At 72.7% G+C, this 56,506-nt stretch carries 51 protein-coding genes and 2 pseudogenes (2 of these 53 cut by a window edge); 25 read left to right on the top strand and 28 right to left on the bottom strand.

Annotated features, from left to right (window positions below; all coding sequences use genetic code 11):
* Positions 1–560, bottom strand: partial view of a dolichyl-phosphate-mannose--protein mannosyltransferase gene (locus QFZ71_RS11420; RefSeq protein ID WP_307668143.1) — the 5' end (the start) only. 1,210 nt of this gene lie to the left of the window's left edge; the window shows 560 of its 1,770 coding nt (coding positions 1–560); the start codon lies at positions 558–560; its stop codon lies beyond the left edge, outside the window.
* A gap of 53 nt (positions 561–613) precedes the next feature.
* On the opposite strand from QFZ71_RS11420, the gene rsmI reads away from it, so the two are divergent.
* Positions 614–1,498: a 16S rRNA (cytidine(1402)-2'-O)-methyltransferase gene (gene rsmI, locus QFZ71_RS11415; protein WP_307668142.1), complete on the top strand. Its 885-nt coding sequence runs from the start codon at positions 614–616 to the stop codon at positions 1,496–1,498.
* Between the two features lie 104 nt (positions 1,499–1,602).
* Here rsmI and QFZ71_RS11410 read toward each other — a convergent pair whose 3' ends face one another.
* The 5 genes from QFZ71_RS11410 to QFZ71_RS11390 are packed head-to-tail and all read right to left on the bottom strand — an operon-like array spanning position 1,603 to position 5,494.
* Entirely contained in the window at positions 1,603–2,661 is a 1,059-nt protein-coding gene (locus QFZ71_RS11410; RefSeq protein ID WP_307668141.1) for a serine hydrolase, read from the bottom strand.
* On the bottom strand, positions 2,658–3,587 hold the full coding sequence (locus tag QFZ71_RS11405; RefSeq protein WP_307668140.1) for a hypothetical protein: 930 nt from the start codon (positions 3,585–3,587) through the stop codon (positions 2,658–2,660). Before QFZ71_RS11405 ends, QFZ71_RS11410 begins: the two co-directional genes overlap by 4 nt.
* The gene (locus tag QFZ71_RS11400) at positions 3,584–4,603 is read right to left on the bottom strand and encodes a hypothetical protein (RefSeq protein ID WP_307668139.1); all 1,020 of its coding nucleotides are present in this window, start codon (positions 4,601–4,603) and stop codon (positions 3,584–3,586) included. Before QFZ71_RS11400 ends, QFZ71_RS11405 begins: the two co-directional genes overlap by 4 nt.
* On the bottom strand, positions 4,600–5,307 hold the full coding sequence (locus QFZ71_RS11395; protein WP_307668138.1) for a hypothetical protein: 708 nt from the start codon (positions 5,305–5,307) through the stop codon (positions 4,600–4,602). Before QFZ71_RS11395 ends, QFZ71_RS11400 begins: the two co-directional genes overlap by 4 nt.
* A 10-nt stretch (positions 5,308–5,317) precedes the next feature.
* Positions 5,318–5,494 carry a hypothetical protein gene (locus tag QFZ71_RS11390; RefSeq protein WP_098892314.1) on the bottom strand — a complete coding sequence of 59 codons (177 nt, stop codon included), beginning with the start codon at positions 5,492–5,494 and terminating at the stop codon, positions 5,318–5,320.
* A 473-nt stretch (positions 5,495–5,967) separates the two neighbouring features.
* Here QFZ71_RS11390 and QFZ71_RS11385 point away from each other — a divergent pair, with 473 nt between their 5' ends.
* The 9 genes from QFZ71_RS11385 (at position 5,968) to QFZ71_RS11345 (ending at position 17,910) form a co-directional block, all read left to right on the top strand.
* Complete coding sequence (locus QFZ71_RS11385; RefSeq protein ID WP_307668137.1) at positions 5,968–6,342, top strand: hypothetical protein; 375 nt, start codon at positions 5,968–5,970, stop codon at positions 6,340–6,342.
* Between the two features lie 137 nt (positions 6,343–6,479).
* Complete coding sequence (locus tag QFZ71_RS11380; protein WP_307668136.1) at positions 6,480–7,355, top strand: TatD family hydrolase; 876 nt, start codon at positions 6,480–6,482, stop codon at positions 7,353–7,355.
* Positions 7,356–7,432: 77 nt separating this feature from the next.
* The gene (rsmA, locus tag QFZ71_RS11375) at positions 7,433–8,368 is read left to right on the top strand and encodes a 16S rRNA (adenine(1518)-N(6)/adenine(1519)-N(6))-dimethyltransferase RsmA (protein WP_307668135.1); all 936 of its coding nucleotides are present in this window, start codon (positions 7,433–7,435) and stop codon (positions 8,366–8,368) included.
* Positions 8,365–9,264 (top strand): 4-(cytidine 5'-diphospho)-2-C-methyl-D-erythritol kinase, encoded by a 900-nt coding sequence (locus QFZ71_RS11370; RefSeq protein WP_307668134.1) that lies wholly within the window; start codon positions 8,365–8,367, stop codon positions 9,262–9,264. The genes rsmA and QFZ71_RS11370 overlap by 4 nt, the downstream gene beginning before the upstream one ends.
* A gap of 126 nt (positions 9,265–9,390) precedes the next feature.
* On the top strand, positions 9,391–10,734 hold the full coding sequence (locus QFZ71_RS11365; protein ID WP_307668133.1) for an acyltransferase: 1,344 nt from the start codon (positions 9,391–9,393) through the stop codon (positions 10,732–10,734).
* Between the two features lie 113 nt (positions 10,735–10,847).
* A complete protein-coding gene (locus tag QFZ71_RS11360) occupies positions 10,848–12,662 on the top strand; it encodes an ABC-F family ATP-binding cassette domain-containing protein (RefSeq protein WP_307668132.1) in 1,815 nt (604 codons plus the stop codon).
* A 339-nt stretch (positions 12,663–13,001) separates the two neighbouring features.
* Positions 13,002–14,897, top strand: coding sequence for a PQQ-binding-like beta-propeller repeat protein (locus QFZ71_RS11355; protein ID WP_307668131.1), 1,896 nt, complete (start codon positions 13,002–13,004; stop codon positions 14,895–14,897).
* Between the two features lie 85 nt (positions 14,898–14,982).
* Positions 14,983–16,860, top strand: a complete 1,878-nt coding sequence (locus QFZ71_RS11350) for a PQQ-binding-like beta-propeller repeat protein (protein ID WP_307668130.1) — start codon at positions 14,983–14,985, stop codon at positions 16,858–16,860.
* 267 nt (positions 16,861–17,127) lie between these two features.
* Positions 17,128–17,910 carry a LuxR C-terminal-related transcriptional regulator gene (locus tag QFZ71_RS11345; protein ID WP_307668129.1) on the top strand — a complete coding sequence of 261 codons (783 nt, stop codon included), beginning with the start codon at positions 17,128–17,130 and terminating at the stop codon, positions 17,908–17,910.
* Between the two features lie 102 nt (positions 17,911–18,012).
* Here the strand turns inward: QFZ71_RS11345 and QFZ71_RS11340 are convergent.
* Positions 18,013–18,210: pseudogene (locus tag QFZ71_RS11340) on the bottom strand (Na+/galactose cotransporter); the annotation flags it as partial.
* A gap of 125 nt (positions 18,211–18,335) precedes the next feature.
* Between QFZ71_RS11340 and galT the strand changes: the two are divergent.
* From galT to galK, 3 genes are read left to right on the top strand one after another with little or no spacing between them, the layout of a single operon-like run.
* Complete coding sequence (gene galT, locus QFZ71_RS11335; protein WP_307668128.1) at positions 18,336–19,379, top strand: galactose-1-phosphate uridylyltransferase; 1,044 nt, start codon at positions 18,336–18,338, stop codon at positions 19,377–19,379.
* Complete coding sequence (galE, locus tag QFZ71_RS11330; RefSeq protein ID WP_307668127.1) at positions 19,376–20,374, top strand: UDP-glucose 4-epimerase GalE; 999 nt, start codon at positions 19,376–19,378, stop codon at positions 20,372–20,374. The genes galT and galE overlap by 4 nt, the downstream gene beginning before the upstream one ends.
* 56 nt (positions 20,375–20,430) lie before the next feature.
* Entirely contained in the window at positions 20,431–21,630 is a 1,200-nt protein-coding gene (gene galK, locus QFZ71_RS11325) for a galactokinase (RefSeq protein ID WP_373465189.1), read from the top strand.
* 85 nt (positions 21,631–21,715) lie between these two features.
* Here the strand turns inward: galK and QFZ71_RS11320 are convergent, their stop codons facing one another.
* The gene (locus tag QFZ71_RS11320; protein WP_307668126.1) at positions 21,716–22,156 is read right to left on the bottom strand and encodes an N-acetyltransferase; all 441 of its coding nucleotides are present in this window, start codon (positions 22,154–22,156) and stop codon (positions 21,716–21,718) included.
* Between the two features lie 246 nt (positions 22,157–22,402).
* Between QFZ71_RS11320 and QFZ71_RS11315 the strand changes: the two genes are divergently transcribed.
* Positions 22,403–23,185: a response regulator transcription factor gene (locus QFZ71_RS11315; protein ID WP_307668125.1), complete on the top strand. Its 783-nt coding sequence runs from the start codon at positions 22,403–22,405 to the stop codon at positions 23,183–23,185.
* On the opposite strand, the gene QFZ71_RS11310 is transcribed toward QFZ71_RS11315, so the two are convergent.
* Positions 23,141–23,638, bottom strand: a complete 498-nt coding sequence (locus QFZ71_RS11310; protein ID WP_073771285.1) for a MarR family winged helix-turn-helix transcriptional regulator — start codon at positions 23,636–23,638, stop codon at positions 23,141–23,143. The two genes, QFZ71_RS11315 and QFZ71_RS11310, sit on opposite strands and share 45 nt — an antisense overlap.
* Before the next feature lie 88 nt (positions 23,639–23,726).
* Between QFZ71_RS11310 and QFZ71_RS11305 the strand changes: the two genes are divergently transcribed.
* Entirely contained in the window at positions 23,727–24,539 is an 813-nt protein-coding gene (locus QFZ71_RS11305) for a trans-aconitate 2-methyltransferase (RefSeq protein WP_307668124.1), read from the top strand.
* The gene (locus QFZ71_RS11300) at positions 24,536–24,913 is read left to right on the top strand and encodes a VOC family protein (RefSeq protein WP_307668123.1); all 378 of its coding nucleotides are present in this window, start codon (positions 24,536–24,538) and stop codon (positions 24,911–24,913) included. Before QFZ71_RS11305 ends, QFZ71_RS11300 begins: the two co-directional genes overlap by 4 nt.
* A gap of 12 nt (positions 24,914–24,925) precedes the next feature.
* Here the strand turns inward: QFZ71_RS11300 and QFZ71_RS11295 are convergent, their stop codons facing one another.
* Both QFZ71_RS11295 and QFZ71_RS11290 read right to left on the bottom strand, forming a co-directional pair.
* Positions 24,926–25,612 carry a TetR/AcrR family transcriptional regulator gene (locus QFZ71_RS11295; protein ID WP_228990896.1) on the bottom strand — a complete coding sequence of 229 codons (687 nt, stop codon included), beginning with the start codon at positions 25,610–25,612 and terminating at the stop codon, positions 24,926–24,928.
* Positions 25,609–26,595 carry a fatty acid desaturase gene (locus QFZ71_RS11290; protein WP_307668122.1) on the bottom strand — a complete coding sequence of 329 codons (987 nt, stop codon included), beginning with the start codon at positions 26,593–26,595 and terminating at the stop codon, positions 25,609–25,611. The genes QFZ71_RS11295 and QFZ71_RS11290 overlap by 4 nt, the downstream gene beginning before the upstream one ends.
* Before the next feature lie 394 nt (positions 26,596–26,989).
* On the opposite strand from QFZ71_RS11290, the gene ppc reads away from it, so the two are divergent.
* Positions 26,990–29,719, top strand: a complete 2,730-nt coding sequence (ppc, locus tag QFZ71_RS11285) for a phosphoenolpyruvate carboxylase (RefSeq protein ID WP_307668121.1) — start codon at positions 26,990–26,992, stop codon at positions 29,717–29,719.
* Positions 29,720–29,736: 17 nt separating this feature from the next.
* On the opposite strand, the gene QFZ71_RS11280 is transcribed toward ppc, so the two are convergent.
* The 6 genes from QFZ71_RS11280 to QFZ71_RS11255 form a co-directional block, all read right to left on the bottom strand.
* On the bottom strand, positions 29,737–30,207 hold the full coding sequence (locus QFZ71_RS11280) for a hypothetical protein (protein WP_307668120.1): 471 nt from the start codon (positions 30,205–30,207) through the stop codon (positions 29,737–29,739).
* 239 nt (positions 30,208–30,446) lie between these two features.
* Positions 30,447–31,040: an aminoacyl-tRNA hydrolase gene (gene pth, locus QFZ71_RS11275; protein WP_307668119.1), complete on the bottom strand. Its 594-nt coding sequence runs from the start codon at positions 31,038–31,040 to the stop codon at positions 30,447–30,449.
* A gap of 143 nt (positions 31,041–31,183) precedes the next feature.
* A complete protein-coding gene (locus QFZ71_RS11270) occupies positions 31,184–31,774 on the bottom strand; it encodes a 50S ribosomal protein L25/general stress protein Ctc (RefSeq protein WP_307668118.1) in 591 nt (196 codons plus the stop codon).
* A 206-nt stretch (positions 31,775–31,980) separates the two neighbouring features.
* On the bottom strand, positions 31,981–32,958 hold the full coding sequence (locus tag QFZ71_RS11265) for a ribose-phosphate diphosphokinase (protein WP_307668117.1): 978 nt from the start codon (positions 32,956–32,958) through the stop codon (positions 31,981–31,983).
* Positions 32,959–33,084: 126 nt separating this feature from the next.
* Positions 33,085–34,527 carry a bifunctional UDP-N-acetylglucosamine diphosphorylase/glucosamine-1-phosphate N-acetyltransferase GlmU gene (glmU, locus tag QFZ71_RS11260; RefSeq protein ID WP_307668116.1) on the bottom strand — a complete coding sequence of 481 codons (1,443 nt, stop codon included), beginning with the start codon at positions 34,525–34,527 and terminating at the stop codon, positions 33,085–33,087.
* Positions 34,528–34,709: 182 nt separating this feature from the next.
* Positions 34,710–35,594 (bottom strand): hypothetical protein, encoded by an 885-nt coding sequence (locus tag QFZ71_RS11255; RefSeq protein ID WP_307668115.1) that lies wholly within the window; start codon positions 35,592–35,594, stop codon positions 34,710–34,712.
* A 156-nt stretch (positions 35,595–35,750) separates the two neighbouring features.
* On the opposite strand from QFZ71_RS11255, the gene QFZ71_RS11250 reads away from it, so the two are divergent.
* A complete protein-coding gene (locus QFZ71_RS11250; RefSeq protein ID WP_307668114.1) occupies positions 35,751–37,076 on the top strand; it encodes a sensor histidine kinase in 1,326 nt (441 codons plus the stop codon).
* Positions 37,077–37,185: 109 nt separating this feature from the next.
* On the opposite strand, the gene QFZ71_RS11245 is transcribed toward QFZ71_RS11250, so the two are convergent.
* Positions 37,186–37,686: an SUKH-3 domain-containing protein gene (locus tag QFZ71_RS11245; RefSeq protein ID WP_307668113.1), complete on the bottom strand. Its 501-nt coding sequence runs from the start codon at positions 37,684–37,686 to the stop codon at positions 37,186–37,188.
* A gap of 10 nt (positions 37,687–37,696) precedes the next feature.
* Complete coding sequence (locus QFZ71_RS11240; protein ID WP_307668112.1) at positions 37,697–38,221, bottom strand: YwqJ-related putative deaminase; 525 nt, start codon at positions 38,219–38,221, stop codon at positions 37,697–37,699.
* 236 nt (positions 38,222–38,457) lie between these two features.
* Here QFZ71_RS11240 and QFZ71_RS11235 point away from each other — a divergent pair, with 236 nt between their 5' ends.
* The 4 genes from QFZ71_RS11235 (at position 38,458) to QFZ71_RS11220 (ending at position 44,550) form a co-directional block, all read left to right on the top strand.
* A complete protein-coding gene (locus tag QFZ71_RS11235; RefSeq protein ID WP_307668111.1) occupies positions 38,458–39,435 on the top strand; it encodes an SMI1/KNR4 family protein in 978 nt (325 codons plus the stop codon).
* 5 nt (positions 39,436–39,440) lie between these two features.
* Positions 39,441–41,960 (top strand): SUKH-4 family immunity protein, encoded by a 2,520-nt coding sequence (locus tag QFZ71_RS11230; RefSeq protein WP_373465106.1) that lies wholly within the window; start codon positions 39,441–39,443, stop codon positions 41,958–41,960.
* 253 nt (positions 41,961–42,213) lie between these two features.
* Complete coding sequence (locus tag QFZ71_RS11225) at positions 42,214–43,185, top strand: cellulose-binding protein (RefSeq protein WP_307668109.1); 972 nt, start codon at positions 42,214–42,216, stop codon at positions 43,183–43,185.
* 213 nt (positions 43,186–43,398) lie between these two features.
* Positions 43,399–44,550: a cytochrome P450 gene (locus QFZ71_RS11220; RefSeq protein WP_307668108.1), complete on the top strand. Its 1,152-nt coding sequence runs from the start codon at positions 43,399–43,401 to the stop codon at positions 44,548–44,550.
* Between the two features lie 56 nt (positions 44,551–44,606).
* Here QFZ71_RS11220 and QFZ71_RS11215 read toward each other — a convergent pair whose 3' ends face one another.
* From QFZ71_RS11215 to QFZ71_RS11185, 7 genes and pseudogenes are all read right to left on the bottom strand, one after another.
* Complete coding sequence (locus QFZ71_RS11215) at positions 44,607–45,935, bottom strand: cytochrome P450 (protein WP_307668107.1); 1,329 nt, start codon at positions 45,933–45,935, stop codon at positions 44,607–44,609.
* The gene (locus tag QFZ71_RS11210; protein ID WP_307668106.1) at positions 45,932–46,546 is read right to left on the bottom strand and encodes an ATP/GTP-binding protein; all 615 of its coding nucleotides are present in this window, start codon (positions 46,544–46,546) and stop codon (positions 45,932–45,934) included. The genes QFZ71_RS11215 and QFZ71_RS11210 overlap by 4 nt, the downstream gene beginning before the upstream one ends.
* A complete protein-coding gene (locus QFZ71_RS11205; protein WP_307668105.1) occupies positions 46,527–46,883 on the bottom strand; it encodes a DUF742 domain-containing protein in 357 nt (118 codons plus the stop codon). The genes QFZ71_RS11210 and QFZ71_RS11205 overlap by 20 nt, the downstream gene beginning before the upstream one ends.
* A 137-nt stretch (positions 46,884–47,020) precedes the next feature.
* Positions 47,021–47,425, bottom strand: a pseudogene (locus QFZ71_RS11200) (roadblock/LC7 domain-containing protein); the annotation flags it as partial.
* A gap of 114 nt (positions 47,426–47,539) precedes the next feature.
* On the bottom strand, positions 47,540–49,651 hold the full coding sequence (locus QFZ71_RS11195) for an ATP-binding protein (RefSeq protein ID WP_307668104.1): 2,112 nt from the start codon (positions 49,649–49,651) through the stop codon (positions 47,540–47,542).
* A 575-nt stretch (positions 49,652–50,226) separates the two neighbouring features.
* On the bottom strand, positions 50,227–50,346 hold the full coding sequence (locus tag QFZ71_RS11190) for a DUF397 domain-containing protein (RefSeq protein ID WP_307671412.1): 120 nt from the start codon (positions 50,344–50,346) through the stop codon (positions 50,227–50,229).
* Positions 50,309–51,253, bottom strand: coding sequence for a helix-turn-helix transcriptional regulator (locus tag QFZ71_RS11185; protein WP_307668103.1), 945 nt, complete (start codon positions 51,251–51,253; stop codon positions 50,309–50,311). The genes QFZ71_RS11190 and QFZ71_RS11185 overlap by 38 nt, the downstream gene beginning before the upstream one ends.
* Before the next feature lie 138 nt (positions 51,254–51,391).
* On the opposite strand from QFZ71_RS11185, the gene QFZ71_RS11180 reads away from it, so the two are divergent.
* Positions 51,392–51,955: an ATP-binding protein gene (locus QFZ71_RS11180; protein ID WP_307668102.1), complete on the top strand. Its 564-nt coding sequence runs from the start codon at positions 51,392–51,394 to the stop codon at positions 51,953–51,955.
* Here QFZ71_RS11180 and QFZ71_RS11175 read toward each other — a convergent pair.
* Both QFZ71_RS11175 and QFZ71_RS11170 read right to left on the bottom strand, forming a co-directional pair.
* Positions 51,945–52,343, bottom strand: a complete 399-nt coding sequence (locus QFZ71_RS11175) for a VOC family protein (RefSeq protein WP_307668101.1) — start codon at positions 52,341–52,343, stop codon at positions 51,945–51,947. The genes QFZ71_RS11180 and QFZ71_RS11175 overlap by 11 nt on opposite strands.
* A 46-nt stretch (positions 52,344–52,389) precedes the next feature.
* Positions 52,390–53,976, bottom strand: coding sequence for an MFS transporter (locus QFZ71_RS11170; protein ID WP_307671411.1), 1,587 nt, complete (start codon positions 53,974–53,976; stop codon positions 52,390–52,392).
* A gap of 944 nt (positions 53,977–54,920) precedes the next feature.
* Here QFZ71_RS11170 and QFZ71_RS11165 point away from each other — a divergent pair.
* Positions 54,921–55,709: an ABC transporter ATP-binding protein gene (locus QFZ71_RS11165; RefSeq protein ID WP_307668100.1), complete on the top strand. Its 789-nt coding sequence runs from the start codon at positions 54,921–54,923 to the stop codon at positions 55,707–55,709.
* A protein-coding gene (locus QFZ71_RS11160) for an ABC transporter permease (protein ID WP_307668099.1) crosses the window boundary here: on the top strand, positions 55,706–56,506 show its 5' end (the start). 1,785 nt of this gene lie beyond the right edge of the window; only the first 801 of its 2,586 coding nucleotides appear in the window; its start codon is at positions 55,706–55,708; its stop codon lies off the right edge, out of view. The genes QFZ71_RS11165 and QFZ71_RS11160 overlap by 4 nt, the downstream gene beginning before the upstream one ends.

Below are 56,506 nucleotides of genomic sequence, written 5' to 3'. Positions count from 1 at the left end.
AGCAGGAGCACGGAGAGGGTGCCGAGCACCGCCACCATGAACCGCCAGCCGAACGGCGTGAAACCGAAGAGCTGTTCACCGAAGCCGATGATCCACTTGCCGACCGGCGGGTGCACCACGTAGCCGGGATCGGTCGGGATCGGAACGGAGGACGGGTCGTTCAGGATCCGCTTGTCGACGTCCTTGGGCCAGGCCCCCTCGTACCCCTGGTTGACCAGCGCCCACGCGTCCTTGGCGTAGTACGTCTCGTCGAATATCACCGCGTGCGGCCGGCCCAGGTTCCAGAACCGCAGCAGCCCGGCGACCAGCGTCACCAGCAGCGGGCCGCCCCAGCCCGACCAGCGCACCAGCCGTTCCGCCACGTGCGGGCGGATCGCCAGCACCGACCACACCTGGCGTCCGGGCCGCGTGTACGGCGGGTCCAGCCGGTCACGGAGGGAGATCTCCGGGCGGGGGGCGTAGCCGAAGCGGCGCAGCCGCCGTTGCCAGGAGGTCGGCTGTTCGCCGAGCGCGTCCCCGGCGTCGTGGCCCCGCTGGGTCTCGGGTGCGGTACTCGTCACCGCGCCATCGTAGGGAACGCATCTGTGCGAAGGGCGCTGCCCGTGCTGCGAGGATGGCTGATGTGACTGGAACGACTGGAACGCTCGTGCTCGCAGGGACCCCCATCGGTGACGTGGCGGACGCCCCGCCGCGCCTCGCCGCCGAACTGGAGCGGGCCGACGTCGTCGCCGCCGAGGACACCCGGCGGCTGCGCCGGCTCACCCAGGCGCTCGGCGTCCACACCACGGGGCGTGTCGTCTCCTACTTCGAGGGGAACGAGTCCGCCCGTACGCCGGAGCTGGTGGAGGCCCTGGCCGGCGGGGCCCGCGTCCTGCTGGTGACGGACGCGGGCATGCCGTCCGTCTCCGACCCCGGCTACCGGCTCGTCGCCGCCGCCGTGGAGCAGGACATCCGCGTCACCGCCGTCCCCGGACCGAGCGCGGTGCTCACCGCCCTCGCCCTCTCCGGACTGCCCGTGGACCGGTTCTGCTTCGAGGGGTTTCTGCCCCGCAAGGCTGGTGAACGGCTCTCCAAGCTCCGCGAGAACGCCGGTGAGCGGCGCACGATGGTCTTCTTCGAGGCCCCGCACCGGCTGGACGACACCCTCGCCGCGATGGCCGAGGTCTTCGGCGCGGACCGCCGCGCCGCCGTGTGCCGGGAGCTGACCAAGACGTACGAGGAGGTCAAGCGCGGCCCGCTCGGTGAGCTGGCGGTGTGGGCCGGGGACGGGGTGCGCGGCGAGATCACCGTCGTGGTGCAGGGCGCCGCCGACACCGGGCCCCAGGAGCTGGACGCCGAGGAACTGGTGCGGCGCGTCCGGGTGCGGGAAGAGGCGGGGGAGCGGCGCAAGGAGGCCATCGCCGCCGTCGCCGCCGACGCCGGGCTGCCCAAGCGCGAGGTGTTCGACGCGGTGGTGGCCGCCAAGAACGCGGAGAAGGCGGCGGGGACGGCGGGGTAGCCCGAGAACGCGGAGAAGGCGGCGGGGTAGCCCGAGAACGCGCCGGGTGGCCCGAGGACACGGGGAAGACGGAGCAGCCGCAGCCATCCGGTGGGCAGGGGTGGCTACGGGGTTTCCGTCAGCAGGTCGTACGCCGTCGCCACGAACGTGTCCGCCCGGTGCACCCGCCGCGTCGCCGTCGCCGCCACCGCGAGTCCCGTCTCCGGCCGGAACCCCAGGAACGCCTGCTGGCCGAGGGTCGCGCCCGCGTGGAAGAGGACCGGGCCGTACGGGGACGGGTGGTGGAACCACGTCAGCGTGTGGGTGTGCGTGTGCCGCACGCCGCGCCGCAGCAACGGGCGCCGGACCTCCGCCAGCGCGGCGGCCAGCGTGGGGTCCGTGAGCTCCGGCCCGCCCGCGTGCGCCTCCAGGAAGGTGAGCATGTCCAGCGGGGTCGCCCGGACCGCGCCCGCCGCCGTGAAGCCCCCGGTGTCCAGCGCGGGCACCGGCGTCCCGTCCCGGCGGTGGCCCACCGCCTCCGTGCCCTCCGGCCCCGGCCGCACCCGCGTCGCGTCCAGGTGGAGCGGGGCCAGCACCAGCTGGTGCAGCAGCACCTCCCACGGGGTCCCGGTGGCCGCCGCCAGGGTGTGGCCGAGGACCGAGACGGCGAAGTTCGAGTAGTGCCAGCGGGTTCCGGGCCGGTGGCGCGGGCGGGCCCGCAGGAAGGCCCGGACCACCCGGTCGGCCGGGTAGCCGCCGTACGGGTCGGTCGACCAGCGGGGCACCGCCTGCGGGTAGAAGTCGGCCGGCAGGCCGGGCAGCCCCGAGGTGTGGGTGAGCAGATGGCGCAGCGTGATCCGGCGCACCGCCGGGTGCACCGGGAAGCCCGGAGCCAGCAGGTCCGCCGCCCGGTCCTCGTACCGCACCCGGCCCTGCGCCACCAGCCGGGCCAGCAGGAGCCCCGCGTACGGCTTCGACGCCGAGCCCAGCTCGTGGCCCAGCAGTTCGCGGGGGACCGGGCCCGGTTCGGCGCTGCCACCGGTGTGGACGGTGCGCGCCCCGTTCCGGCTGACCGCGAGCACCACGTCCGGGGCGTCGATCCGCCCGGCCGCCTCGGCCAGCAGCCGTGCGGTGGCCGGGTCCGCGGGCGGGGCGGACGCCGGGAGCGCCGTCGTGTCCGTCATGCCGGGGCCGGGGCGGCGCTGAGGTCGGACAGGGCGCGGGACAGCGCGAGCGCCGAGGCGAACGCGGCGACCAGCGTCGGGTGGTAGACCAGGTCGAACACCGACTCCTCGTCCCCCTCCGGCATTCCGCCGACCACCGGCATCGCCCCGTCCGGCTCCTGGGCCTGCGCGAACCCCTGCCAGGCCGCCGGGTCCAGCGTCGGTTCCGGCAGGCAGGCGTCCACGACCAGCAGCTCGCCCAGCAGGTCCCAGCGCTTCAGGTCCAGCCAGTCGTCCAGCCAGACCGGCAGCCACAGCGCCAGGTACTCCGCGATGTCGGCGGGCAGTCCGTCCGGGTTCTCGCCCCAGTCGGTGAGGTGGAAGACGGTGTGCGTGATGTCGTAGCCGATGTGGCCCTCGACCGTCCACGGCTCGGGCCGCCGCGCCAGCCAGGTGTGGGCCAGTGCCGCCGTCTCCGGAACGCTCGGCTCCACGCCGAACCGCCGCTCGATCGCGCTCAGCCCCAGCCGCCGCACCGGCAGCACCTCCAGCGCCGCCCAGCTCGCCAGCCGGTGGTTGAGCCGGATCGCGGCCTCCAGCTCCGGCTGCCGGAATCCCAGCTCCCGGAACGGTACGTAGACCTCCAGCGGGACCGGCGAGAGCGGTTCGCGCCGCTGGCCCTCCAGCAGGCGCGCCCCGGAGTCCAGCAGTTCGTGCCAGGCGTGGTCCAGCAGCTTGCGGGCGAGGGACGCCTGCTGCGAACCGGCCACGCCCTCGCGGAAGATGACCTTCCCGATCAGGGCCAGCTCGCCCAGCGGCTTGAACCGGTCCAGCATGCCCGCCTCCGGGGACGGGGCGCTCTCCAGCCGGAACCCCTCGCGGTGCTCGTACAGCCAGCCCAGGGCCTTCGCCCCGACGTCGTGGATCTGCTGGAGGTTGCCGCTCATGCGGTGCGCCTTTCCCGGCCGGGCACGGCCCCGTCCGTCTGCTCCGGCGACCGCAGCGACCTCAGGGACAGGGCCGCCGCGAAGGCCGTGACGAGCGTGGAGTGGTAGCAGTCGATGAAGGGGTACGGGTCCGGCGCGGGGTCCTCGACGGGGGCGCCGGTCTCCGGGACGCAGCCGGTGGGGTGCTGCGCGCCGGCGAGGACCGGCCAGACCGCGTCCAGCAGCTCGGCGGGGGCGGGACCCGGCAGCGAGGCCGCCACCGCGAGCAGCTCCCCGGTCAGGTCCCACTGGCCGCTCTCCAGACAGCCGTCGATCCAGGCGGGCAGCCAGGTCCGCAGGTAGCGGTCGATCTTCTCGGGCACCCGGTCGGGCATCCGGCCCCAGTCGGTGAGGTGGAAGACGGTGTGGGTCAGCGCGTAGCCGGAGGGCCCCTCGAACATCCAGGGCTCCGACAGGCCGCCCAGCCAGGTCCTCGACAGCACCGCCCCCGCGTCGGTGTGGGTGACCGTGCCGACCCGGCGCTCGGAGTTGACCAGGCCCAGCTGCCGGTTGGCGTGCTGCTCGGTGTGGGCCCAGGCGCGGGTGGCGGTGAGCGGGCGGGCCAGCGCCTCGAACCCCTCGTGGCGCAGCCCGTACCCGGCGAACGCGGCGTAGATCTCGTACGGGTACGCGGCGAACGGCTCGGCGCGCAGCAGCTCCAGCAGCAGTTCGCCCTCCGCCACCTGCTCCCAGGCGTAGGCGACGAGGTCCCCGGCCAGCTCGTGCTCCGGGGTGCCGGGGGCGGTGGTGCGGCGGATGGTGGAGCCGAGCTGGGCCAGTTCGCCCAGCGGCTTGAGCGTGCCGTTGACCTGGGTGTGGGGTTCCAGGACGTCGTCGGGGAGCGCGAAGCGGGTGCGGTGCGCGTCGGTCCAGCCGAGGGCGGAGCGCAGGACGCCGGGGAGGACGGCGGGCGCGGCCCCGGAGCCCGCGCCCGGTCCGGGGCGCCCGCGCGGCTCGCGGGTCGCGGTCGTGGTCACCGTGCGTCCGCCCCGTCCATCAGCCGGGCGGCCCGCACATGGAGGGCGACCCGCGGGTCGTGGCCGCCCATGAGTTCGACGAAGTCGAGGCCGGTGTCCAGGCCCAGCGTGGCCGGTGCGCCGCCGGTCGCCGCGAGCCAGCGGCCCGCGCCCGCGGCCTGGAGCCAGTCGCGCCGCCGCACCGCGCGGACGAAGCCGCGCGCCAGGTCGACGGCCCGGTTCGCCGCGGCCCGCTGCACGGCCGAGGGGGCGGCCGGGACGGCGAGCGGTGCGAGGACCGAGAGTTGATGGGTGAAGGCCTGCCAGGGGGCCTCCTCCAGCCAGGCGGCGTCGGGCTCCGCGTAGACGGCGGGGGCCGTCGTTCCCGGTGGTGGGGGAGCCATCCGCTGGAGCGTGGAGATCATGTGCCAGTGGCTCCAGGCCGTGGCGGCCGGGGCGTCGGGCTTCGGCGGGAATTCCCGCACCGCCCGGTCGAGTACGGCGACGTCGCCCGGATGCGGGTTCCGTCCGTACAGCACGCTCGGCAGCAGCAGGTCGGCCCCGATGACCCGTGCCGCCGCGATTCCGGTCCGATTGTCCTCGTCGATTCCCGCAGCGCCGCACACCGTGGCGAGGTGGTCCCCGCTCCGAAGAGCGAGGACCACCTCTGTTGCCAGGTCATGCACGGCGCCCGCCAGGGGCGACGACGCATGTGTCTGGTCCATGTTCCGACGTTCAGCCCTTCTTCGGGCGGGGGGTCGGGGGCGAGAGGAGGAGAGCGCCGCCGCCCGCGAGGAGCGCGAGGTACGCGCATTCACGGGAGTCGCGGTACAGGCCTTCGACCTCGCCGGGGTTGAGAGCGGCGTCCAGGTCGAGCTCGACGTCGGTGGCAGTGGTGTCCGTGGTGAACATGAGTTGATCCCCGTCCTGTGGGAAATGGGGTGGACGTAATGAGTGAAAGCGAGGAATGGGGGCGCCGCAAATCGGGGCGCGACACGAAGGGAAATCGCGTATTCAATTGAATGGTGAATTCCCGCGGTGCGAAGGGGGTGAAAGCCTGTCGCCGCAAGGGAAAGGGAGGGGTGGACGGGGGGTGGTGCGCGGGCGCATTCGCCCTGGTATTCCGGCGCATTCGGGGGGCGCGCGGTGGATCACCCGGTCGGTCGGCCGGGGCAGGAGTCATGTGCTGCCCTGCCGCTGTCCTCATCCGCGCCATGCGGGGGCAAAGGGCGGCCAAAGGAGGCCAAGAACGCATCAATCATGGCTCTGAGCCGGTGCGTCCGTCCGGGGGCGGGTGTCCACTGGAAGGGACGGGCCGGCTGTCCGCATCCGCGGACGGACCGCCCGCCTCCGGAGTGTGTGACCGGCGGCCAGGAGGAGCAGGCATGAGCGAGATCGCAGCCACCACCGTCCACGAGGCGTACGCCTTCGCCTGCATGAAGTGCGGGTACGGCTGGGAGCAGTCCTACGAGATAGAGCACCACGTCGACGTCCACGGCCACGCGTTCGTCGTCTACACGGCGAACGGTGAGCGCGTGCCGTCCCCGCTGTCCACGCCCACCTGCGCCAACTGCGGGGGCCACGTGGTGCGCATCATGCGGGAGGGGCGGGTCGCCGGGGTGCAGGAGCTGTTGCGCCGGCAGCGGACGCCCCGCGCGGCGGAGACCGCCGGGAAGGACCGGGCGGTGTCGGCCGCGCGGGGCGTCCCGGACCGCCACCGGAAGCTGTCGGACCTGTTCCACCCCTTCCGGCGCGGGTGAGCCCGCGCCCTCCACCGGCGGACGCACCCCTGCCCGCGCGGCTGACGTGACGCGGGGCGTTCCGCCGCGGAGGGCGTACCGGAGTGGCTTCCCGGCCCACGGTCGTACGAGGGCGGGGTCCTCGTACGATCGTCGGCATGAGCCGTACCGAAGCCCCGCCGCTGCCCGAGCCCCTGAGGGTTCCGGTCGCCGACTCCCACACCCACCTGGACATGCAGGACGCCACCGTCGAGGAGGCCCTCGCGCGGGCCGCCGCCGTCAACGTGACGACGGTCGTCCAGGTGGGCTGCGACGTGGCCGGCTCCCGCTGGGCCGCCGAGACCGCCGCGGCCCACCCCGCCGTCCACGCCTCGGTCGCCCTGCACCCCAACGAAGCCCCGCGCATCGTCCACGGGTACGCCGAGGGCACCGACGGCACCGCGCGGCGGGGGGCCAGGGAGCCCGGCGGCAGGGCGGCGCTGGACGAGGCGCTGGCGGAGATCGACGCGCTGGCCGCGCTCGACCACGTACGCGGGGTCGGCGAGACGGGCCTGGACTTCTTCCGCACCGGACCCGAGGGCGTCGCCGCCCAGGAGGAGTCCTTCCGGGCCCACATCGAGATCGCCAAGCGGCACGGCAAGGCCCTGGTCATCCACGACCGCGACGCGCACGCGGACGTGCTGCGGGTCCTGCGCGACGCGGGCGCGCCCGAGCGGACGGTGTTCCACTGCTACTCCGGCGACGCGGAGATGGCCCGCGTCTGCGCCGCGGCCGGCTACTTCATGTCCTTCGCGGGCAACGTGACCTTCAAGAACGCCCAGCCGCTGCGGGACGCGCTCGCCGTCGCCCCCACCGAGCTGGTCCTCGTCGAGACGGACGCCCCTTTCCTCACCCCCGCCCCGTACCGGGGCCGGCCCAACGCCCCCTACCTCATCCCGGTCACGCTCCGCGCGATGGCCGAGGTGAAGGGCCTGGACGAGGACACGCTGGCCGCCGCGGTCCACGACAACACGGCGAGGGCCTTCGACTTCTGACCGGCGGCCCCGGTGCGGGGCGCCCCCGCCGCGGGCGGCGGGGCGAGTCCCCGGCCCCCTCCCCGTACGCTTACCGGGTGAGCAGCACAGAGCCCGACGCCCTCCTGGGCCCCGCAGACATCCGCGACCTGGCCGCGAAACTGGGCGTACGTCCCACCAAGCAGCGCGGTCAGAACTTCGTCATCGACGCCAACACCGTGCGCCGCATCGTGCGCACGGCCGAGGTCCGCCCGGACGACACCGTCGTCGAGGTCGGCCCCGGTCTCGGCTCGCTGACCCTGGCGCTGCTGGAGGCGGCGGACCGGGTGACCGCCGTCGAGATCGACGACGTGCTCGCCGCCGCGCTGCCCGCCACGGTCCGGGCCCGGATGCCGGAGCGCGCCGACCGCTTCGCCCTGGTCCACTCCGACGCGATGCTGGTCACCGAGCTGCCGGGCCCCGCGCCCACCGCGCTCGTGGCGAACCTCCCGTACAACGTGGCCGTGCCCGTCCTGCTCACCATGCTGGAGCGCTTCCCCAGCATCGAGCGGACCCTCGTCATGGTCCAGGCCGAGGTCGCCGACCGGCTCGCCGCCCGCCCCGGCAACAAGGTGTACGGCGTGCCGTCGGTGAAGGCCAACTGGTACGCGGAGGTCAAGCGCGCCGGTTCCATCGGCCGCACCGTCTTCTGGCCCGCCCCCAACGTCGACTCCGGCCTCGTCTCCCTGGTCCGGCGCACCGAGCCCATCGCCACCACGGCCTCCCGCGCGGAGGTCTTCGCGGTCGTGGACGCGGCCTTCGCCCAGCGCCGCAAGACGCTGCGCGCGGCCCTGGCCGGCTGGGCCGGCTCCGCACCCGCCGCGGAGGCCGCGCTCACCGCCGCCGGAGTCTCCCCGCAGGCGCGCGGCGAATCGCTGACGGTGGAGGAGTTCGCGGCGATCGCGGAGAACAAGCCGGAGGTCTCGAACGCTCCGGCCGCCCACGGGCCGGGGAAGTCCGCACCGGCCGAGGACGCGCCGGAGGTCCCGGAATGAGCGCCGCCGTCACCGTCCGCGTCCCCGCCAAGGTCAACGTCCAGCTCGCCGTGGGCGCCGCCCGCCCCGACGGCTTCCACGACCTGGCCAACGTCTTCCTCGCCGTCGGCCTGTACGACGAGGTCACCGCCGCCCCCGCCGACGAGCTGCGCATCACCTGCTCCGGCCCGGACGCCGCCCGGGTCCCGCTGGACACCACCAACCTCGCCGCCCGCGCCGCCCTCGCCCTCGCCGAGCGGTACGGCATCGAGCCGGCCGTCCACCTGCACATCGCCAAGGACATCCCGGTCGCGGGCGGCATGGCCGGCGGCAGCGCCGACGGGGCCGCCGCCCTGGTCGCCTGTGACGCCCTGTGGGGGACCGGCGCGAGCCGCGACGAACTCCTCGCGATCTGCGCCGAGCTGGGCAGCGACGTACCGTTCAGCCTGGTCGGCGGGGCCGCGCTCGGCACCGGACGCGGCGAGAAGCTCACCCCGATCGAGGTCGGCGGTGCCTTCCACTGGGTCTTCGCGGTGGCGGACGGCGGTCTCTCCACGCCCGCCGTCTACGGCGAGTTCGACCGCCTCACCGCCGACGCCGAGGTCCCCGGACCGACCGCCTCGCCCGCCCTGCTCGCCGCCCTGCGCTCCGGCGACTCCGGAGCCCTCGCGGCCGCCGTGAGCAACGACCTCCAGCCCGCCGCGCTCTCCCTGCGCCCCGCCCTCGCGGACACCCTGGCGGCCGGCACGGCGGCGGGAGCGCTGGCCGCCCTGGTCTCCGGCTCCGGGCCGACCACGGCGTTCCTGGTGGCGGACGAGGCGACGGCCGAGAAGGTGGCCGACGCGCTGACGGCCTCGGGAACGTGCCGCAACGCGCGCGTGGCCGCCTCGCCCGCGCCGGGCGCCCACGTCGTCTGAACCCGTCCACACCGCTCCGCGCTCCGGACCCGGCGTACGGCGTCCGCCCCACACCGCTCGTACTCACCCCGGAACTGAGTACGGTCGCGCTGCCGGGCCCCACCCGGCTCGCGCGACCGTACATTCATGGGATCACATGTTCGTGAACTGGCCGGGGCGACGCCCGCCACCCGCGACCGTTACGCCGACCTCCTGCGGGTCGCCTCGCTCGCCGCGGTCGTGCTCGGCCACTGGCTGATGGCCGCCGTCACCCCGGACGGGGTCGGCAACCTGCTCGCCGTCGTCCCCGCCCTCCAGCCGCTGACCTGGCTGCTCCAGGTCATGCCGGTGTTCTTCTTCGTCGGCGGCTTCTCCCACGCGCTGTCCTACCGCTCCCTGCTCCGCAAGCACGCCCGGACCGCTTCGGGGGCCACCGCGGACTCCGTCCACCCCGCCTTCCTCCGCGCCCGCCTCCAGCGGCTCCTGCGGCCCACCACGGTCTTCGTCCTCGTCTGGGGCGCGGCGGCGCTGCTCGTCCAGCTCCTCGGCGGGGGCGGCGGGCTGACCGGCGTCACCCTGCGCATGGTGACCCAGCCGCTCTGGTTCATCGGGATCTACCTGGCGATGGTCGCCTTCACCCCGCCGCTGCTGAGGCTGCACGAGCGGTACGGCTGGGGGGCCTTCGCCGGACTGGCCGGTGCGGCGGTCGCGGTGGACGCGCTCCGGTTCGCCGCCGGGGTCCCGTACGTCGAGTTCCTCAACTTCGCCTTCGTCTGGCTCGCCGTCCACCAACTCGGATTCCTGCGCGCCGACGGCCGCATCCGCCGCCCCGCCCTCCTCGCCGGGGCGGGCCTGGTCACCGCCGTCGCGCTGGTCGCGTTCGGGCCGTACCCGCTGTCCATGGTCGGGATGCCCGGCGAGAAGGTCAGCAACATGGCCCCGCCCACCCTCGCCCTGCTCGCCCACGGCCTCTGGCTCGTCGGCGCGGTCGAACTGCTCCGCGCCCCCGCCGCCCGCCTCCTGGAGCGACCCCGCGTCTGGCGCACGGTGGTGGCGGCCAACGGGGTGGCGATGACCGCCTTCCTCTGGCACCTCACGGCGATGTTCGGGGTGTACGGGGCGCTGCTCGCCCTCGACGTGCCGCTGCCCGCGCCCGCGTCGGCCGCCTGGTGGGCCGGCGTCCCGCTGCGGATCGCCTGCGCGGCGGTCCTCACCGCCGCCCTCGTCGCCGCCTTCCGCACCTTCGAACGCCCGGCCCCGGCGGCCCCCGCCGCTCCCCGCACCCCGGCCGCCGGCCCCCTCGCCGGCCTCGGCGTGACCCTCTGCCTGCTCGGCGTGCTGGGCCTGTCCATGGTCGGCCTCGGCGGCCTGCTGGAGGGCCGCACGGCCCTGCTGATCGCGGTCCCGGTGAGCGCCCCGGCCGCCCTGGCGATGACCCTGGGCGGCTGGCTGCTGGTCGAGCGGGCGGGGCGCGGCCGGGGCGCGCGGTAGGCGTCGGCGGCCGTAGTGGTCACGGCGGACGGCGACCCGGACCTCGTCGACCGGCGGCTCTCCGCCGCGCCGTACCCTGGGAAGGTCGATCGATCCCCCCGGACAGGAGTGAAATGGCCGTCAATCTGGTCAATGTCGAGCAGGTCAGCAAGGTGTACGGCACCCGTGCCCTGCTCGACGGTGTATCCCTCGGGGTGTCCGAGGGCGACCGGATCGGTGTCGTGGGCCGCAACGGCGACGGCAAGACCACCCTCATCCGGATGCTCGCCAAGCTGGAGGAGGCGGACACCGGACGCGTCACCCACAACGGCGGACTGCGGCTCGGCGTCCTCACCCAGCACGACTCCCTCGACCCGGAGAAGACCATCCGGCAGGAGGTCATCGGGGACCTCGCCGACCACGAGTGGGCGGGCAGCGCCAAGATCCGGGACGTGCTCACCGGGCTCTTCGGCGGCCTCGCCCTCCCCGGTTTCGAGCACGGGCTCGACACCGTCATCGCCCCGCTCTCCGGCGGCGAGCGCCGCCGGATCGCGCTCGCCAAGCTCCTCATCGACGAGCAGGACCTGATCGTCCTGGACGAGCCCACCAACCACCTCGACGTCGAGGGCATCTCCTGGCTGGCCGGCCACCTGCGCGCCCGCCGCTCCGCCCTCGTCTGCGTCACCCACGACCGCTGGTTCCTCGACCAGGTCTGCACCCGCATGTGGGACGTCCAGCGCGGCACGGTCCACGAGTACGAGGGCGGCTACAGCGACTACGTCTTCGCCCGCGCCGAACGTGAGCGCATCGCCGCCACCGAGGAGTCCAAGCGGCAGAACCTCATGCGCAAGGAGCTGGCCTGGCTGCGCCGGGGCGCCCCGGCGCGCACCTCCAAGCCGCGCTACCGCATCGAGGCCGCCAACGAGCTGATCGCGGACGTGCCGCCGCCGCGCGACACCAGCGAGCTGATGAAGTTCGCCAACGCCCGCCTCGGCAAGACCGTCTTCGACCTGGAGGACGTGACCGTCCAGGCCGGGCCCAAGACCCTCCTCACCCACCTCACCTGGCAGCTCGGCCCCGGCGACCGCATCGGCCTCGTCGGCGTCAACGGCGCGGGCAAGACCTCGCTGCTGCGCGCCCTGGCCGAGGCCGCCCGCACCGGGGGCGAGGAGCAGCCCGCCGCGGGGAAGGTCGTCGTCGGCAAGACCGTCAGGCTCGCCTACCTCTCCCAGGAGGTCCACGAGCTGAACCCGAACCTCCGCGTCCTGGAGGCCGTCCAGCAGGTCCGCGACCGGGTGGACCTCGGCAAGGGCCGGGAGATGACCGCCGGACAGCTCTGCGAGCAGTTCGGCTTCACCAAGGAGAAGCAGTGGACGCCCGTGGGCGACCTCTCCGGCGGTGAGCGCCGCCGCCTCCAGATCCTGCGGCTGCTGATGGACGAGCCCAACGTCCTCTTCCTCGACGAGCCCACCAACGACCTCGACATCGAGACCCTGACCCAGCTGGAGGACCTCCTCGACGGCTGGCCCGGATCGATGATCGTGATCTCCCACGACCGGTTCTTCATCGAGCGGACCACCGACCGGGTCATGGCGCTCCTGGGCGACCGCTCCCTGCGGATGCTGCCGCGCGGCATCGACGAGTACCTGGAGCGCCGCCGGAGGATGGAGGAGGAGGCCACCCCCTCCGCCGCCGCGCCCCGGACGGCCGTGGCCCCCGCCGCCCCCGCCGTCTCGGCCCAGGCGTCCCGCGCCGCGAAGAAGGAGCTCCAGAAGGTCGAGCGGCAGCTCGACAAGCTCTCCACTCGCGAGACCACGCTGCACCAGCAGATCGCGGAGAACGCCACCGACTTCGAGAAGGTCGCCGAGCTCGACGCCGAACTGCGCGAACTCGTCACCGAGCGCGACGAGTTGGAGATGCGCTGGCTGGAGCTGGCCGAGGACGCCTGACGGGCGCGGGGCCGGGGCGCTCCCCGCCCCGGCCCCGCACGCCACCGGACCGGCGGCGCGGCGGCGGCGGGGCGCCGGACGGCGCTCGTTCCCGGTGACCGGTCATCACCTCCGGCCGAGGCGTAACGAGGGCATCACAAGGCGGTTCTCCCTTGGGAACAGGGGTTGGCCCGAACCGGCTCCCGGTGGCCGGCGAGTGGTAGAAAGAAGCCCCGCCCGACTGTCGTAACACTGCGGAACCCATGCCCGATTCGCTCCTTTCCGAGAGGGATTGACCCTCTTGGGAATGCGGGGGAGACCGGATCGTGCACCGGGCCGCACGAAGGGGGACGCGCTGATATGAGCCAGCCGCCCAGCCAGCAACCGCCGCAGGGAGGCTTCGGGGCTCCGCAGGAGCCGCCGTACGGAGCTCCTCAGCCGCCCCAGAGCCCGCCGCCCCAGGGCTCGCCGGACCAGGCCGCCCCGCCCCAGGGCCCGCCTCCCGGACAGCCCCCGGCCGGTCCGCCGCAGACGCCCCCGTCCGGCGCTCCCGCGTACGGCTACCCCCAGCAACCCCCGGCCCAGCCCGGTTACGGCTACCCGCAGCAGCCCGGCCAGGCCCCCGGCCCCTACGGCCAGGCCCCCGGTCCGTACGGCCAGCAGCCCGGTCCGTACGGTCAGCAGCCGGGCCCGTACGGCCAGCCGGCCCCCGGCCCGTACGGTCAGCAGCCCCAGGGCGGCTACGGCTACCCGACGCAGCAGTACCCCGGTGCCCCCGCGCCCGGCGGACCGGGCTCCGGCGGCGGGTTCCTCAAGAACAGGACCGGCATCGTCGTCGCGGCGGCACTCGCCGTGGTCCTGGTCGCCGGAGCGGGCACCTGGTTCCTCGTGAGCGACAGCGGCGACGACGACAAGAAGCCCGTCGCCACCACCAGCAACGACCCCAAGCCGCCCAGCGCCTCGCCGACCGTCGACGAGGGCGACGGCAGCGGGGACGGACGCGAGGGGAACGACGACCTCAACGCCGGGCGCAAGCCGGGCGAGGCGAAGGTCGCCTGGCTCCAGAAGAACGACGTGGACCTGCCGCGCAACGGCGCGACCGTGTACGGCCCCTGGTTCGCCGGCGACGTGGTCGCCAAGGCCATGTACCGCGGCGTCTCCGGCTACTCGGTCGCCGACGGCAAGCAGAAGTGGACCGTTCCGCTCCCCGCCGACGTGTGCGCCGCGCCCAACTCCCCGACCGCCGACGGCAAGATCGTCATCGGCGTGAAGGACGGCACCACGGACAAGGCCAACTGCTCCGTCCTCCAGATGATCGACCTCAACACCGGCAAGCCCGGCTGGAAGAAGTCGGTCAAGAAGAACGGCACCTGGGACCTCCTGTCGGACATCGGCCTGGCCATCAGCGGCGACACCGTCACCGTGGGGCGCACCAGCAACTCCAACGCCTACCGGGTCAGCGACGGCAAGGAGCTGTTCGGCAACCCCTCGGGCAACTGCAAGCCCTTCGCCTTCGCCGGGGGGCCGAAGCTGATCGCCGCGGTCAACTGCCGTACCGACGACGTCGAGAACCCGCAGCACCAGGTCCAGGAACTGAACCCGGAGTCCGGCAAGCCCAAGTGGACGTACCAGCCGCCGCGCGGCTGGGAGGTCAGCAAGGTCTACTCGGTCACCCCGCTCGTGGTCCGGCTCGACCACGAGGAGAAGAAGCAGTGGGCCATCGCCGCGCTCACCGACGGCGGCAAGCTCCGCTCCCAGCTCGCGCCCGCCAAGGGCGACATCCTCACCGCCGACTGCGGGAGCAGCTTCGCGATCTTCGGTGAGAAGCTCGAAGGGTGCAGCGGCGTCGCCGCCGACGCCAACACCTTCTACATGGCGACCAAGGACGACACCAGCGGCACCGCCCGGACGAACAAGGTCATCGCCTTCGACCTGAACACCGGCAAGCCCAAGTGGGACGCCCCCGCCCCCGCCGAGCGCGTCCTGAAGCCGCTGGGCATGGAAGGCGGCGACCTGCTGCTCTACATGCAGCCCACGTACGACAAGGCCGGAGCCATCGTGACGCTCCCGCCGACCGGCGGCACCCCCAGGACGCTGCTCCAGCACCCGGCGGCGGCCGGCCGCGTCGAGAACGGCTTCTTCTCCTCCAAGGTCGTCTACCAGGGGGAACGCTCCTTCGTCTTCAGCACGCGTGTGAGCGCGAGCAACGACAAGGAGGAGCGGGAGCAGTCGACGCTGCTGGTGTTCTCCAAGTGACCGCCGGTCACGGCAGCCGACCCGACTCCGCCCCTCCCCGCCCCACGCGCCCCCACGCCCACTCGTCCCCAGAGGTACGCACGCCATGAGCCAGCCGCCCCAGCCGCCGAACGAGCCCCCGAACACGCCCCCGGCACCGCCCGCCGGCGGGTTCGGCGCGCCGCAGGACCCGCCGCCGGGAGGGTTCGGCGCGCCGACCCCGCCGCCCGCCGACCCCTTCGGCAAGCAGCCCGAGCCGCCCGCCGGACCGCCGCACCAGCCGCCCGCCGGGCCGCCGCACCAGCCCCCGGCCGCGCCCGCGGGCGGCTACGGCACCCCGCCGGCCGGCGGCTACCCGACCCCGCCCGCGCCGCAGCCCAACGGCTACGGCTACCCACAGGCCGCGGAGCCGGGGTACGGCTACCCGCAGGGGCCCGCCGGGCAGCCCGGTCAGCCGGGGATGCCCCAGCAGGGGTACGGCTACCCGACCCAGCCGATGCAGCCGCAGTACGGGGCGCCGCAGCCGGCCGGCGGCGGCAAGAAGTTCTCCACCCAGATGCAGATCATCGTCGCCGCGGCCGTCGCCGTGGTGCTGATCATCGGCGCGGGGCTCGTCTACTCCGCCACCGGCGGTGACGACAAGGACGGCGGGACCGAGGCGTCCTCGTCCGGTTCCACCGGCGGCAAGGAGGGCGGCGGCCTGGCCGGCGGCGACGAGAAGCCGCCCGCCAACACCAAGTCCAAGGTCGCCTTCCAGTTCCCGCAGCCGGTCGTCACCGACAGCGTCACCGTCGAGGGCTCCTGGCTCACGGACAAGGCGTACGTCAAGTCCGGCATCGCCCAGGTCAACGGCTACGACCGCGACAAGGGCACCAAGCTCTGGACCGTTCCGCTGGCCGGCGAGGTCTGCACCACGTCCCGGCACATGAGCGAGGACCACAAGGCGGCCATCGTCTTCGCGGAGGCGAAGCCGACCAAGGAGAACAAGTACCCGTCGTGCAACCAGGTCGGCGTGATCGACCTGGCCGCCGGCAAGCTCCTGTGGAGCAAGGGCATCACCTCCGCCACCGGCGGCGACGAGCAGATCCGTTTCGACGAGGTCACGCTCAGCGGCACCACCGTCGCCGCGGCCGGCACCTCGGGCGGCGCCGCCTTCAAGCTGGCGGACGGCGCCGAGCTGTGGAAGCCGAAGGTCGGCGCGGACGGCTGCTACGACGGCGGCTACGCCGGCGGCGAGGCCCTCGCCGTGGTCCGCAGGTGCGGTACGATCGACAGCCCGCAGCTCAGCGTGCAGATGCTGAACCCGACGACCGGCGCCCCGCTGTCCTCGTACCAGATGCCCGCGGGCGTGGACTACGCCTCCATCGTCTCCACCAAGCCGCTGGTGGTCGCGGCCGACGTCGGCGACACCGCCGGCGACGGCAGCGGCATCTCCGACTTCTTCTCGATCGACGCGGCGACCGGCAAGCTGATCGTCCGCATCCCCGCCGACGCGGAGAAGTACGCGGCCCGCTGCGGCTCCACCGACGTCGAGCGCTGCCGGAGCATGGTCGTCGCCAACAACCGGCTCTACCTGCCGACCGAGCGCCACGACGGCACCAGCGAGTACGGCGACACCAATGAGATCGTCGCCTTCGACCTGGCCACCGGCAAGCTCCTCGGCGGCCGGGCGGACGCGGGCGACCGCCACACGCTGACCCCGCTCCGCAAGGACGGCACCAGCGTCATCGCCTACAAGGAGGGCCCGTACGACAAGGGCGGCCAGGTCGTCTCCATCGACGGCGAGACCTTCAAGCAGACCCAGCTGATGGAGAACCCGAGCGACGAGGCGGTCCGGAGCGCGGAGAAGCGGTTCTCCATCGACTCGGACGAGCTGATCTACAGCGACGGACGGCTCTACATGGCGAGCAAGTCGGCCCGCAAGCCCAGCACCGTCAACCCCGACGAGAAGGTCTACCTGGTCGTCGCCTACCGCGCCGAGTGATCACCGCACTCCTCGCCGAGCACCGTTCCTGAGTGCTCCACCCCGCGGTTCCCGAGGCCCCGCCGGTCGTTCATCCGACCGGCGGGGCCGATCGTTTTCCGCCGCCGAACCGATCACCGACCGGCGGCCGAACAGGCCCGGACCGCGCATAATCCGGCACTTCCGGGGGCTTCTCCCCCGTTGGGGCCGCGCACCGTCGAACAAGCGTGTACCTTGCCGGGGCAGGAGTCCGGGGGGCCGGGCGTACAGGGCTTGGGGAGAGAACCGATGGGCGTGCGGCTCATGGTGGTCGACGATCACCGTCTGCTCGCCGAGGCACTCGCCTCGGCGCTGAAACTGCGCGGGCACCGGGTGCTCGCGGCGGCCGCCCCGACGTCCGGGACGGCGGAGCTCGTGGTGAGCAGGGCCCCGGAGGTCTGTCTGTTCGGTACGGCGTCGCCTGCTGCCCCCGGCGTCTTCGACCCGATCGTCCGCATCGGCCGGGAGCGCCCCCAGGTGGCGGTGGTGGTCCTCGGACCGGTGCCCAGCCCGCGCGGGATCGCCGCCGCGTTCGCCGCCGGAGCGGTGGGGTACGTCCGGCACGACGAGCGGATCGAGGGCGTCGAGCGGGCGATGCTCAAAGCGCGGGCGGGGGAGAGCGCGATCGCCCCGCAGCTGCTGCGGGGGGCCTTCGCCGAGCTGCTCAATCCGGCGGCCCAGCCCGACGACGAGGGGCGGCGGTTGCTGCGGATGCTCACCCCGCGCGAGGCGGAGGTCCTGGTGCGGGTCGCCGAGGGCGAGGGCACCCGGCTGATCGCGGCCGGCATGGACATCGCCCCGAGCACCGCCCGTACCCATGTCCAGCGGGTCCTGATGAAGCTCGGGGTCGGCTCCCGGCTGGAGGCCGCCGCCCTCGCCGCCCGTACGGGTCTGCTGGAGCGCGCCGCGGCGCACGCCGCCGCGGCGGCGGACGGTGACCGGGCGGTGGACGGCGACGGGGCGGCGGTGGACGGCGAGACGCCGCAGGGGCCGCACGTCCCGCGGGCGACGCGGGTGACGTACGGCCCCTGACCGGTGCGTGGCCGGTGGCCGGGCGGGTCACCCCGCGCGGGGGCCCCGGTCCTGTTCCGGCTGCGGGGCCTCGGGGCCTCGGACGGGCACGGCTTCATCCACGACCGTGGCGGGGATCGCGCCGGTCCAGCAGCCGTGCACCACCGCGACGCCGTACTGCGCGCCGGTGGCGGCCGTGCCGGGCGTCCCGGTGGCGCCGAGGTTCGCCGCGAGGAGGGCGGGCCCGGTCACCCGGGCGGGCAGGGAGCGTCCGGAGAGGAGGAGGCCGAGGCGCGTCCTCACGCTCGCACGGGCCGGGAAGCGGTGTTCCCCGTCGCTTTCGCGCTTCGGCCGCCCTCCCGTCCGCCGCGCGACGCGTTGACGGGTGTGTGTGCTTGTGATTGGTTGTGTGCGATTATGTTGAAGGAGACGGGTGGAGGACCCTGGTGAAGAAGACGGTGACGACCCTCGCCGACGGCCGTGAGCTGATCTACTACGACGCCGACGACGACACCGTCCGCGACGCCGTCGACCAGCGCCCCTTGGGCCCCGTCTCGACCTCGTCCGAGATCCGCCGCGATCCGCTCCTCGGTGACGCGGTCGCCATCGCCTCGCACCGCCAGGCCCGCACCTACCACCCGCCGGCCGACGCCTGCCCCCTCTGCCCCGCCCGCGACGGGCGGTACGGCGAGATCCCCGACGACCACTACGACGTCGCGGTCTTCGAGAACCGCTTCCCCTCCCTGGCCGGCGACTCCGGCCGCTGCGAGGTCGTCTGCTTCACCTCCGACCACGAGGCGTCCTTCGCGGACCTCCCCGAGGAGCAGGCCGCGCTCGTCCTCGCCGCCTGGACCGACCGCACGGCCGCCCTCGCCGCCCTCGACCAGGTCACCCAGGTCTTCTGCTTCGAGAACCGGGGCGCCGAGATCGGCGTCACCCTGGGCCACCCGCACGGCCAGATCTACGGCTACCCCTTCGTCACCCCGCGCACCGGACTGATGCTCCGCAACGCCGCCCGCCACCACGAGGAGACCGGCGGCAACCTCTTCGACGACCTGGTCGCCCGCGAGGAGAACGACGGGACCCGCGTCGTCCTCGCCACCGGCCACTGGATCGCCTTCGTCCCCTACGCGGCGCACTGGCCCTACGAAGTCCACCTGTACCCCCGCCACCGCGTCCCCGATCTGCGGGAACTGGACGCGGGCGCGCGGGCGGAGTTCCCGCGGGTCTACCAGGAACTCCTGAGGCGCTTCGACCGGATCTTCGGCCCCGGCGAACCGCCGACCCCGTACATCTCCGCCTGGCACCAGGCGCCGTTCGGGGTTCCCGGCCGGGACGACTTCGCCCTGCACCTGGAGCTTTTCACCATTCGTCGGACCTCCGGCAAGCTGAAGTTCCTCGCGGGTTCCGAGTCCGGCATGAATGTGTTCATCAACGACGTGCCGCCGGAGGCCGCGGCCGAGCGACTGCGAGAGGTAGCGAGTCAGTGAGCACTCCCCGGAACACCGGCAACGGCCGGAAGAAGTACCTGGTCACCGGCGGCGCCGGATACGTCGGCAGCGTCGTCGCCCAGCACCTGCTGGAGGCGGGCCACGAGGTGACCGTCCTCGACGACCTCTCCACCGGCTTCCGCGAGGGCGTCCCGGCCGGAGCCGCGTTCGTCGAGGGACGCATCCAGGACGCCTCCCGCCACCTGGACCCCTCCTACGACGGCGTCCTGCACTTCGCCGCCTTCTCCCAGGTCGGCGAGTCCGTCGCCGACCCGGAGAAGTACTGGGTCAACAACGTCGGCGGCACCACCGCCCTGCTCGCCGCCATGCGCGAACACGGCGTACGCACCCTGGTCTTCTCCTCCACCGCCGCCACCTACGGCGAACCGGTCTCCAGCCTTGTCACCGAGACCGACCCCACCGCCCCCACCAGCCCCTACGGCGCTTCCAAGCTCGCCGTGGACCACATGATCAGCGGCGAGGCCACCGCCCACGGCCTGGCCGCCGTCTCGCTGCGCTACTTCAACGTGGCCGGGGCCTACGGCAGCTGCGGCGAGCGCCACGCCCCCGAGACCCACCTCATCCCGCTGGTCCTCCAAGTGGCCCTGGGACAGCGCGAGTCGATCAACGTCTACGGCGACGACTACCCGACCCCGGACGGCACCTGCGTCCGCGACTACATCCACGTCGCGGACCTCGCCGACGCCCACCTGCTGGCCCTCGCCGCCGCCACCCCCGGCGAGCACCTGATCTGCAATCTCGGCAACGGCAACGGCTTCTCGGTCCGCGAGGTCATCGAGACCGTCCGCAAGGTCACCGGCCACCCCGTGCCCGAGACGCCCGCCCCCCGCCGCGGCGGCGACCCGGCCGTCCTCGTCGCCTCCGCCGCCACCGCCGTCGAGCGCCTCGGCTGGCAGCCGTCCCGCGCCGACCTGGCCGGGATCATCGCCGACGCCTGGCAGTTCGCCCGCCGAGAGGACACCGCCACCCCGTGACCGAGACAGCCGAACCGACGCGGCCCACCGGACCGACGCGGGCCGCAGCACCGGCCGTGACCCCTGCCGGGCCCCCCGGCACCGGCGGGGACGCGTCCGGGACCGGCCCCGAGGCCGCCTTCGCCGAGCTGTACGGGGGCGTGCCCGACGGCATCTGGGCCGCCCCCGGACGCGTGAACCTCATCGGGGAGTACACCGACTTCAACGACGGCTTCGTCCTGCCGCTCGCCCTCCCGCACACCGTCCGCGCCGCCGTCTCCCGCCGCGACGACGGCGTCCTGCGGCTGTACTCCTCCGACGTCCCCGGCGGCGTCGTCTCCCTCCGCGTCGACGAACTGACCCCGCACTCCGGCCATGGCTGGGCCGCCTATCCCGCCGGAGTCGTCTGGGCGCTGCGCGCCGCCGGGCACCCCGTCACCGGGGCGGACATCGCGCTGGCCTCCACCGTGCCCACGGGCGCCGGGCTCTCCTCCTCCGCCGCCCTGGAGACCGTCACCGCGCTCGCCCTGAACGACCTCTTCGCGCTGGGCCTGAGCCCGGCCGAACTCGCCGTGACCGGCCGCCGCGCCGAGAACGACTTCGTCGGCGTGCCCTGCGGGATCATGGACCAGATGGCCTCGGCGTGCTGCACCGAGGGCCACGCCCTCCACCTGGACACCCGCGACCTCTCGCTGCGCCAGGTCCCCTTCGACCTGGCCGCGCAGGGCCTGACGCTGCTGGTCGTCGACACCCGCGTCAAGCACGCGCTGGGCGACGGGGCGTACGCGGAGCGCCGGGCCGGCTGCGAGGAGGGCGCCCGGCTGCTCGGGACACCGATGCTGCGCGACCTGCCCTACGAGGACCTCGCCCCGGCCCTCACCGCGCTGGCCGAGGCCGGGGCGGACGAGTCCGTGATCCGCTACGTACGCCATGTCGTCGGCGACAACCGCCGGGTCGAGCAGGTCGTCGCCCTCCTCGACGCGGGCGACGTCCGCGCGGCGGGCCCCGTCCTGAACGAGGGCCACGTCTCGCTCCGCGACGATCTGCGGGTCTCCTGCCCCGAGTTGGACCTGGTGGTCGAGGCGGCGAACGCGGCCGGGGCGCTGGGTGCGCGGATGACCGGGGGCGGCTTCGGCGGCTCGGCGGTCGTCCTGGTGGAGGAGGCGCTGGCCGGCACGGTGGCCGAGGCCGTGCACGAGGCGTTCGCGGCGGCCGGTCACGCGGCGCCGGGAATCTTCGACGCGGTCCCGTCCGCCGGGGCCCGACGGCTGCGCTGAGAGGCGGGGCCGCCCTCCGGGCCCCCGGAACTCCGCTCCCGGAACTCCGCGAGGGACGCCCGGCGCCCCGCGAGGGACGCCCCCCTCACAACTCCTTGACCAGGATGAACTCGGTGACGCCCGGCGGGTAGTCGACGACCCGGCCGATCTCCTCGTACCCCTGCTTGCGGTAGAAGCCCGGAGCCTGGAAGTCCCAGGTCTCCAGCCGCGCACGGGTGCAGGCGCGGTCGGCGCGTGCGGTCCGTTCGGCCTCGTCGAGCAGGCGCGCGCCCAGCCCCGCGCCCCGGCGCGGGGCGTCGACCCAGAGCAGATCGACGTGGAGCCAGTACGCCCAGGTCCGCCCGGTCAGCCCGCCGGCCAGGGCACCGTGCTCGTCCAGCGCCCACACCTCCAGCGGCACTTCGTGCTCGGCGGAGGTGGACAGCAGCGCGCGCAGACCGGCCGAGGCCGCGACATTGTCTCTGTGCAGAAGCCCGTTCAGCAGAATGCGACGTTCTCTGTCTACTTCTGTCACAAGACGGAACATGAAACACACCCTAAACACCTGAGACAACCAGTTCGTCGAATCTCCTTCCCCCCGTGGCCCCCGCCCGTACGCTGATCCTCAGCACCGGTGGGGGCCGGTGCCGATTCAGGGGAGCGAGAGAGCCGGGTACGGCGTCCGGGGCAGGGCGGCAGGCGGTTCGACGGCGGCGGCCGTCGGCGCGGCAGGCCGCAGCGAAGCCCCGGACGCCGTACCCGTGGCTTTCCCGCCCCCACCGATGGGGGTTCTGTGACGCGTATCCGGGTTCTGGTGGTCGACGACCACCGCATCTTCGCCGAGTCGCTCGCGGCGGCCCTCGCGGCCGAGCCGGACGTGGACGTCTCCGCGGCGGGCAGCGGCCCGGCCGCTCTGCGCGCCCTGGAGCGCGCGGCCGCCGAGGGGCGCGGCTACGACGTCCTCCTGGTCGACGCCGAGCTGGGGGCCCGGAGCGCCGGAGGCGTACCCGTCGTGCCCGCGCCCCGGCCGGAGGAGGCGGTCGCCGTCGACGGCATCACCCTGGTCGCCGGGGTCCGCACGGCCCGGCCCGGCGTGCGGTCGGTGGTGCTCGCGGAGAAGGACGACCCGCGCACCGCCGCGCGGGCGCTCCAGGCGGGGGCTTCGGGGTGGGTGGCCAAGGACTGCTCGCTCCAGCGGCTGCTGTCGGTGATCCGGGGGGTGCTGCGCGACGAGACGCATCTGCCGCCCGCCCTGCTCACCGGCGTCCTGCGGGAGCTGACCGCCGCTCGCAAGCACCGCACCGAGAGCGAGCGGCTGGTGGAGTCGCTGACGCCGCGGGAGCGGGAGGTGCTGCGCTGCATGGTGGCCGGGCTGGGCCGCAAGGCGGTCGCGGAGCGGCTGTTCCTGTCCCCGCACACGGTGCGTACCCATATGCAGAACGTGCTGGGCAAGCTCGGGGTGCACTCGACGCTGGCCGCAGTGGCCCTGGCCCGCCGGGCGGGAGTCGGCCCCGTGGCGCCGGAGAACGCCCTAGGTGGGGATGTTGTCGAACGGGGCGGTCAACTGGCGCAGTAGACCGGCCAGTTCGCCGCGCTGGGCGCGGGAGAGCTCGCTGAGGATGGCGCGTTCCTGGGCGAGCAGCCCGGCCAGCGACTGGTCGGCCTTGTCGCGCCCCTCGGCGGTGAGGCGGACGAGCACGCCGCGCCGGTCGCTGGGGTCGGGCAGCCGCTCGACCAGGTTCTTCTTGGTCAGCCGGTCGATGCGGTTGGTCATCGTCCCCGAGGTGACCAGCGTCTGGGTGAGGAGCTGTCCGGGGGAGAGCTGGTAGGGGGCGCCGGCCCGGCGCAGCGACGTCAGGACGTCGAACTCCCACGGCTCCAGGTTGTGCTCGGCGAAAGCGATGCGGCGGGCCCGGTCGAGGTGGCGTGCCAGGCGGGAGACGCGGCTGAGCACCTCGAGCGGTTCCACGTCGAGGTCGGGGCGCTCGCGGCGCCATGCAGCGACCAGTCGGTCGACCTCGTCCTCCATGACGATCAGTGTAGAGGGTCCCTCGACATGAAGTCTCTTGAGTTCAAGTGTCTTGACATCAAGAAATATCTGGCGTGATCCTCTTCCCATGACCCCACCCGACCGCCCCGCCTGGGACCCGCAGCAGTACCTGCGCCACGCGGACCACCGCACCCGCCCCTTCCACGACCTCCTGGCCCGCGTCGGGGACCTCCCCGGCCATCCGGCGCCCCGCATCGCCGACCTCGGCTGCGGCGCGGGCAACGTCACCGCCCTTCTCGCCGACCGCTGGCCGCGGGCCCGGATCACCGGCTACGACACCTCGCGCGAGATGCTCGCCGAGGCCACCGCCCACGCCCGGCCCCCGCTGCTCGACTTCGCCGAGGCCGACGCCGCGACCTGGGAGCCCACCGAGACGTACGACCTGATCGTCTCCAGCGCGGCCCTCCAATGGATCCCCGGCCACGCCGCCCACTTCCCCCGCTGGCTCGACGCCCTCACCCCCGGCGGCATCCTCGCCTTCCAGGTCCCCGGCAACTTCACCGCCCCCAGCCACACCCTCCTGGCCGGCCTCCGCACATCCGACCGCTGGAGCCCCCTGCTCCACGGCGTGGGCGACCGCACCGCCGCCGTCCTGGAACCCGCCGACTACCTCACCCGCCTGCGGGACCTCGGCTGCACGGCCGACGTCTGGGAGACCACCTACCTCCAGACCCTGCCCGGCGACGACGCGGTCCTCGACTGGGTCAAGGGCACCGCCCTGCGCCCCGTCCTCACCGCCCTCGCCGGCGACCCCGAAGCCCGCGACGCTTTCGTCGCCGCCTACCGCGACCTGCTGCGCGAGGCGTACCCGCCCGGCCCGTACGGCACGGTCTTCCCGTTCCGCCGCATCTTCGCCGTCGCCCGGAAGGAGCAGCCATGACCACCCGTGCCGGCCTCGTCGCTGTCGACCACGTCCAGCTCGCCGCCCCGCCCGGCTCCGAGGACGCCCTGCGCGCCTTCTACACCGGCGCCCTGGGCATGACCGAGATCCCCAAGCCCCCGATGCTCGCCGCCCGCGGCGGCTGCTGGTTCGCCGCCGGCCCCGTCCAGCTCCACCTCGGCATCGAACAGGACTTCCGCCCCGCGAAGAAGGCCCATCCGGGTCTGCGCGTCACCGGCATCGAGGCGTACGCCGCCCGCCTGGAGTCCCACGGAGTGGAGGTCACCCGGGACGACGGCCTCCCCGGCCACCGCCGCTTCTACGCCCACGACCCGGTCGGCAACCGCCTGGAGTTCCTGGAGCCGGACGCGTGACCGCCCACGCGATCAGCTCTTCCGGTGCCCTATCAACCGCGGCTTCGCCTCCAGGTTCTCCAGCCCGTGCCAGCACAGATTCACCAGATGGGCGGCGACCTCGGCCTTCTTCGGCTTGCGCACGTCCAGCCACCACTGGCCGGTCAGCGCCACCATCCCCACCAGCGCCTGCGCGTACAACGGGGCCAGCTTCGGATCGAACCCCCGCGCCTTGAACTCCAGGCCCAGGATGTCCTCCACCTGCGTGGCGATATCACTGATCAACGACGCGAACGTCCCCGTCGACTGCGCCACCGGCGAATCCCGCACCAGGATCCGGAAACCGTCCGTGTACGACTCGATGTAGTCCAGCAGCGCGAACGCCGCCTGCTCCAGCAACTCCCGCGGATGACCCGCCGTGAGCGCCCCCGTCACCATGTCCAGCAACCGGCGCATCTCACGGTCGACCACCACCGCGTACAGGCCCTCCTTGCCGCCGAAGTGCTCGTACACCACCGGCTTGGACACCCCGGCACGCGCCGCGATCTCCTCCACCGACGTGCCCTCGAAGCCCTTGTCGGCGAACAGGGCGCGGCCGATGTCCAGCAGCTGCTCGCGGCGCTCCTTCCCCGTCATCCGGACCCGACGGGCCCGCCGAGAGGGGGAAGTCCTGCTCTGCTCGCTGTTCGTACTGGAGTCGGTCGCCACGTCGTCAATCATGCCGCGTCGGCCGGAACACGCGTGCGCCGGGAGTCGATACGCGCGGCGTCCGGCCACCGCACGTCATGGGCCCAGCCCAGCACCTCGAACCAGCGGATCAGCCGGGCGCTGGAGTCGATCTGGCCCCGCATCACCCCGTGCCGGGCACTCGTCGGATCCGCGTGGTGCAGGTTGTGCCACGACTCGCCGCACGACAGCACCGCCAGCCACCACACGTTCCCCGACCGGTCACGCGACTTGAACGGCCGCTTGCCCACCGCGTGACAGATCGAGTTGATCGACCACGTCACGTGGTGCAGCAGCGCGACCCGCACCAGCGAACCCCAGAAGAACGCCGTCGCCGCACCCCACCACGACATCGTCACCAGACCGCCCACCAGCGGCGGAATCGCCAGCGAGACGATCGTGAACGTCATGAAGTGACGCGAGACCGCCCGGATCGCCGGGTCCTTGATCAGATCGGGGGCGTACTTCTCCTGCGACGTCTGCTCCTCGTCGAACATCCACCCGATGTGCGCCCACCACAGGCCCTTCATCAGCGCCGGCAGGCTCTCCCCGAACCGCCACGGCGAATGCGGGTCACCCTCCGCGTCCGAGAACCGGTGGTGCTTGCGGTGATCGGCCACCCACCGCACCACAGGGCCCTCCACCGCCAGCGAACCCATCACGGCCAACGCGATCCGCAACGGCCGCTTCGCCTTGAACGAACCGTGCGTGAAGTACCGGTGGAAACCGATCGTGATCCCGTGGCAGCCGATGAAGTACATCGCCACCATCAGACCGACGTCCAGCCAGCTCACCCCCCACCCCCACGCCAGCGGCACCGCCGCCACCAGCGCCACGAACGGCACCACGATGAACGCCAGCAGCGCGAACTGCTCGACCGTCCGCTTCTTCTCGCCACCCAGCGTGGCGGGGGGCAGCGGCGCCGCCACCACCTCGGACGGTTCGGTCACATCGATCACAGGGGGAGTACTCGGCACAGGGATACCTCGGAGGGTGAGGGAGAAGGCACGGACCGCCGTGGCTACGGTTCCGTAACCTACGGCTTGGTAAGTATGGCAGTGACGGGCACCACAACACGAGAGGCCGGTCCCACCCGTCACCCGCGGTAGCCCACCCGCCACCGGGGTAGGGGATACCCGCCCGGGTCCGTCCCGGCGGCGACCGCACCCCCTCGGGGCACCGGACACACCGCCTGCGACGACACCTATCCTGGGAGGGTCGGACAGCGCGGTCCGCACCCGCTCGTCGGGGCGTGGCGACAGCACCGCTGCCAGCCGCAGGGCCCCGGACCCCGCCACCCGCCCCACGGCCACCCACGTGGGGACGGCGAAGCGAACGCACCTCCTCATTCACTGCAAGGAGCCGCACACTGTGAGCAGTGCCGACCAGACCCCTGCCGCCAGCCCCGCGCTGCGCGCCGACATCCGCCGCCTCGGCGACCTCCTCGGCGAGACCCTCGTACGCCAGGAGGGACAGGAACTCCTCGACCTCGTCGAACGGGTCCGCGCCCTGACCCGCACCGACGGCGAAGCCGCCGCCGAGCTCCTCGGCGACACGGACCTGGAGACCGCCGCACAGCTCGTGCGCGCCTTCTCCACCTACTTCCACCTCGCCAACGTCACCGAGCAGGTCCACCGCGCCCACGAGATGCGCGACCGCCGCTCCGCCGAAGGCGGCCTCCTGGCCCGCACCGCCGACCGCCTCAAGGACGCCGACCCCGAGCACCTGCGCGAAACGGTCAAGAACCTCAACGTCCGGCCCGTCTTCACCGCCCACCCCACCGAGGCCGCCCGCCGCTCCGTCCTCAACAAGCTGCGCCGCATCGCCGAACTGCTCGAAACCCCGGTCATCGAGGCCGACCGCCGCCGCCTCGACCTCCGCCTCGCCGAGAACATCGACCTCATCTGGCAGACCGACGAACTCCGCGTCGTCCGCCCGGAACCCGCCGACGAGGCCCGCAACGCCATCTACTACCTCGACGAACTCCACGCCGGCGCCGTCGGAGACGTCCTGGAGGACCTCGCCGCCGAACTGGAACGCGTCGGCGTCGAACTCCCCGCCGGCACCCGCCCCCTCACCTTCGGCACCTGGATCGGCGGCGACCGCGACGGCAACCCCAACGTCACCCCCGCCGTCACCTGGGACGTCCTGATCCTCCAGCACGAACACGGCATCACCGACGCCCTGGAGATGATCGACCACCTCCGCGGCCTCCTCTCCAACTCCATCCGCTACGCCGGAGCCACCGAGGAACTCCTCGCCTCCCTCCAGGCCGACCTGGAACGCCTCCCCGGCATCAGCCCCCGCTACAAGCGGCTCAACGCCGAGGAGCCCTACCGGCTCAAGGCCACCTGCATCCGGCAGAAGCTCGTCAACACCCGCGAACGACTCGCCGAAGGCACCCCCCACCGCCCCGGCTGCGACTACCTCGGCACCGCCGAACTCATCGCCGACCTCGAACTCATCCAGACCTCCCTGCGCGAGCACCGCGGCGGCCTCTTCGCCGACGGCCGGATGGACCGCACCATCCGCACCCTCGCCGCCTTCGGCCTCCAGCTCGCCACCATGGACGTACGCGAACACGCCGACGCCCACCACCACGCCCTCGGCCAGCTCTTCGACCGGCTCGGCGAGGAATCCTGGCGCTACGCCGACATGCCCCGCGACTACCGGCAGAAGCTCCTCGCCAAGGAACTCCGCTCCCGCCGGCCCCTCGCACCCACCCCCGCCCCCCTCGACGCGGCCGGCCAGAAGACCCTCGGCGTCTTCCACACCATCAAGGAAGCCTTCGAACGCTTCGGCCCCGAAGTCATCGAGTCCTACATCATCTCCATGTGCCAGGGCGCCGACGACGTCTTCGCCGCCGCCGTCCTCGCCCGCGAAGCCGGACTCCTCGACCTCCACGCCGGCTGGGCCAAGATCGGCATCGTCCCCCTCCTGGAGACCACCGACGAGCTCAAGGCCGCCGACGTCATCCTCGACGCCATGCTCGCCGACCCCTCCTACCGCCGCCTCGTCTCCCTGCGCGGCGACGTCCAGGAGGTCATGCTCGGCTACAGCGACTCCTCCAAGTTCGGCGGCATCACCACCTCCCAGTGGGAGATCCACCGCGCCCAGCGCCGCCTCCGCGACGTCGCCCACCGCTACGGCGTACGCCTGCGCCTCTTCCACGGCCGCGGCGGCACCGTCGGCCGCGGCGGCGGCCCCTCCCACGACGCGATCCTCGCCCAGCCCTGGGGCACCCTCGAAGGCGAGATCAAGGTCACCGAACAGGGCGAGGTCATCTCCGACAAGTACCTCATCCCCGCCCTCGCCCGCGAGAACCTGGAACTGACCGTCGCGGCCACCCTCCAGGCCTCCGCCCTCCACACCGCACCCCGCCAGTCCGACGAAGCCCTCGCCCGCTGGGACGCGGCCATGGACACCGTCTCCGACGCCGCCCACCGCGCCTACCGCAAGCTCGTCGAAGACCCCGACCTGCCCTCCTACTTCCTCGCCTCCACCCCGGTCGACCAGCTCGCCGACCTGCACCTGGGCTCGCGGCCCTCCCGCCGCCCCGGCTCCGGCGTCTCACTCGACGGCCTCCGCGCCATCCCCTGGGTCTTCGGCTGGACCCAGTCCCGCCAGATCGTCCCCGGCTGGTACGGCGTCGGCTCCGGCCTCAAGGCCCTGCGCGAAGCCGGACTCGACACCGTCCTCGACGAGATGCACGAGCACTGGCACTTCTTCCGCAACTTCATCTCCAACGTCGAGATGACCCTCGCCAAGACCGACCTGCGCATCGCCCGCCACTACGTCGACACCCTCGTCCCCGACGAGCTCAAGCACGTCTTCGACGCCATCGAGGTCGAACACGCCCTCACCGTCAGCGAAATCCTGCGCATCACCGGCGGCGAGAAGCTGCTCGACACCAACCCGGTGCTCCAGCAGACCTTCTCCATCCGCGACGCCTACCTGGACCCGATCTCCTACCTCCAGGTCTCCCTGCTCGCCCGCCAGCGCCAGGCCGCCGAGAGCGGCGAGGAGCCCGACCCCCTCCTCGCCCGCGCCCTGCTGCTCACCGTCAACGGCGTCGCGGCAGGACTCCGCAACACCGGCTGACCACCGGGGCGGCCCCGCTACAGCGCGACGAACGTCGCCACCAGCAGGGCCGCCCCCGCCAGCCCCACCCCCCACGCCGTACGCGCCATCCGCAGCCCCCCGCCGATCACGCACGCCGCCAGCAGCAGCGCCCCGCCCAACGGCACCCAGGCATGCAGAAAGCCCGGCACCCCCGTGCGCACCACCGCATCGGAACCGGGCTTCACCACCACGGGGAAACGATCCCCCTCCCGCGCCGCCACCGAACGGTCCACGGACACCCGCGCCCGCTCCCGCGACACCGCGTCCGGCTCGAACGAACCGGTGCACGCCTCCTCGCCGCACCCCGTCACCGTCACGACCCCGTGATCCCGGCCCGTGGCCAGAACGATGTGGTGCGCGGTCTCCCACGACGACCACGCACCCGCCACCAGCAGCACCAGGGCGACCAGCCCCATGGCCACCCGCCGGCCCGCGACCGCCGCACGCTGGGAAGAGCTCCGTTTCATGGGGGCAGATCCTTGGCCAGATCCGCACCCCCGGTCAACCCACGACCGGGAAACGCCCCACCGGCAACGGGAATGTCAGGAGTTGTACGCGCCGGTCACGAACACGGGGATTCGCTGCGCGGGAGTCGCCCACGCCGGTCAGGGAAGACGCGGCCCACCACCCGGGGGTGATCCGCCACCCGGGGGCGACCAGCCACCCGGGGGGGGATACGCCCGTCACGAACGCGGGGGCCCGCCGCTCACGCGTTGTACGCGCTCTGCGCCCGCTCCAGCCCCTCCGCCAGCAGACACTCCACCGCGTCCGCCGACCGGTCCACCAGGAACGCCAACTCCTTGCGCTCCGTCGACGAGAAATCCTTCAACACGAAATCCGCGACCTGCATCCGCCCCGGCGGCCGCCCGATCCCGAACCGCACCCGGTGGTAGTCCGGACCCATCGCCTTCGTCATCGACTTCAGCCCGTTGTGCCCGTTGTCCCCACCGCCCAGCTTCAGCCGCAGCGACCCGTACTCCACATCCAACTCGTCGTGCACCGCCACGACATGGTCCAGCGGCACCTTGTAGAAGTCCCGCAGCGCCGTCACCGGCCCACCCGACAGGTTCATGTACGACATCGGCTTCACCAGCACCACCCGCCGGCTCGCCGGACCCGGCGGACCGACCCGTCCCTCCACCACCTGCGCCTGCGCCTTCTGCGCCCGCTTGAACTTCCCGCCGATCCGCCCGGCCAGCAGATCGACGACCATGAACCCGACGTTGTGCCGGTTCGCCGCGTAATCGGGGCCGGGATTGCCCAGCCCCACGATGAGCCAGGGGTCGGTGGCGTCGGACATCAGCGCTCGGTCTCCTCATACGCGTACAAGCGGGACAGCAGGCGAACGGGGCGGCGGCTCCCGGAAGGGAGCCACCACCCCGTCGGTCAAGCAGGTGGAACACGTCACGCGGCCGGAGCCGGCACGACGGAGAGGGGAGAGGCTCAGGCCTCGGTGCTCTCGCCCTCGGCGGCCTCGCCCGCGGCCGGCTCCTCGGCCTGCGCGGCGACGACCTGGATCACGATGGCGTCCTCGTCACCGGCCAGGACGGAACCCTTGGGCAGCGCGATGTCCTTGGCGAGAATCGAGTCACCGGCGTCCAGACCCGCGACGGAGACCGTCACGGACTCGGGGATGTGGGTGGCCTCGGCCTCGACCAGCAGCGTGTTCTGGACGAACTCCAGCAGGTTGGCGCCCGGCGCCAGGTCGCCCTCGGCGTGCACCGCGATCTCGACCTCGACCTTCTCGCCGCGCTTCACGGTCAGCAGGTCGACGTGCTCGATGGTGCCCTTGAGGGGGTGACGCTGCACGGCCTTCGGGATGACCAGCGCGTCCTTGCCGTCGATCTCCAGACCGATCAGCACGTTGGCCGTACGCAGCGCGAGCAGCAGGTCGTGACCCGGCAGCGTGACGTGGACCGGCTCGGCGCCGTGACCGTAGACGACACCGGGAACCCGGTCGGCGCGACGGACACGACGGGCGGCGCCCTTGCCGAACTCGGTACGGACCTCGGTGGCGAGCTTGATCTCAGCCATGGTTGCACTCCTCGTCAGATGGGGTGAGCCGTCGGAAGACGGAACACGAACGGTCACCCGGCCCACGACAGGCCTGCTACGAAGAGCGCGTCGATAACGGACCGCCGTACACAGGTACGGCCTCCCTCGCCGAGCAACTCGCTGAGTCTACCCGGCGGGGAGGCCGCACCCCAAAGTGGATCAACCGAAGGCGATCAGTCCTCCGGTCAGCCCTGCTCCTCGAAGAGGCTCGTCACCGAACCGTCCTCGAACACCTCACGCACCGCACGCGCGATCGTCGGCGCGATCGACAGCACCGTGATCTTGTCCAGCTCCAGCTCACCCGGCGTCGGCAGCGTGTCCGTGAACACGAACTCGCTCACCTTCGAGTTCTTCAGCCGGTCCGCCGCCGGACCCGACAGCACCCCGTGCGTCGCCGTCACGATGACGTCCTCCGCCCCGTGCGCGAACAGGGCGTCCGCGGCGGCGCAGATCGTGCCACCCGTGTCGATCATGTCGTCCACCAGCACACAGACCCGGCCCTCGACGTTGCCGACGACCTCGTGGACGGATACCTGGTTCGGCACGTCCTTGTCACGGCGCTTGTGCACGATCGCCAGCGGCGCGTCCAGCCGGTCGCACCAGCGGTCGGCGACCCGCACCCGGCCCGCGTCCGGGGACACGACCGTCAGCTTGGTGCGATCGACCTTCGCGCCCACGTAGTCCGCCAGGATCGGCAGCGCGAACAGGTGGTCCACCGGGCCGTCGAAGAAGCCCTGGATCTGGTCCGTGTGCAGATCGACGGTGAGAATGCGATCCGCACCCGCCGTCTTCATCAGGTCCGCCACCAGACGGGCCGAGATCGGCTCACGGCCCCGGTGCTTCTTGTCCTGACGGGCGTAGCCGTAGAACGGCACGATCACCGTGATCGAACGGGCCGACGCGCGCTTCAGCGCGTCCAGCATGATCAGCTGCTCCATGATCCACTTATTGATCGGAGCCGTGTGGCTCTGGATCAGGAAGCAGTCCGCGCCACGGGCCGACTCCTGGAACCGCACATAGATCTCACCATTGGCGAAATCGAACGCCTTCGTCGGCACGAGACCGACTCCCAGCTGATGGGCGACCTCCTCGGCAAGCTCGGGGTGGGCGCGGCCGGAGAAGAGCATCAGTTTCTTCTCGCCGGTCGTCTTGATCCCGGTCACAGCACAGTCTCCTCAGACGTGTATCTGGCGCCGCACGCATAGGTCCCGATGTGCAACGAGCCAGCCGAAATGGGGTGAGCATCTATCACGGTACGCCGTCACCGGCGCACCTGTTTCCGGTCAGCTTTACCCGTCGGTCTCCCGCACCGACGCCTGAGCCGCCTGCGCGGCGGCGCTGCCCGGCCGCTTCCGGGCCACCCAACCCTCGATATTCCGCTGCTGGCCCCGTGCCACGGCCAGCGAACCGGCGGGCACGTCCTTGGTGATGACCGACCCCGCGGCGGTGTAGACCCCGTCCCCGACCGTGACGGGTGCCACAAACATATTGTCCGAACCGGTACGGCAGTGGGAACCGATCGTCGTGTGGTGCTTGGCCACCCCGTCGTAGTTCACGAAGACGCTCGCCGCACCGATGTTGGTGTGGTCGCCGATCGTCGCGTCCCCCACATAGCTGAGGTGGGGGACCTTCGTCCCCTCGCCGACCGTCGCGTTCTTCATCTCCACGTACGTGCCCGCCTTGGCCTTCGTCCCCAGCCGGGTCCCCGGCCGCAGATACGCGTACGGGCCCACCGACGCCCCCGGCCCGATCTCGGCCGAATCCGTCACGGAGTTGTCCACGCGCGCCCCGGCCCCGACCGCCGTGTCCCTCAGCCGCGTGTTGGGCCCCACCTCGGCGTCCTCCGCGAGGTGGGTGGTGCCCAGCAGCTGCGTCCCCGGATGCACGACCGCGTCCCGCTCGTACGTCACCGTCGCGTCGATCAGCGTGGACGCGGGGTCCACCACGGTCACGCCCGCCAGCATCGCCCGCTCCAGCAGCCGTTCGTTCAGCAGCCGGCGCGCCTCGGAGAGCTGGAGGCGGTTGTTGATGCCGAGGATCTCGCGGTGGTCGCCCGCCACGCACGCCCCGACCCGGTGCCCGGCCTCGCGCAGGATCGAGAGCACGTCGGTGAGGTACTCCTCGCCCTGGCTGTTGTCGGTGCGCACCTTGCCCAGCGCGTCGGCCAGCAGCCGCCCGTCGAACGCGAACACCCCGGAGTTGATCTCCCGGATCGCCCGCTGCTCGTCGGTGGCGTCCTTGTGCTCCACGATCTCGGTGACCGCGCCGGAGGCCGCGTCGCGCACGATGCGCCCGTAACCGGTGGAGTCGGGAACCTCGGCGCTCAGGACGGTGACCGCGTTGGCGTCGGCGGCGTGGGTCGCGGCGAGGGCGCCGAGCGTCTCGCCGGACAGCAGCGGGGTGTCGCCGCAGACGACGATCACGGTGCCGTCGACGACCCCGCCGAGCTCCTCCAGCCCCATGCGGACGGCGTGGCCGGTGCCGTTCTGCTCGGCCTGGAAGGCGGTGCGGACGGGGGCCTCGCCGGCGTTCAGGTGCGCGGTGACCTGCTCGCTGGCGTGGCCGACGACCACGACGAGGTGCTGGGGTTCCAGCTCACGGGCGGCGGCGACGACATGTCCGACGAGCGAGCGCCCGGAGATCTCGTGCAGGACCTTGGGGGTCTTCGACTTCATACGGGTGCCCTCACCCGCTGCGAGGACGACGACGGCTGCCGGGCTGGTTGCGCTCACGGATGTGCCCTTCGGCTTCGGGTGGTGGTCATCCGCAGGATACCGGGGGTGTTTCCACCGGAAACGGGGGCGGGCCCCGACCGGTGTGGTCGGGGCCCGCGTGCAGGAGCTCCCCCACCAGGATTTGAACCTGGACATACGAGACCAAAACTCGCAGTGCTGCCTGATTACACCATGGGGGATCAATTCCCACCGAACCGGACATCATGTCGGTTCGCCGGATCAGCACCCAACACTATGCCGTACCAGGAGCCCTCGATGCGACGGTACAGGTCCGCGCTTTTCAGCACGCGCACCACGAGACAGCCCCGGTAGTCCTCGTTGACGTTCCTCCGGTTCGTCTTCGGGGAGTGCTTCTTGAGCGACGTCTTGCCGAAGGCTGCCGACTCGGCGCCCGTGAGTTCGGCCCAGAATCGCTCGGCTCCCGCCACATCTGCCGACTCGTGGATGTGCACGTGGAAGCGAAGGTGCTGGTCGTCCACTCCCAGGAGCCGCAGCCAGGCGAGGAAGACCCTGATCATGCCGGGGTCGCTGTTGACGAAGGTGACCCGCTCCTGGGTGCGGTACGGCTTGGACTTGGAGCCCTCCGCCCAGTAGAGGCCGACGCCCAGCAGGAAGAGCTCGCGCTCGGTCAGGGTGCCGATCTCCTCTGCCGCCCTCTGCTTCGCCGCCCGGCGCTCGGCGTCCCGCCGCTGGAGGGTCGCTTCCCAGCCGCGCCGCCCGATGGCGGAGGACTCCTCCCGCGTCCGGCTGCGTTCCGGCTTCGGCAGGTCCCGTACCCAGAGCGAGATCGACCCCTTCGAGCACCCCAGCTCCACCTGGATCCGGTCGTAGGTCATCCCCTGGAGGCGGAGCTCCCGCGCCTTGGCCCGCAGGTCGTCCTTGGCGTTCGGGCGCCTCGTCCACTCCGGGGCCGGTTCGCCCCGCAGGAGGCGGTTGAGGAGGTCGTTGTTGTCGACGTGGAGCCGGTCGCGGATCTGCCGGCGGCTCAGCCCCTCCTGGCGCAGCGCCACCGCCCGGGCGCGTAAGCCCTCGAAGTCGGCGTACTTGCCTGTGGTTTCCGTCATACGGGGATCGTCGTCCGGAATGCGAACGTCCGGGTCGAAAGCATGGGCGATTCGCCATTTCGGGCGATCGGCATGTGTTTCGTGCTTGTTCGAACGTGGCACGTGCTGTTGCCGGTCACCCGAAAACGAGGTGCGTCCGCCCGTAGGCTGGATGCCATGACCGCAACGGGGGCAGACCGGGAAGCGGCGGGATCGACCACCCGCGGCTACTGGTGGTGGGAGCGGCGGCGGAGTGTCGCCCTGGACGTGGGACTGGCGCTGGTTTCGGCGCTGGAGTGTGGCCTGGAGGGGGTGGAGTTCGCCGGGAACACCGGGTTGCCGGTGCCGGTGGGGGTGGCGGTCGGGCTGTTGGCGGGGTCGGTGCTGCTGGTGCGTCGGCGGTGGCCGATCGCCGTGGTGCTCGTGACGATCGCGATGACGCCCGCCGAGATGGGTTTCCTGATGGCCCTGGTGGGCCTGTACACGCTGGCCGCGTCCGAGGTGCCGCGCCGGATCACCGTCGTGCTGGCGGGGATGGCGCTGGTGGGGACGTTCATCGTCACGTACGTGCGGCTGCGGCAGAGCGTGGCGGAGCAGGCTGATTTCGGTCCGGGGGACTGGTACGTCCCGCTGATGTCGGTCGTCATGGCGGTGGGGCTGACGGCCCCGTCCGTGCTGTTCGGGCTGTACATAGGGGCCCGGCGCCGTCTGATGGAGAGCCTGCGGGAACGGGCGGATTCGCTGGAGCGGGAGCTGTCGCTGCTCGCGGACCGGGCCGAGGAGCGGGCCGAGTGGGCGCGTACGGAGGAGCGGACCCGGATCGCGCGGGAGATGCACGACGTGGTCGCCCATCGGGTGAGTCTGATGGTGGTGCATGCCGCCGCGCTCCAGGCGGTCGCGCCGAAGGACCCGGCGAAGGCGGTGCGTAACGCGGCGCTGGTGGGGGACATGGGGCGGCAGGCGTTGACGGAGTTGCGCGACATGCTCGGGGTGCTGCGTACGGGGGAGGCGTTGACGGCGCCGGTGGCCGCGGGCGGGGTGCCGTTGGCGTCGGTGCGGAAGGCGGCCGCGGAGGCCGCTGCCACGGTGGCGTCGGAGGAGGGGCCCCGCCTGCGTGAGCTGGAGGGGCTGGTGGCGCAGTCGCGGCAGGCGGGGATGGTGGTCGAGCTGTCGGTGGACGGTGAGGCGAGGCCGTATCCGCCGGAGGTGGAGCAGACGGCGTTCCGGGTGGTGCAGGAGGCGTTGACGAACGTGCACAAGCATGCTGCGGGTGCGAAGACGTGGGTGCGGCTCGCGCATCGGGGTGCGGAGGTCGCCATGCAGGTGGAGAACGGTCCGTCGGATGTGGCGGTGGCGGACGCGGGGCTGCCGAGCGGGGGGAACGGGCTGGTGGGGATGCGGGAGCGGGTGCTGGGGCTGGGGGGTGTCTTCGTGTCGGGTCCGACGGAGGCGGGGGGCTTCCGGGTGTCGGCGGTGCTTCCGTGCGGTCCGGGTGAGGTCTGAGCCGCCTCCGGACGTCGTGGGTGGCGGGGCCGCCGGCCTGGTGTTGTCCGTCCGGTGCGTGAGGGTCGGTGCGGGCTGCCCGGTCGTGGTGGGCCGGCGGGCCGTGGGGTCAGGATGAGGTCAGGCGGGGCGGCTGGGTGCCGGTGATCAGGGTGGCGAGGGCTTCGTCGATGTCCTGGCCAAGGAACCAGTCGCCCGTGTGGTCGATGCTGTAGACGCGTCCTTCGGTGTCGATGGCCAGGACCGCCTGTTCGTCGCCTTCGGCTCCGAGTGGGCTGACCTCCGTCTCGAGGGCGCGGCCGAGGTCGCCGAGCGTGCGGGCGAGGTGGAGGCCGCTCAGGGGGTCGATGCGGACGGTGGCGGGCGCGATGTGGCGGCCGGAGGCGGAGGCGGTGAGGTGGAGGCCGCCGAACTCCGCCCATGCCTCGACGGCGGCCGGGAAGACGGCGTGCCGGTGGCCGGCCGGTGAGGCGTGGGAGCGCAGGGCGTCGGCCCATTCCTCGGCCTGGCGGATGTCCCAGCGGCCGGGCTGCCAGCCGGCGTCGCGCAGGGCGGCGTCGACGGCGACGGGGAAGCGGGTGGTGGAGGTGTGCTGCCTGCGGTCGTGCATGGGTGGGCGGTCAGCCCTTCTCGGCGGTGGTCGCGGCGCCGGTGGTGGTGAGGTCGACGGGGCGTACGCCGAAGTGGGACAGGAGGGCGGTGCAGGACCGGCAGGGGGGTGCGTAGGTGCCGTGGAGGGGGTCGCCGTCCTCGCGGATGCGGCGGGCGGTGATCCGTGAGTGTTTGAGGGCGCGGCGTGCTTCCCCGTTGGTGAGGGGTTTTCGCTGGGCGCGTTTGGAGCGTCCGCTCTCGGCGGCGGTGAGCTGGCGGGAGAGCAGTATGGCTTCGGGGCAGCGCCCGGTGAAGCGTTCGCGCTGGCCGCTGGTGAGGGCGTCGAGGAAGTCCTGGACGAGCGGGTGGAGCACGGGTGGCTGGTCGCCCTTGCCGGCGGTGCAGGTGAGCGTCTCGCCGCGGACGGACAGCGCGGCGGCCACGGCGGGGAGGATCCCGTCGCGGCGGTGGACCAGTCGGGGCGTTCGGCTGGTTTCGGTGCTGCTCCAGCTGAGGCGCGGATCCCCTGGTGTGATGGTTTGTGCGGTTTGCATCGTGCTGACGTCCCTCCCTGCAATCCCCCGAGTTGCGGGGACAGCCTGCCAAATGTGCCGGGTGGTGGGGAAGCTGGGTCGGGGAAACGGGGCCGCGTGTCGCGGGAAGGGGTGGTTCCGCCGCCTCACCGTCATGTGGATGTGACCGTTCGTGACGGTATCGGCGGGGCCGGGGGTCCCTGTTGCCTCACCGCTTAGGCTGTGCGGAACACCGGACGCAGCAGGGGGCATCAGCCATGACGACAGGTCGGCTCGGGCAGCAAGCCGCGCCACCGAACGCCGCCTACACCGGGCAGGTCGTGAACTTCCCGGACCCGGTCCGGGCGTCCCGTCACCCCGGAGGGGTGCGGATGGACGGGAGCGGTCACCCGGTCTTCTCGCCGTACGCGCGTGCCGCGGCCGAGATCGCGGATCCGCCTCCGGGTTTCGGTATCGACGAGCTGCGTCTGACCGATTACGTGTCGGCGAACGCGGCGATGGCGGCGGCCGGGCACGACCTGTGGGACACGATTCCCGCGGTGGCGACCCCGCACGGCTGGACGTGGCACCACGTGGCGGGTGGCCGCCGGATGGAGCTGGTGCCGGTGGAAGTGAAGGCGCTGCTGCGTCATCACGCCGGTCTGGCGGGTACGGACGTGGACCAGGACCGGCGCGGTACGCGCCCGTTGCAGGAGACCCGTCCGGCGCATTTCCGGCTGCCGAAGGGGGCGGTCGCGGTGAGCGAGCAGCAGGTGCAGGGGGTCGAGGAGGATCTCGGGTACCGGCTGCCGGGCGCGTACCGCTCGTTCCTGAAGGCGGGGGGTGGTGCGGCTCCGGTGGGCGTGGCGTTGGACGCGGAGCTGGGGCTGCTGGTGGACCAGCCGTTCTTCACGGTGCGTGACGAGGCCGGGATGAACGACCTGGTGTACGTGAACAAGTGTCTGCGGGATCACTTCACGAAGGATTACCTGGGTGTGGCGTTCGTCCAGGGCGGGATTCTGGCGGTGAAGGTGCGCGGTCGGAGTCCTGGTTCGGTGTGGTTCTGCCCGTACGACGATGCCCGGGACCGGGACGGTTGGAGTGTCCAGGAGCGTGTGGAGCGGCTGTTGCTGCCCTGCGGTGAGGACTTCGACGTGTTCCTGCAGCGGCTGGCGGGCAATCCGCCGGAGCTGGAGACCGTGGCGAACCTGATGGTGGACGGCGGCTTCGCGCGCGTCGTCCCGGTGGAGGGGTGAGCGCGGTGGTGACTTTCGCGCAGGCGCAGGAGCGGGCGGACGAGTGGGTCAACGGTGACGTGCCCGCGTATCAGCACCGTGAGGTGCGGGTCCGTGAGTTCGATCTGGGTTTCGTGGTGTGGGCCGAGGACCGGCCGGAGGGCCCCGTGTCGGACGGGGGCCGTCAGCGGCTGGTGATCGCCCGTGACAGCGGTGAGGCGACGTTGTGGCCGGGGTTGCCGGTGGGTGAGGTGATCCGCCGGTACGAGGAGGAGTACGGGGTGGCGGCCGGGGTGCCGGACCCGGCTCCGGAGCCGCCGCAGCGGGTGGATCTGAACCAGACGTCGTTCCTGTTGACGCCGCCGGAGTGGCTTCAGGAGGCGGCGGACAAGCTGGGGATTCCGGACCATCGTGCGGAGCGGCGCGAGGCGGCAGCGGCGGGTACGGAGGCGGACGGGGCGTCCGCCGGTGCGTCCCCGGCCGCCGGGTCGTCCTCTTCCGTGACTCCGTCCCCGGATGCGGCTTCGTCCGCGTCGGTGCCGGGCGGGGAGCCCGCCGGGGGCGTGACGCCTCCCTCTTCTCCTCCGTCACCTGCCGCCGGGGGCTCCGCCGCGTCGTGGCCCGCCGCGGGGGGCCACGACGGTTATGAGCCCACGGCCTCGGACGGGGTGCCGGCCGGGGCGACGCCCTGGGCGGGTACGGACACCAACTCCGACTCCGACGACGGGGCGGTTCCGCTGCCCGCGACGGTGTTCGCGCCGCCGCTGGCGGGGACGGACGACGAGGAGGCCCCGCCGCCGGTCGTGTCGGCCGAGGCGCCCACCGCGCTGATGGCGGGGGGCAGCCGGCTGCCGCGTACGCAGGTGGCGCCGGCCCTCCGGCCGGACGGAGTGGCACCGGGTGGGGCGGGGGACGACATCGCGGACGCGGCCACCAGCAAGGCCGTGGTGCCGCCGCGCGGGGGGCGTGGGGGCGGTCCGGCGACTCCGCCGCCGCCCGCTCCGCCGGGCGTTCCGGGGATGCCGCCGGGTGCGACGCCGCCGCCCTCGGGTCCGGGTGCGCCCGGTGCTCCGGCGGGCGGGTACGTACCGACACAGCTCGTCTCCCAGCTCGGCCCGCCCGGTGCCGTTCCGCCGGGTCCGCCCGGTCCGCCGGGTGCCACGCCGCCTCCCGGTCCGCCGTCTCCTCCCGGTCCGCCTGCCTCTCCGGGCGCCACGCCGCCTCCGGGTGGCGGGGTGCACCATGCCGCGACGATGCTCGCGGACGGGAGCAGCATCGGTGCGGGCGTTCCGGGCGCGCCCAGGCCGCCGGGCCCTCCGGGTGCTCCTGGCGCCCCGCAGCCGCCCGGTCCGCCGGGTCCGCCGCCGGGTTCCACGCCGCCTCCGGGTGGCGGGGTGCACCATGCCGCGACGATGCTCGCCGCGCCGGGACAGGTCGGTCCGCCCGGTCCGTCCGGTTCGGTGCCGCAGCCGCCGGGTCCGCCGGGTCCGCCGCCGGGCGGGCACGTGCCGCCGCCCGGTGGGCACACCCCGCCGCCTGCGGCGTACGGCTATCCGCAGCAGGCCACCGGTCAGCCGACCGTGGGCCCCGGCTACCAGGCCGTGCTGAGGTTCCGGGCGCCGGACGGCAGCGAGCAGCAGCTGATCCGCCGCTCGGCGCCGGGCACCCCGCACCCCGAGTGGCAGATGCTGCACGAGCTGCGGGCGATGAACGTGCCGCCGCAGCAGGTGATCGAGCTGCATACGGAGCTGGAGTCCTGTGAGCTGCCGGGTGGGTACTGCGCGCGGATGATCCGGGAGACCTGGCCGCAGGTGCGGATCACCAGCGTCGCCCCGTACGGCACGGACCACGCCAGCCGGCAGCAGGGCATGCAGCATCTGCTGACGCACCAGGGTGAGCTGCACCAGGTCGCGGACGGCCCGGCGCGGCCCGCTCCGGTGCGGGCGCCGCTGCCGCAGATGCCGCCCTCGCCCGCGCTGCCGCCGGAGGCGGTGGCCGAGGAGCTGGCGCAGGCGTTCGGCCCGCAGGGCATCCTCCGGTTCGACCAGCGGGCGGTGTCCCGTCAGGGAGTGCCGGAGGTCGTCGCGCGCACGCTGGTGTGGGCGGGGCTGCCCGCCGATTTCGGGCCGTTCTTCTGGGCGCAGCCGGGGCAGCCGGTGGTGCCGACGCTGGGTGAGCTGGCGGCGCAGCGGCAGGTGCAGGCGGCGCCGGACGCGGGGTCGTACCTGGTGATGGGTACGGACTTCGGCAGGGCGATCTGTGTGCAGTACGGGACGGCGAACATCGTGGCCGTGCCGGTGGAGGCGGGGCCGGGCGGGCAGTCGGTGCCGCCGCAGTTCGTGAACACCGGGCTGCCGGAGTTCGTGCGGTCGATGGCGCTGCTGGGCCGGATGTGGCGGCTGCGGTTCGGTCTGAACCCGGAGCAGGCGGGGCGGTGGACCGTCGATTTCCAGGCACAGCTGGTAGCGCTGGACCCGGCGGCGCTGGCGTCGCCGGAGAGCTGGTGGTCGGTCCTCCTGGAGCAGATGTGGGACGGCTTGATCTGACGGCTCGACGGGCGGGTCCGGCGGCGTGATTCCGGCGGCCCGTTCGCGGCGCCCGGACCCTGATGGGTCCGGGCGCCGCGTCGTGAGCGGGTGATGCCGGTTCGCCCGGTTCTGTGATGCCGATCGCTTCCGGCCGGAATGCCGCTGATCGATTCCGACTTCCGACACGAATTGCCGCATCCTTGACGTATCGCGGGCGTCGTGGTGCGGCCGCGCGTGTCGGTGGGTCGTTGCTCGGAGAGAGGCTTCAGGGATGAGTGCTGGTCCGGTGTCCGCGTACGACGTCGTCGGGTTGCGGGGGCGTGGTTACCGTCCGGACCAGGTGGACCGGGCGACGGTCACCCTGACGGCCGAACGGGACCGGGCGCTCGCCGAGGTCGCGCGGCTGACGGACCGGGTGGAGGAGCTGGCCGCCGAGGCGGCCCGGCTGGCGGAGACCGTCGCTGCGCTGCCCGTCCAGGACTACGCGGAGCTGGGGGCGCGGGCGCAGCGGATTCTGGCCCTGGCCGAGGAGGAGGCGCACGCGCTGGAGTCCGAGGCGGTGGCGGCGGGCCGGACGATGCGGGACGAGGCCGAGGCGGCGGGCCGGGCGGCCGGGGACGCGGCGCGCGAGGCGGCCGACGCGGTGCGCGCGGCGGCGGAGCTGGCGGCGGCGGAGCGGGTGGCCGCGGCGGTCGAGGAGGCGCAGGGCCTGGTGGCGGCGGCCCGGCAGGACGCCGAGGAGGCGCGGTCGGTGGCGGCCGCGGTGATGGCGCAGACCCGTGACCGTACGGCGGGTGAGCTGGCCCAGCAGGAGCGGGAGCACCGGGAGCGCCGCAAGGCGGCCGAGGAGGCGATGGCGGCCGCGGAGGCGGAGCTGGAGGCGCGGCACGCGGAGCTGACCGGGCGGGCCGAGGCGCTGCTCGCGGAGGCGGGCCGGGAGCTCGCCGCCACCCAGGAGGCGGCCCGGCACGGCCAGGAGGACGCGGAGGCGCGGGCGGCGGAGCTGCTGGCCGGGGCGCGGGTCCGCGAGGAGCGGGTGGTCCGGGAGACGGAGCGCGTCCTGCGGGAGCACGAGGAGGGCCGCGACGAGGTCCAGGCCCATATGGCGCATGTGCGCAGCTCGCTGGCGGCGCTGACGGGGCGGGTGACGTCGTCGGCGGAGGAACCGGAGGAGGAGCCGGCGGAGGAACCGGAGGAACCGGCGGAGGAACCGGGGCAGCGGGCGCGGCGGGCTGAGGGCTGAGGGCTGAGGGCTGAGGGCCGAGGACTCCGGGACCGGATCCGGGCCGGCCGCAACGGGTGGCAACTCTTGACGAACGCGTGTTCTCAGGAGCAGATGGAAGCGTTCAGTTCACACGTATCCGTTCCCGTTCAGCAGGGAGGGTTCATGTCGGTCCCGGCGCCGGACATTCTGTCACCCGAGTTCGAGAGAGATCCGTACGCGGCCTATCGCGCTATGCGGCAGGACGCACCGCTCCTGTGGCACGAGGCCACCAGGAGTTACCTCGTCTCGCGTTACGAGGACGTCGAACGCGTCTTCAAGGACAAAGCCGGTGAATTCACCACCGAGAACTACGACTGGCAGATCGAGCCCGTGCACGGGCGGACGATTCTCCAGCTCAGCGGGCGCGAGCACGCCGTACGCCGGGCTCTGGTCGCTCCCGCCTTCCGCGGTGGCGACCTGCGGGACACGTTCTTACCGGTCATCGAGCGCAATTCGCGTGAATTGATCGACGGGTTCCGGCACTCCGGTTCCGTCGACCTGGTCGCCGACTACGCCACCCGTTTTCCCGTGAACGTCATTGCGGACATGCTGGGGCTGGACAAGTCCGACTACGAGCGATTTCACGGCTGGTACACGGCTGTCATCGCATTTCTCGGTAATCTCTCCGGCGATCAGGACGTGGCGCGGGCGGGTGAACGTACGCGCGTCGAGTTCGCCGAGTACATGCTGCCGATCATCCGCGAGCGGCGCGAGAAGCCCGGCGACGACCTTCTGTCGAGGCTGTGCACCGCGGAGGTCGACGGTGTCCGGATGAGCGACGAGGACGTCAAGGCGTTCTGCAGCCTGCTGCTGGCCGCCGGTGGGGAGACCACCGACAAGGCCATCGCCGGGATCTTCGCCAATCTGCTGAAGCACCCCGAGCAGTTGGAGGCGGTCCGCGCCGACCGGAGCCTGATCGCCCGCGCCTTCGCCGAGACCCTGCGCCACACGCCGCCGGTGCACATGATCATGCGGCAGTCGGCGTCGGAGGTGGAGCTGAGCGGCGGCACGATACCGGCGGGAGCCACGGTGACCTGCCTGATCGGCTCCGCCAACCGTGACGAGGAGCGCTACCGGGACCCCGACACGTTCGACATCTTCCGCGAGGACCTGTCCGCCACGAACGCCTTCTCGGCGGCGGCCGACCACCTCGCCTTCGCGCTCGGCCGGCACTTCTGCGTGGGTGCTCTGCTGGCCAGGGCCGAAGTGGAGACCGGCGTCGGCCAGTTGCTGGACGCCATGCCGGATCTCCGGTTGGCCGACGGGTTCGTCCCGGTCGAACACGGTGTCTTCACCCGCGGGCCGCAGAGCCTGCCGGTCCGGTTCACGCCGGTCTCCGGCTGATCCGCCGCCCCTTCGCCGCGCGGGCGGGTGCCCGCGCGGCGAAGGGGCGGCGCGGCCTACTGCGCCACCGGGCTGAACCGGACCGGCAGTTCGGAGAGCCCGCGCATCCAGATCGACGGCCGCCAGGACAGCTCCTCGGGCTCGACCGCCAGCATCAGGTCCGGCAGGTGCTCCAGCAGCGTCTCCACCGCCGTACGGGCCATCACGTCGGCCAGCAGCGGCGCGGGGTAGGGGCAGCGGTGTTCGCCGCCGCTGAACGACAGGTGGGCGGAGTTCTCGGCCCCGACGTACGACTCCGGCCAGATCTCCGGGTCGGTGTTGGCCGCCGCGAGGCCCAGGACCAGGCAGTCGCCGGCCCGGATGTGCCGTCCGCCGAGCTGGGTGTCCCGTACGGCCCAGCGGCCGATGAAGTTCTGCGTCGGGGTGTCCAGCCACAGCACCTCGTTGAGCGCCTCGCCGACGCTGAGCCGGCCGCCGGAGACGTTCACCGCGAAGCGCTCGTCCGTCAGGAGCAGCCGCAGCGTGTTGCAGATCCAGTTGGCGGTGGGCTGCTGGGCGGCGGCGATCACCGAGATCAGGTCCTGGACGATCTCCTCGTCCGTGAGGCCCGCCTCGTGCGTCACCATCCGCGAGGTGACGTCCGGTCCGGGGGCCGCCCTCTTGTCCTCGACCAGCCGGCGCAGCCGCTCCCCGACCCGCCCGTACGCGGCCACCGGGTCGTCCCCCTCGCCGGCGTCCAGGGAGATCCGCAGATCGTCCACCAGCCTCTGGGTGTCCTCGCCCGACACCGGCATGCCGCACATCTGGACCACGGCCCGCATCGGCAGGGCGTGGACGTAGTCGCGCATCAGCTCCGTCCGGCCGCTGCCGGAGAAGCCCGCGATCAGCCGGTCCGCGATCCGCCGGCAGTCGCGCGCCAGCTCGAACTGGTCCACGCCCTCCAGGGCCTCGGTGATGACCCCGGCCCGGCGGCGGTGCTCGTCGCCCTCGGTGAACAGGACCGATGGCTGGTACCCGACGAACGGCATCAGCGGCCAGTCCGGCGGAATGCTGTCCCACTGGTTCCAGCGGCGCGAGTCCCGTGCGAACAGCTCGTCGTGCGTGGTGACGTAGGACAGTTCGGAGTAGCCGAGCACCAGCCAGGCCGGCACGTCCCCGTCCAGCAGGATCGGCGCCACCGGGCCGTGCTCCCGCCGCAGCGACCGGTAGAGCTCGGTGGGCGTCCGCTGGTACGAGGCCCCGGCGAGGCGTACCGCACCGGAACCGCCGCCGACCGGGCAGCCGGAGGCGGCGGCGGGCGCGGGGGCCGCAGGAGCAGCCGAGGCGTCGTTCGGGTCGAAGGACGGGCCGACGGCGACGTCGTAGGGGAAGTCGGAGGTGCTCATGGGGTCGTCTCCCGTGCGATGGCCATCGTGCGCAGATGGTCGACGAGCGTGATCAGTACGTTCTTGCTGGACTTCCGGACCCGTGCGTCGCAGTCGACCATCGGGACGTGCTCGGGCAGCGCCAGGGCCTGACGGATCTCGTCGAGGGAGTGGTGGCCGTCGTCGTCGAAGCGGTTGACCGCCACCACGAACGGGGTGCCGTGGTGCTCCAGCCGGTCGATCGCGTACCAGGAGTCGTCCATCCGGCGGGTGTCCACGAGGACGACCGCGCCGAGGGTGCCGGAGAACAGGCGGTCCCACAGGAACCAGAACCGTTCCTGGCCCGGCGCGCCGAACAGGTACAGCACGATCCGCTCGTTGAGGCTGATGCGGCCGAAGTCGAAGGCGACCGTGGTGGTCGTCTTGGCGTCGACGCCGTTCGTCTCGTCGACGCCGACGCCCGCCTGGGTCATGACCTCCTCGGTGTTCAGCGGCCGGATCTCGCTCACCGAGCGGACGAGTGTCGTCTTGCCGACGCCGAACCCTCCGACGACGACTATCTTCAGGCCGGTCTCGGCCGCGGCGGCCAGCGGTGTGCGCCGGGCCGGCAGTTCACAGCTTCCGGAGACCATGGAGCACCTCCATCAGCAGTTCGGAGTCGGGGAGGTCGGAGACGGAGACGGCCGCGCGCGGGTGGCGGGCGGTGATCCGGCCCATGACGTGGAGGTCGTCGAGAAGGATGCGCACCACGGTGACGGGGAGGGCGAGTTCGGCGGCGATCTCGACGACGGCGGTCGGGTGGGTGCACAGGTGGAGGATCCGCGCGTGCTCGGACTGCATGCCGGTGGTGGGCCGGCACTCGCTGACCACGAGGGTGACCAGGTCGAAGGAGTCCGCGGCGCGGCTGCGTCCGCCGGTGACCGTGTAGAGCCGGTCGGGGGACCCGGTGTCGACGGGCGGACGGGTCACGACTCCCTCCCCGGCGACGAACTGCCTCCGGGCGACGCGCCTCCCGGTACGGTGCTTCCGGGCGCGGGGCTTCCCGGCAGGACGCCCCCCGGTGCGGCGCTCCTCCGTACGGGGCCGGTGCCGCGGCGTGCGGTGAAGCCGGGCGCGGCGGCGCGGGGTGCGGCGCGCAGGTGTTCGCCGATCTGCTCGACCATCTGCGTCATCTGGTTCCCCACGATGCTGGGATCGGCCTCCTCGGTGGCGATGACGGCCAGATGCGCGCCCTCACCGGCTTCGACGATGAAGAGCAGGCCGCCGTGGAACTCGGTCATCGAGTGGCGTACGCCGCCGGAGCCGTCGCCGAACTCGATGGAGGCGCCCTGCGCGAGCGCCTGCATGCCCGAGCAGATGGCCGCCAGTTGGTCGGCCTGGTCGAGTGTGAGGTGCTCGCTCCAGCAGAGCTTGAGCCCGTCACGGGACAGGGCCAGGGCGTGCCGCGTTCCGGGGGTCTGATCGAGCAGCCTCTGCAGAAGCCAGGTGAGGCTGTTGTCTGTGGTCTGCATGATGAGTGACGGGACCGTGACGCCGGCGACCGGCCGACGGCCCGTACCTCCAATCTCGGATGATCGAGCGTGCGCGTCCGGTGGACCGGACACCCTGCGGATGGGCGCTCCGGGCTACGGCGCGGAGGGAGGCGGCGTGACGGTCCCGGCATCCGGACGGCTGAGGGGCCGGGCGTCCGGCCCCCCGTCGCCCTCCGGCTCGCCGGAGGGCCGGGTGGTACCGCCGCCGGGGCGGGTGACCCGGTTTTCCGGCTCTCCACCGGCGCTGCCGGGCCGCCGGGCCCGGTGGAAGGCCCCGAACTGCTCGCCCGCGCTGCGGGGAGGGGTGGCCCGCGGTGTGTCGCCCCGCAGGTCCGCCGGGGTGGTGGGTGCGGGTGCTCCCCGATGGCGGCCGCGTTCACGCTCGGCCTCGCCCATGGTGCGGCCGGGCGTGCGGACGGGCAGACCGCCGGGGGTGGAGGCCGCCGCCGGACGGGGAGCCGCCGGCCGCTCTGCCTCACGCGGGCGGAACACCAGCCGGTCGTCGGCGGGCACGGGGGACGGCGGCGGAACGGAGGGCGGGGTGACGGACGGCGGGCCGACGGGTACGGGGGCCGGGCCCCGGGCGGCTCGCTGGTGGAGCCCCTGGCCGGGCGTCCGGGCCGGTCCCGGATCGACCCCGTGGGCGGGCGTACGCGAGGGGTACGAGGCCGGCGGGGGCGCGGCGTCCGGCAGGGCAGGCGTCGCGGCCGCGGAGCCCGCGACGCCGGAGGCATCCGGCAGCGCGGGCGTGGGCGCGGGATCGGAGACCGGCGCGGGCGTGGGCACCGGCGATGGCGCGGTGGGGGCCGCGCCCGCGGTGGCGGTGGCTTCCCGGAGGCTCGGGGCCGGGTGGCTGTCGCGGGCCTCCTGGGCGATCAGGTGCCTGGGCAGCAGGACGACCACGCCGGTGCCGCCCCGCGAGGACGGCCGGTAGTTGACGCTGATGCGGTGCTTGAGTGCGAGCCGTCCCACCACGGCGAGGCCGAGCCGCGTGCCCTGGAGGGTCCCGAGGTCGGTCATCCGCCCGGCGACCGAGTCCGCCGCGCGGCGCATCGCCGCTTCGGCCATCTTGAGCCCGCTGTCCTCGATGGTGACGACGACTCCGGTGCCGCGCTCCTCGACGTAGACGTGCACCTCGTCGATGGGCGGCGAGAAGTTCGCGGCGTTGTCCATGAGTTCGGCGAGCAGGTGCATCACGCCTTCGGCGGCGAAGCCGGCGATGGAGACGGTGGACGAGCAGTGCAGCCGTACCCGCTGATAGGCGGCGATACGGCCGACCGCACCGCGCAGGATGCTCTCCATCACGATCGGCCGGTTCCAGGCGCGGCTGGGGCGTCCGCCCATCAGCAGCGCCAGCCGGTCGGTCATCAGCCCGAGCTGCGAGGTGCTGTGGTCCAGCTTCAGCAGGTCCCCGAACACCTCTTCGCCGTGACGTTCCTGCATGCTGCGCAGATCGGCGAGCATGCTGACGGATTTGGCCTGGACGCGGCTGAGCGCCTTGGCCGACGCGGTCTGCGCCGCGAGGGCACGGCGTTCGCTGAGCGCGAGCTCCCGGAGCACGGCCTCGACGGACGCGCGCAGCAGCGGTTGCTCCGGCAGGTACACCTCGGCCTGCACCGTGGCGCCGGACTCGCCCTCGCGGAGCCGGGCGACGGCGGTCGGCAGCGTGTCGCGGGTGAACCGCTCCACCTCGGAGGTCAGCGCGTGCAGTTCCTCGCGGAGCCGCGCGTTCTCCGCGCCCATCTCGTCGTGGACCCGCGTGCTGTCGGTGCGCAGCGCGGCGGTCTGCCGCTCCTGCTCCTCGACGGTCGTCGCGAGGGCGTGCAGGAGTTTGCGGTGCCGGGGGACGCGCGGCAGCGGGATCCGGCCGAGCGCGTCGGTGGCCTTCACTCCGCCGCGTACCAGCTGGATCAGGGCGGGCAGCGCCACGTCGGCGGTGTGCGCGGTGTCCGTTTCGAGCGCGGACAGCGACGACTTGAGCCGCTCGGCCTCCTCGGACCGGGCCGTGGCGGCGCGCTGGGCCCGACGGGTGCCGGAGTGGGCGGCGGCGAGCGTGACGGCCAGGACCACCCAGGCGGTGAGCACCACCATGACCGCCCAGCCGCGCGCCCCGGACGGTGCCAGGGCCACGGCCACGGCTCCGGCGACGGCGGTCACGGACAGCGTGGCCACAAGGGGTGCCATCGCCGCTTTCGGCGCGTTCATCGGCTGCCGCCGCCTCTGACTGGCTGGTACGGGTTTCGGCATGGATGCGGTCCCTCAGATCTGCCGAGCGGAAGGTAGGCGAAACTGTGCGGCCGCCCCGGAAAGGTCCGGATCACCTGGCGAATCGGAATCGGAATCGGATTCGGAGTAAGCGGAAGCGACCTTTCCTGTCAGGGGTTGACCACATCGTAGACATGCTCACGCGACGGATGACGCGGTCGACGCCCCAGTCCGTAGGCAGAGTGATTTTGACGAGAAGAGGCCAGCGGCTTGCGGCTGTTGTGGTATTTGCGAGGCGTGGCCACGATGTCGGGGCACCGGGCGGGAATAGGCGCCCGGCGCATGGCCGGGGCATATACGGTGCGCCCGACGTGCGGCCATCATGAGGCTTCCGCGCGGAAGCGCCCACACGGAGATGCGGCGCTGAGGAATTCTTTTCGGTCAATCTGAAAGGCGTGCCGGAGCATATCGGTCGGCGTCGCGGCGTCGATACCTCCGTAAGAGCACCGGCATGTGCACGGTGACACCAGTCAGCGCGTCGGCGCCCGTCCTTCGGGGAGGACGCCGGGAACGCGTCAGCGAACGACGGTGCCCGCGATGAAGGCGGTCCAGGCGGTGCTGGTCAGGACGAGGGCGGGGCCGTGGGGGTTCTTGCTGTCACGGACGGGGACGACGCCGGGGAATCCGTCCGCCACCTGCACGCAGTCGCCGCCCTCCTCGTTGCTGTAGCTGCTGCTGCGCCAGGCGGCGGCGGTCAGATCGTGACGGGATACTCGCTGCACGGTAATCGGCCTCCAGCACGGATCGGATCAGATCGAGCGACATCAGCGGTGGCAGCGCCATCGCCGTGAGGTGATGGTAGGTCAGGGCGAACTGTTCGACCTCCTCCGGCTCCTCGGTCAACTGGCCGTGGTGGGCTCCTTCCGTGTAGGCGATCTCGGCGCCGTCCGGCATCACCAGCACGGAGAGGGAGCCGGCCAGCGCGCCGTGCGCGCCCTGGTCGAACGGCAGCACCTGAACGGTGATGTTGGGCTCCTCCGCCATCCTGAGCAGCTTCTCCAACTGGCCGCGCATCACCGCAGCTCCGCCGACCGGCCGCCGGAGCACGGCCTCGTCGAGGACGACCCACAGCTCCGGCCGGTCCGGGCCGGTGAGCCGCACCTGGCGGTCGAGCCGGGCCGCGACGCGCTCCTCCAGGTGCTCGGCGTCCCGCAGGGAGTGGCCCATGCTCAGCAGGACCCGTGCGTACTCGGGCGTCTGCAACAGGCCGGGCACGGCGTGCGAGGAGTACTGGCGGATCACCTTCGCGCGGGCGGAGTACGCGATGAACGCCTGCGACCAGTCCGGGAACGCCTCCCGGTGCACGTACGGCCAGAGGTCGATCAGTAACTCGTCCGCCACCAACTCCCGGTCCAGGACACGGGTCAGCTCCAGCGTGGGCTTCGCGCCGGTCGCGCGTTCGAGCTGGGCGATCCGGCTGCCCACCACGTGGGCGAGCACGCCCACTTCGGTCTGGGTGAGTCCGGCCGCGATGCGCAGCTTGCGCAGACGTGATCCGAAGAGGGCAGCCATGGAGGACTGCGGGTCAATTGCTTTGGCCATGGGGTTACTTCCGATTCTTACGGCCCGCACGGTAAGGCGCTGTCATCTTCCGAGGCTAGGACGCGCCGCCGACTCTTGAGTACGGAACGTCACGCGACCCGCACGTGTGGGTGACGTGAGAAGGAGTCGAGCGAGCGGATGACCGGCATGAGCGGCAAGAGGGCGACCACGGCGGAGAGCGCGGAGTGCGCGGAGTGCGGGGCGAAGGGCGGGGCGAAGGGCGGAGGGAACAAGAAGGCCCGGCCCGCCCGGCGCGGCTTCGGGCTGACCGCCAACGGATACGGGTGCCTGTCGCGGCAGTTCCCCTCGACGCCACGGGGAGCGCGGCTCGCCCGCCGTACGGTGGTCCGGCAGCTCGACCAGTGGGGGTTCGGCCCCCTGTCGGACGCGTCGTGCTCGGTGGCCCTGGTGGTGGCGGAGCTGGCCGCGAACGCGGTGTGTCACGGCCGGCTGCGGGGCCGGAACTTCCACCTGCGGGTGGACTACGAGGGCCCCGCGAGCCGTTTCCGCATCGAGGTCTCGGACGCCGTGCTCGGCCGGGTCCCCGAGCAGCCGGCGCTGCCCGAGGACGACCAGGAGTCGGGGCGCGGCCTCTTCCTGGTGGAGAGCGTGGCGACGCGGTGGGGGTGGGAGTCCAGGAACCCGATCGGGAAGACGGTGTGGGCGGAGGTGGCGGCCGCCCTGCCCGGTGCTACGGCGTGACCGCCGTCTGCATGATCTGGATCAGGTTCCCGCAGGTGTCGTCCAGGACCGCGAGCGTGACCGGGCCCGCCTCCAGCGGCTCCCGGGTGAACCGCACACCGAGCTTGCTCAGCCGCTCGAACTCCGCCCGTACGTCGTCCACGGCGAAGGCGGTGGCCGGGATGCCGTCCTTGACCAGGGCCGTCGTGTACGGCTTGGCGGCGGGGTGCTTGTCCGGCTCCAGGAGGAGTTCGGTGCCCTCGGGGTCCTCCGGCGAGACCACGGTCAGCCAGCGGTCCTCGCCGCCGAGCGGGACGTCGTGCTTCTTCCGGAAGCCGAGGACGTCCGTGTAGAAGCGCAGGGCCTTCTCCTGGTCGTCGACGAAGACGCTGGTCAGGGTGATCCTCATGGGTGCTCTCCGGTACGTCGGGTCGGGCCGCGGGCCGGGGGCGTGCTCAGGGGGCCCCGGTACTCCGATCCTGGCACGGGTCCCGGCGGGGAGCAGCCTCAGCCGTTCCGGCGGGGCCGGCCGCCCCGGCGGAGCCGGTCGTTTCCGCGGGGCCGACCGTTTCGGCCGGGGCGGGCGTTTCGGCCGGCTCCGTGATGACCGGGAAGCGGCGCGGGGCGAGGGTGATCAGGGCGAGCAGGGCCAGGACCGCCGCTCCGGCGGCCCCGACGTGGACGAGGTCCACCGCCGCGTCCACCGACCGGCGCAGGTACTCCGCCGCCGCCGGCGAGACGGCGTCCGGGTCCTCCAGCGCGCGGGCCACCGCGTCCAGGTCGTCGGGGAGACCGTCCACCGGGGCGTCGAGGAGGCGGGCGGCCAGGACGCCGTTGGCGACGGCCCCGAAGAGCGCCGCACCGATGCTCTGGCCGACCTGGCGGCAGAAGAGGACCGACGCCGTCGTCGTCCCGCGCTCCGCCCAGCCGACCGTCGACTGGACGCCCACGATCAGGGGGAGCTGGAACAGGCCGAGGGCCGCGCCGAGCAGGAGCATCAGCAGCGCGGGGTGCCAGGCCGCGCCGGGGTAGGGGAGGAGCGGGAAGGCCAGCAGGATCAGCAGGGCCGCGCCCATCCCGATGATCGCGGTCCGGCGGAAGCCGATCCGGTTGTAGACCCGATCGGAGAGGGCCGCCGATACGGGCCAGCTCAGCGTCATCACGGAGAGCACGAACCCGGCCGCTATCGGACCGAGCCCCAGCACCGACTGGGCGTACGTCGGCAGGAAGACGGTCGGCGCGACCATCAGCAGCCCCATCGCACCGAGCGCCAGGTTGACCGAGGCGATGGTCCGCCGGCGCCACACCCAGCCCGGAATGACCGGCTCCGAGGCCCGCCGCTCGATGACGACGGTGAGCGCCGCCAGGACCGCGCTCGCCCCGAACAGGCCGAGCGAGGGCGCCGAGAGCCACGGCCAGGCCACGCCGCCCTGGACGAGCGCCGTGAGCAGCAGTGCCCCGGTCGCGAAGACGGCGAGCGCGCCCGCCCAGTCCACGCGTGGGCGGACGGCCGGGCGCGGGCGGGCGGGCTCCTGGAGGTGGCGGGCGACCAGCCAGAGGGCGACCGCCCCGACCGGGAGGTTGATCAGGAAGATCCACCGCCAGTCGGCGTACCCGGCGAGCAGCCCGCCGGCCACCGGTCCCGCGACCGAGGACGTCGCCCACACCGTGGACAACTTCGCCTGGATGCGCGGCCGTTCCCTGAGCGGGTAGAGGTCGGCCGCGATCGTCTGGATCGTGCCCTGGAGCGCGCCGCCGCCCAGGCCCTGGACGATCCGGAAGGCGATGAGCGCGGCCATGCTCCAGGCGGCCGCGCAGAGGAGGGAGCCGACCAGGAAGAGGACGATCCCGGCGATCAGGACCGGCTTGCGGCCGAAGGTGTCGGAGAGCTTCCCGTAGAGGGGGAGGGTGACGGTGACGGCGAGCAGGTAGCCGGAGAAGAGCCAGGAGAAGACGGTGAAGCCGCCGAGGTCGCCGACGATCTGGGGGACGGCGGTGGAGACGATGGTCCCGTCGATGGCGGCCAGCGCCATGCCGAGCATGAGCGCCGCCACGACCGGGCGGCGGCCCCGGGGTGTGGTGGTGGCGGGGGGACCGGGGGACACGGCCCTGTCTGCTTCCGCCTCCGGGACCGCGGTGGTGCCGGGGGCGGCGGCGTCTGCGGCGGAGTCGGCGGTCGTGCCGGAGCCCGCGTGCGCTTCCGCGTCCGCGGCTTCTTCCGGGGTCGCGCTCGCGATTGTGCCGGGGCCGGGGCCGGGGCGGCGGTCGAGGCCGGGGTCGAGGTGGCGGTCGAGGTCGGGGCCGGGGTCGGGGCGGCGGCCGGGGCGTGAGGCGGGGCGGGTGCCCGACCCCGTGCCCGTGGCGGTGTCCGTATCCGTACCGCTGCCCGACTCCGTATTCGTACCGGTGCCCGAACCCGTGCCCGTATCCGCACCCGTGCCTGTCTCCGCGCCGCCGGCGTCGGCCTCGCTTCTGCCGTTCGTGCCGTCCACCGGGTTTCCTTCCCTATGCACCTATCTCCCGGACGCACTGTCTCATCCGGGCGGGCGGGAGGGGAGGGGGTGGCGGCGGGCCGGGCGGTGACGGGAGTGCGGGGGGAGGGGTCTCGGCAGCTCCGGGGCGTGCCGGGGGCGGGTTCCCGGCGGGACGTCGGCGGACGCTTCCGCTCCGGTTCGGCCGGTCGTCCCGTACGGCGTCGCGCTCTCCCCGACCGTGCCCCTGACCCGGTGTCCGCCGGAAGGACGATTCCCCTAGGGGGCGCCCCCTCATGGCGGCCAGGGCCCGTTCCTCCCGGCGGAGGACGTGGCGGCGGGGGGCGCTTCCTTAACCTTTTCCTACGTCGCCGCTACGGCTCACCGCAGGGGGGCGGGTAGGGAAAACCCCACCCGAAGACTGCGCTGAGCACCATCGCGCCGGGCACGGTCCCGAACTCAGAATCGGACCGTACCCGAAGACGTCAGTCATCGACCGACCATAGGAGTAGACCGTGACAACGGCTGTGACCATTCCCAGGCACGGGGGCACTGGAGGGCGTACGGCCGTTGCGGCACGAGCGCGGCAGGTCGTCAAGGCGTACGGCACCGGCGAGACCCGCGTCGTCGCGCTCGACCATGTCGATGTGGACATCGCCCGCGGGCAGTTCACCGCGATCATGGGGCCGTCCGGCTCCGGCAAGTCGACCCTGATGCACTGCCTGGCCGGACTGGACACGGTGACGTCGGGCGAGATCTTCCTCGACGAGACCGAGATCACCCAGCTGAAGGACAAGAAGCTCACCCAACTCCGGCGTGACCGGATCGGGTTCATCTTCCAGGCGTTCAACCTGCTCCCGACGCTCAACGCGATCGAGAACATCACGCTGCCGATGGACATCGCCGGCCGCAAGCCCGACGCCGCCTGGCTCCAGCAGGTCGTGGAGACGGTCGGGCTCGCCGATCGCCTCAAGCACCGCCCCACCCAGCTCTCCGGCGGCCAGCAGCAGCGTGTCGCCGTCGCCAGAGCGCTCGCCGCCCGGCCGGAGATCATCTTCGGTGACGAGCCCACCGGGAACCTGGACTCCCGCGCCGGGGCCGAAGTCCTCTCCTTCCTCCGCACGTCGGTCGACGAGCTGGGCCAGACCATCGTCATGGTCACCCACGACCCCGTCGCCGCCTCGTACGCGGACCGGGTGCTGTATCTCGCCGACGGCTCCATCGTCGACGAGATGTACAACCCGACCGCCGACCAGGTCCTCGACCGCATGAAGCACTTCGACGCGCGTGGGCGGACGTCATGACCGTATGGAAGACCTCGGTGCGCAACTTCCTCGCGCACAAGGGCCGCATGGCCCTCTCCGCCGTGGCGGTGCTGCTCTCCGTCGCGTTCGTCTGCGGGACCCTGGTGTTCACCGACACGATGAACACCACCTTCGACAAGCTCTTCGCCATCTCCTCGCCCGACGTCACCGTCAGCCCGAAGGAGGCCGAGGAGGCCGATGAGCAGCCGGACAACGGCAAACCGGCCTCGCTGCCCGCCTCCCTGGTCCGGCAGGTCGAGAAGGTCGAGGGGGTGGAGCGGGCCGAGGGCGCCGCGTTCTCCCTCGCGGTCACCGTGGTCGACGCCGACAACAAGAACATGGGCTCCCAGACCGGCGCCCCCACCATCGCGAGCAACTGGACCAGGAACGACCTGCGCTCGATGGAGATCACCTCCGGCCACGCACCGCGAGGCCCCACCGAGGTGATGGTCGACGCCGACACGGCGAAGAAGCACAAGCTGGAGCTCGGCGACGAGCTGCGCACCATCGCCGCCACCGGTGACCTCAAGGCGAAGATCAGCGGCATCGCGGCCTTCACCGTCACCAACCCGGGCGCGGCCGTCGTCTACCTCGACACCGCCACCGCGCAGAAGCACCTGCTGGGCGCGCCTGGCGTCTTCACCCAGATCCTGGTGACCGCCGAGAGCGGTGTCAGCGACACCCAGCTCAAGAAGAACGTGGCCGCCGCCCTCGACGGCTCCGCCGCGTACAAGCTCCAGACCCAGGAGGAGGCGGCCGCCGCCAACAAGGACTCCATGGGCGCCTTCCTGGACGTC

This window comes from Streptomyces sp. V2I9, assembly GCF_030817475.1.
Classification (GTDB): domain Bacteria; phylum Actinomycetota; class Actinomycetes; order Streptomycetales; family Streptomycetaceae; genus Streptomyces.
Note: the sequence above shows the minus strand (reverse complement) of the source record. Positions and strands in the feature narration are given on the sequence as shown.

Coding starts and splice junctions, on each gene's coding strand:
- QFZ71_RS11175 (WP_307668101.1), bottom strand. CDS start 52,343: ATGAGGATCACCCTGACCAGCGTCTTCGTCGACGACCAGGAGAAGGCC.
- QFZ71_RS11295 (WP_228990896.1), bottom strand. CDS start 25,612: ATGATTGACGACGTGGCGACCGACTCCAGTACGAACAGCGAGCAGAGC.
- QFZ71_RS11245 (WP_307668113.1), bottom strand. CDS start 37,686: ATGCACGACCGCAGGCAGCACACCTCCACCACCCGCTTCCCCGTCGCC.
- QFZ71_RS11305 (WP_307668124.1), top strand. CDS start 23,727: ATGACCCCACCCGACCGCCCCGCCTGGGACCCGCAGCAGTACCTGCGC.
- QFZ71_RS11270 (WP_307668118.1), bottom strand. CDS start 31,774: ATGGCTGAGATCAAGCTCGCCACCGAGGTCCGTACCGAGTTCGGCAAG.
- QFZ71_RS11345 (WP_307668129.1), top strand. CDS start 17,128: ATGGGCGTGCGGCTCATGGTGGTCGACGATCACCGTCTGCTCGCCGAG.
- QFZ71_RS11395 (WP_307668138.1), bottom strand. CDS start 5,307: ATGGACCAGACACATGCGTCGTCGCCCCTGGCGGGCGCCGTGCATGAC.
- QFZ71_RS11195 (WP_307668104.1), bottom strand. CDS start 49,651: ATGAACGCGCCGAAAGCGGCGATGGCACCCCTTGTGGCCACGCTGTCC.
- QFZ71_RS11210 (WP_307668106.1), bottom strand. CDS start 46,546: ATGGTCTCCGGAAGCTGTGAACTGCCGGCCCGGCGCACACCGCTGGCC.
- QFZ71_RS11255 (WP_307668115.1), bottom strand. CDS start 35,594: ATGACGGAAACCACAGGCAAGTACGCCGACTTCGAGGGCTTACGCGCC.
- QFZ71_RS11310 (WP_073771285.1), bottom strand. CDS start 23,638: ATGGAGGACGAGGTCGACCGACTGGTCGCTGCATGGCGCCGCGAGCGC.
- QFZ71_RS11300 (WP_307668123.1), top strand. CDS start 24,536: ATGACCACCCGTGCCGGCCTCGTCGCTGTCGACCACGTCCAGCTCGCC.
- QFZ71_RS11220 (WP_307668108.1), top strand. CDS start 43,399: ATGCGGCAGGACGCACCGCTCCTGTGGCACGAGGCCACCAGGAGTTAC.
- QFZ71_RS11405 (WP_307668140.1), bottom strand. CDS start 3,587: ATGAGCGGCAACCTCCAGCAGATCCACGACGTCGGGGCGAAGGCCCTG.
- QFZ71_RS11370 (WP_307668134.1), top strand. CDS start 8,365: ATGAGCGCCGCCGTCACCGTCCGCGTCCCCGCCAAGGTCAACGTCCAG.
- rsmI (WP_307668142.1), top strand. CDS start 614: ATGGCTGATGTGACTGGAACGACTGGAACGCTCGTGCTCGCAGGGACC.
- QFZ71_RS11170 (WP_307671411.1), bottom strand. CDS start 53,976: ATGCTCGGCATGGCGCTGGCCGCCATCGACGGGACCATCGTCTCCACC.
- pth (WP_307668119.1), bottom strand. CDS start 31,040: ATGTCCGACGCCACCGACCCCTGGCTCATCGTGGGGCTGGGCAATCCC.
- QFZ71_RS11410 (WP_307668141.1), bottom strand. CDS start 2,661: ATGACGGACACGACGGCGCTCCCGGCGTCCGCCCCGCCCGCGGACCCG.
- QFZ71_RS11385 (WP_307668137.1), top strand. CDS start 5,968: ATGAGCGAGATCGCAGCCACCACCGTCCACGAGGCGTACGCCTTCGCC.
- QFZ71_RS11365 (WP_307668133.1), top strand. CDS start 9,391: ATGGGATCACATGTTCGTGAACTGGCCGGGGCGACGCCCGCCACCCGC.
- QFZ71_RS11185 (WP_307668103.1), bottom strand. CDS start 51,253: ATGGCCAAAGCAATTGACCCGCAGTCCTCCATGGCTGCCCTCTTCGGA.
- QFZ71_RS11250 (WP_307668114.1), top strand. CDS start 35,751: ATGACCGCAACGGGGGCAGACCGGGAAGCGGCGGGATCGACCACCCGC.
- QFZ71_RS11360 (WP_307668132.1), top strand. CDS start 10,848: ATGGCCGTCAATCTGGTCAATGTCGAGCAGGTCAGCAAGGTGTACGGC.
- QFZ71_RS11280 (WP_307668120.1), bottom strand. CDS start 30,207: ATGAAACGGAGCTCTTCCCAGCGTGCGGCGGTCGCGGGCCGGCGGGTG.
- QFZ71_RS11215 (WP_307668107.1), bottom strand. CDS start 45,935: ATGAGCACCTCCGACTTCCCCTACGACGTCGCCGTCGGCCCGTCCTTC.
- QFZ71_RS11350 (WP_307668130.1), top strand. CDS start 14,983: ATGAGCCAGCCGCCCCAGCCGCCGAACGAGCCCCCGAACACGCCCCCG.
- QFZ71_RS11225 (WP_307668109.1), top strand. CDS start 42,214: ATGAGTGCTGGTCCGGTGTCCGCGTACGACGTCGTCGGGTTGCGGGGG.
- QFZ71_RS11235 (WP_307668111.1), top strand. CDS start 38,458: ATGACGACAGGTCGGCTCGGGCAGCAAGCCGCGCCACCGAACGCCGCC.
- QFZ71_RS11380 (WP_307668136.1), top strand. CDS start 6,480: ATGAGCCGTACCGAAGCCCCGCCGCTGCCCGAGCCCCTGAGGGTTCCG.
- QFZ71_RS11390 (WP_098892314.1), bottom strand. CDS start 5,494: ATGTTCACCACGGACACCACTGCCACCGACGTCGAGCTCGACCTGGAC.
- QFZ71_RS11180 (WP_307668102.1), top strand. CDS start 51,392: ATGACCGGCATGAGCGGCAAGAGGGCGACCACGGCGGAGAGCGCGGAG.
- QFZ71_RS11320 (WP_307668126.1), bottom strand. CDS start 22,156: ATGTTCCGTCTTGTGACAGAAGTAGACAGAGAACGTCGCATTCTGCTG.
- QFZ71_RS11240 (WP_307668112.1), bottom strand. CDS start 38,221: ATGCAAACCGCACAAACCATCACACCAGGGGATCCGCGCCTCAGCTGG.
- QFZ71_RS11355 (WP_307668131.1), top strand. CDS start 13,002: ATGAGCCAGCCGCCCAGCCAGCAACCGCCGCAGGGAGGCTTCGGGGCT.